Origin of the sequence: Gilliamella sp. App6-5 (assembly GCF_001690525.1) — a bacterium.
Lineage (GTDB): Bacteria > Pseudomonadota > Gammaproteobacteria > Enterobacterales > Orbaceae > Gilliamella > Gilliamella apicola_H.
Genome location: NZ_LZGT01000003.1, coordinates 1 through 52,800, shown reverse-complemented (window position 1 = coordinate 52,800; position 52,800 = coordinate 1). Strand labels below are relative to the sequence as shown.

At 36.0% G+C, this 52,800-nt stretch carries 47 protein-coding genes and 1 tRNA gene; 15 read left to right on the top strand and 33 right to left on the bottom strand.

What is annotated here, in order from left to right:
• The coding region (locus A9G24_RS00425; RefSeq protein ID WP_141673010.1) for an IS3 family transposase at positions 1–647 on the top strand (647 nt) is incomplete at its 5' end.
• A gap of 33 nt (positions 648–680) precedes the next feature.
• Entirely contained in the window at positions 681–1,433 is a 753-nt protein-coding gene (locus A9G24_RS00420; RefSeq protein WP_335340083.1) for a DUF6708 domain-containing protein, read from the top strand.
• Positions 1,434–1,532: 99 nt separating this feature from the next.
• Here the strand turns inward: A9G24_RS00420 and pgl are convergent, their stop codons facing one another.
• The 4 genes from pgl to A9G24_RS00400 form a co-directional block, all read right to left on the bottom strand.
• On the bottom strand, positions 1,533–2,231 hold the full coding sequence (pgl, locus tag A9G24_RS00415) for a 6-phosphogluconolactonase (protein ID WP_065637263.1): 699 nt from the start codon (positions 2,229–2,231) through the stop codon (positions 1,533–1,535).
• Between the two features lie 13 nt (positions 2,232–2,244).
• Positions 2,245–3,705 carry a glucose-6-phosphate dehydrogenase gene (zwf, locus tag A9G24_RS00410; protein WP_065637262.1) on the bottom strand — a complete coding sequence of 487 codons (1,461 nt, stop codon included), beginning with the start codon at positions 3,703–3,705 and terminating at the stop codon, positions 2,245–2,247.
• A gap of 171 nt (positions 3,706–3,876) precedes the next feature.
• Positions 3,877–4,161: a 50S ribosomal protein L25 gene (gene rplY, locus A9G24_RS00405; protein WP_065637261.1), complete on the bottom strand. Its 285-nt coding sequence runs from the start codon at positions 4,159–4,161 to the stop codon at positions 3,877–3,879.
• A 181-nt stretch (positions 4,162–4,342) separates the two neighbouring features.
• Positions 4,343–5,215 (bottom strand): D-hexose-6-phosphate mutarotase, encoded by an 873-nt coding sequence (locus tag A9G24_RS00400; RefSeq protein ID WP_065637260.1) that lies wholly within the window; start codon positions 5,213–5,215, stop codon positions 4,343–4,345.
• 194 nt (positions 5,216–5,409) lie between these two features.
• On the opposite strand from A9G24_RS00400, the gene hemW reads away from it, so the two are divergent.
• Positions 5,410–6,537: a radical SAM family heme chaperone HemW gene (hemW, locus tag A9G24_RS00395; protein ID WP_065637259.1), complete on the top strand. Its 1,128-nt coding sequence runs from the start codon at positions 5,410–5,412 to the stop codon at positions 6,535–6,537.
• 248 nt (positions 6,538–6,785) lie between these two features.
• Here the strand turns inward: hemW and A9G24_RS00390 are convergent, their stop codons facing one another.
• Together A9G24_RS00390 and A9G24_RS00385 are read right to left on the bottom strand one after the other, a co-directional pair.
• A complete protein-coding gene (locus A9G24_RS00390) occupies positions 6,786–7,754 on the bottom strand; it encodes a sugar kinase (RefSeq protein WP_065637258.1) in 969 nt (322 codons plus the stop codon).
• 1 nt (position 7,755) lies between these two features.
• Positions 7,756–8,583: a DeoR/GlpR family DNA-binding transcription regulator gene (locus A9G24_RS00385; RefSeq protein WP_081303016.1), complete on the bottom strand. Its 828-nt coding sequence runs from the start codon at positions 8,581–8,583 to the stop codon at positions 7,756–7,758.
• A gap of 348 nt (positions 8,584–8,931) precedes the next feature.
• Here A9G24_RS00385 and A9G24_RS00380 point away from each other — a divergent pair, with 348 nt between their 5' ends.
• From A9G24_RS00380 to A9G24_RS00365, 4 genes are read left to right on the top strand one after another with little or no spacing between them, the layout of a single operon-like run.
• On the top strand, positions 8,932–9,786 hold the full coding sequence (locus tag A9G24_RS00380) for a tagatose bisphosphate family class II aldolase (RefSeq protein ID WP_065637257.1): 855 nt from the start codon (positions 8,932–8,934) through the stop codon (positions 9,784–9,786).
• Between the two features lie 11 nt (positions 9,787–9,797).
• A complete protein-coding gene (locus A9G24_RS00375; RefSeq protein WP_065637270.1) occupies positions 9,798–10,718 on the top strand; it encodes a 1-phosphofructokinase family hexose kinase in 921 nt (306 codons plus the stop codon).
• 11 nt (positions 10,719–10,729) lie between these two features.
• Entirely contained in the window at positions 10,730–12,148 is a 1,419-nt protein-coding gene (locus A9G24_RS00370) for a PTS fructose transporter subunit IIC (protein ID WP_065637256.1), read from the top strand.
• Between the two features lie 56 nt (positions 12,149–12,204).
• Complete coding sequence (locus A9G24_RS00365; protein ID WP_065637255.1) at positions 12,205–12,642, top strand: PTS sugar transporter subunit IIA; 438 nt, start codon at positions 12,205–12,207, stop codon at positions 12,640–12,642.
• A gap of 423 nt (positions 12,643–13,065) precedes the next feature.
• Here A9G24_RS00365 and ribD read toward each other — a convergent pair whose 3' ends face one another.
• From ribD to rpsU, 13 genes are all read right to left on the bottom strand, one after another.
• Positions 13,066–14,175, bottom strand: a complete 1,110-nt coding sequence (gene ribD, locus A9G24_RS00360; protein WP_065637269.1) for a bifunctional diaminohydroxyphosphoribosylaminopyrimidine deaminase/5-amino-6-(5-phosphoribosylamino)uracil reductase RibD — start codon at positions 14,173–14,175, stop codon at positions 13,066–13,068.
• 14 nt (positions 14,176–14,189) lie between these two features.
• Complete coding sequence (nrdR, locus tag A9G24_RS00355) at positions 14,190–14,642, bottom strand: transcriptional regulator NrdR (protein WP_065587000.1); 453 nt, start codon at positions 14,640–14,642, stop codon at positions 14,190–14,192.
• Positions 14,643–14,872: 230 nt separating this feature from the next.
• Positions 14,873–16,162 carry a threonine synthase gene (thrC, locus tag A9G24_RS00350; RefSeq protein ID WP_065637254.1) on the bottom strand — a complete coding sequence of 430 codons (1,290 nt, stop codon included), beginning with the start codon at positions 16,160–16,162 and terminating at the stop codon, positions 14,873–14,875.
• A gap of 113 nt (positions 16,163–16,275) precedes the next feature.
• Positions 16,276–17,214 (bottom strand): homoserine kinase, encoded by a 939-nt coding sequence (thrB, locus tag A9G24_RS00345; RefSeq protein WP_065637253.1) that lies wholly within the window; start codon positions 17,212–17,214, stop codon positions 16,276–16,278.
• A complete protein-coding gene (thrA, locus tag A9G24_RS00340) occupies positions 17,215–19,671 on the bottom strand; it encodes a bifunctional aspartate kinase/homoserine dehydrogenase I (protein WP_065637252.1) in 2,457 nt (818 codons plus the stop codon).
• Positions 19,672–20,017: 346 nt separating this feature from the next.
• Complete coding sequence (locus tag A9G24_RS00335; protein ID WP_065637251.1) at positions 20,018–20,347, bottom strand: hypothetical protein; 330 nt, start codon at positions 20,345–20,347, stop codon at positions 20,018–20,020.
• A gap of 139 nt (positions 20,348–20,486) precedes the next feature.
• Positions 20,487–21,242, bottom strand: a complete 756-nt coding sequence (locus A9G24_RS00330) for an SDR family NAD(P)-dependent oxidoreductase (RefSeq protein ID WP_065637250.1) — start codon at positions 21,240–21,242, stop codon at positions 20,487–20,489.
• A 182-nt stretch (positions 21,243–21,424) separates the two neighbouring features.
• Positions 21,425–21,877 (bottom strand): universal stress protein UspA, encoded by a 453-nt coding sequence (gene uspA / locus A9G24_RS00325; RefSeq protein WP_065637249.1) that lies wholly within the window; start codon positions 21,875–21,877, stop codon positions 21,425–21,427.
• A 65-nt stretch (positions 21,878–21,942) separates the two neighbouring features.
• Positions 21,943–23,457: an inorganic phosphate transporter PitA gene (gene pitA / locus A9G24_RS00320; RefSeq protein WP_065637248.1), complete on the bottom strand. Its 1,515-nt coding sequence runs from the start codon at positions 23,455–23,457 to the stop codon at positions 21,943–21,945.
• Between the two features lie 68 nt (positions 23,458–23,525).
• Positions 23,526–24,497 carry a bile acid:sodium symporter family protein gene (locus tag A9G24_RS00315; RefSeq protein ID WP_065637247.1) on the bottom strand — a complete coding sequence of 324 codons (972 nt, stop codon included), beginning with the start codon at positions 24,495–24,497 and terminating at the stop codon, positions 23,526–23,528.
• 64 nt (positions 24,498–24,561) lie between these two features.
• The gene (gene rpoD, locus A9G24_RS00310; protein WP_065637246.1) at positions 24,562–26,400 is read right to left on the bottom strand and encodes an RNA polymerase sigma factor RpoD; all 1,839 of its coding nucleotides are present in this window, start codon (positions 26,398–26,400) and stop codon (positions 24,562–24,564) included.
• An 81-nt stretch (positions 26,401–26,481) separates the two neighbouring features.
• Positions 26,482–28,263, bottom strand: coding sequence for a DNA primase (gene dnaG, locus A9G24_RS00305; RefSeq protein WP_065637245.1), 1,782 nt, complete (start codon positions 28,261–28,263; stop codon positions 26,482–26,484).
• A 146-nt stretch (positions 28,264–28,409) separates the two neighbouring features.
• Positions 28,410–28,625 (bottom strand): 30S ribosomal protein S21, encoded by a 216-nt coding sequence (gene rpsU / locus A9G24_RS00300; protein WP_034882800.1) that lies wholly within the window; start codon positions 28,623–28,625, stop codon positions 28,410–28,412.
• Positions 28,626–28,811: 186 nt separating this feature from the next.
• Between rpsU and hemB the strand changes: the two genes are divergently transcribed.
• The 4 genes from hemB to A9G24_RS00280 all read left to right on the top strand — a co-directional run bounded on the left by hemB (position 28,812) and on the right by A9G24_RS00280 (position 32,035).
• Positions 28,812–29,819, top strand: coding sequence for a porphobilinogen synthase (gene hemB, locus A9G24_RS00295; protein ID WP_065637244.1), 1,008 nt, complete (start codon positions 28,812–28,814; stop codon positions 29,817–29,819).
• Positions 29,801–30,142, top strand: a complete 342-nt coding sequence (locus A9G24_RS12395; RefSeq protein ID WP_081303015.1) for an integrase core domain-containing protein — start codon at positions 29,801–29,803, stop codon at positions 30,140–30,142. Before hemB ends, A9G24_RS12395 begins: the two co-directional genes overlap by 19 nt.
• A gap of 284 nt (positions 30,143–30,426) precedes the next feature.
• On the top strand, positions 30,427–31,197 hold the full coding sequence (locus A9G24_RS00285; protein WP_065637243.1) for a hypothetical protein: 771 nt from the start codon (positions 30,427–30,429) through the stop codon (positions 31,195–31,197).
• A 28-nt stretch (positions 31,198–31,225) separates the two neighbouring features.
• A complete protein-coding gene (locus tag A9G24_RS00280) occupies positions 31,226–32,035 on the top strand; it encodes a hypothetical protein (protein ID WP_065637242.1) in 810 nt (269 codons plus the stop codon).
• Here the strand turns inward: A9G24_RS00280 and nudC are convergent.
• The 6 genes from nudC to epmB form a co-directional block, all read right to left on the bottom strand.
• Positions 32,032–32,835, bottom strand: a complete 804-nt coding sequence (gene nudC, locus A9G24_RS00275) for an NAD(+) diphosphatase (RefSeq protein ID WP_065637268.1) — start codon at positions 32,833–32,835, stop codon at positions 32,032–32,034. The two genes, A9G24_RS00280 and nudC, sit on opposite strands and share 4 nt — an antisense overlap.
• A gap of 60 nt (positions 32,836–32,895) precedes the next feature.
• The gene (gene yidC, locus A9G24_RS00270; RefSeq protein WP_065637241.1) at positions 32,896–34,524 is read right to left on the bottom strand and encodes a membrane protein insertase YidC; all 1,629 of its coding nucleotides are present in this window, start codon (positions 34,522–34,524) and stop codon (positions 32,896–32,898) included.
• On the bottom strand, positions 34,524–34,766 hold the full coding sequence (gene yidD / locus A9G24_RS00265; protein ID WP_065637267.1) for a membrane protein insertion efficiency factor YidD: 243 nt from the start codon (positions 34,764–34,766) through the stop codon (positions 34,524–34,526). The genes yidC and yidD overlap by 1 nt, the downstream gene beginning before the upstream one ends.
• A 47-nt stretch (positions 34,767–34,813) precedes the next feature.
• On the bottom strand, positions 34,814–35,170 hold the full coding sequence (rnpA, locus tag A9G24_RS00260) for a ribonuclease P protein component (RefSeq protein WP_065637240.1): 357 nt from the start codon (positions 35,168–35,170) through the stop codon (positions 34,814–34,816).
• An 11-nt stretch (positions 35,171–35,181) separates the two neighbouring features.
• Positions 35,182–35,322 (bottom strand): 50S ribosomal protein L34, encoded by a 141-nt coding sequence (gene rpmH / locus A9G24_RS00255; protein WP_025314679.1) that lies wholly within the window; start codon positions 35,320–35,322, stop codon positions 35,182–35,184.
• Between the two features lie 156 nt (positions 35,323–35,478).
• Positions 35,479–36,507 (bottom strand): EF-P beta-lysylation protein EpmB, encoded by a 1,029-nt coding sequence (gene epmB / locus A9G24_RS00250; RefSeq protein WP_065637239.1) that lies wholly within the window; start codon positions 36,505–36,507, stop codon positions 35,479–35,481.
• 33 nt (positions 36,508–36,540) lie between these two features.
• Between epmB and efp the strand changes: the two genes are divergently transcribed.
• Complete coding sequence (efp, locus tag A9G24_RS00245) at positions 36,541–37,107, top strand: elongation factor P (RefSeq protein WP_065637238.1); 567 nt, start codon at positions 36,541–36,543, stop codon at positions 37,105–37,107.
• Between the two features lie 330 nt (positions 37,108–37,437).
• Here the strand turns inward: efp and A9G24_RS00240 are convergent, their stop codons facing one another.
• The 5 genes from A9G24_RS00240 to thiI form a co-directional block, all read right to left on the bottom strand.
• Entirely contained in the window at positions 37,438–38,358 is a 921-nt protein-coding gene (locus A9G24_RS00240) for a hypothetical protein (RefSeq protein ID WP_065637237.1), read from the bottom strand.
• 519 nt (positions 38,359–38,877) lie between these two features.
• Positions 38,878–39,363, bottom strand: coding sequence for a tRNA (uridine(34)/cytosine(34)/5-carboxymethylaminomethyluridine(34)-2'-O)-methyltransferase TrmL (gene trmL / locus A9G24_RS00235; protein WP_065637236.1), 486 nt, complete (start codon positions 39,361–39,363; stop codon positions 38,878–38,880).
• Positions 39,364–39,382: 19 nt separating this feature from the next.
• Positions 39,383–40,759: an envelope stress sensor histidine kinase CpxA gene (cpxA, locus tag A9G24_RS00230; protein ID WP_141673011.1), complete on the bottom strand. Its 1,377-nt coding sequence runs from the start codon at positions 40,757–40,759 to the stop codon at positions 39,383–39,385.
• 38 nt (positions 40,760–40,797) lie between these two features.
• Complete coding sequence (locus A9G24_RS00225; protein WP_065637234.1) at positions 40,798–41,514, bottom strand: response regulator; 717 nt, start codon at positions 41,512–41,514, stop codon at positions 40,798–40,800.
• A 139-nt stretch (positions 41,515–41,653) separates the two neighbouring features.
• Positions 41,654–43,102 (bottom strand): tRNA uracil 4-sulfurtransferase ThiI, encoded by a 1,449-nt coding sequence (gene thiI / locus A9G24_RS00220; RefSeq protein WP_065637233.1) that lies wholly within the window; start codon positions 43,100–43,102, stop codon positions 41,654–41,656.
• A 391-nt stretch (positions 43,103–43,493) separates the two neighbouring features.
• Between thiI and A9G24_RS00215 the strand changes: the two genes are divergently transcribed.
• From A9G24_RS00215 to A9G24_RS00205, 3 genes are all read left to right on the top strand, one after another.
• Positions 43,494–44,843 (top strand): hypothetical protein, encoded by a 1,350-nt coding sequence (locus A9G24_RS00215; protein WP_065637232.1) that lies wholly within the window; start codon positions 43,494–43,496, stop codon positions 44,841–44,843.
• A gap of 197 nt (positions 44,844–45,040) precedes the next feature.
• Positions 45,041–45,415: a preprotein translocase subunit SecG gene (gene secG, locus A9G24_RS00210; protein WP_065637231.1), complete on the top strand. Its 375-nt coding sequence runs from the start codon at positions 45,041–45,043 to the stop codon at positions 45,413–45,415.
• 7 nt (positions 45,416–45,422) lie between these two features.
• Positions 45,423–45,508 (top strand) — tRNA-Leu (locus A9G24_RS00205).
• A gap of 424 nt (positions 45,509–45,932) precedes the next feature.
• Here the strand turns inward: A9G24_RS00205 and mukB are convergent.
• Genes mukB through mukF form a run of 3 tightly spaced genes read right to left on the bottom strand, consistent with a single transcriptional unit; the run spans position 45,933 to position 52,451 of the window.
• Positions 45,933–50,351 (bottom strand): chromosome partition protein MukB, encoded by a 4,419-nt coding sequence (gene mukB / locus A9G24_RS00200; RefSeq protein ID WP_065637230.1) that lies wholly within the window; start codon positions 50,349–50,351, stop codon positions 45,933–45,935.
• A 2-nt stretch (positions 50,352–50,353) separates the two neighbouring features.
• Positions 50,354–51,085, bottom strand: a complete 732-nt coding sequence (gene mukE / locus A9G24_RS00195) for a chromosome partition protein MukE (protein ID WP_065637266.1) — start codon at positions 51,083–51,085, stop codon at positions 50,354–50,356.
• Positions 51,086–51,128: 43 nt separating this feature from the next.
• Positions 51,129–52,451 (bottom strand): chromosome partition protein MukF, encoded by a 1,323-nt coding sequence (gene mukF / locus A9G24_RS00190; protein ID WP_065637229.1) that lies wholly within the window; start codon positions 52,449–52,451, stop codon positions 51,129–51,131.
• Positions 52,452–52,800 lie beyond the last annotated feature (349 nt).

Genomic DNA, 52,800 nt, shown 5'->3' with positions numbered 1-52,800 from the left:
GCTGGGGCTTTCCCAAATGTTTTAATCGCATCAGAAAGCTCGGCTATAAATGGAATCATAAACGGGTGTATCGGGTGTATTGTGAGTTAAAACTTAATATTAGAGCTAAACGTAAAAAACGTATCCCCCAACGAACACCAGAAAAGCTATTGGTTCCTAATAAACAAGGTGAATGTTGGTCAATGGATTTTATGAGTGATAGTAGCTGTAATCAACGTCGCTTTAGGACATTCAATGTCATCGATGACTTTAATCGTGAGGCGTTAGGTATTGATATTGCAGTAAGCTTACCAGCAGGAAGGATTACCCGTTACTTAGATAAACTGGCTGAATATCATGGGTATCCATTAAAAATACGCGTCGATAATGGACCAGAATTTACAGGAAAAACCTTTATAAACTGGGCTAAATCACATGATATAGCCATTGATTATATCCAGCCCGGTAGCCCATATCAAAACGGGTACATTGAACGATTTAATCGTACCTATCGTACTGAAGTACTCGATTTATATCTTTTTAACAACTTAGCACAAGCAAGGAGAATAACCGAAGAATGGTTAACGATTTATAACACCGAAAGACCGCATGAGGCATTAAATAACATGACGCCGATTGAGTATAAAACACTAAAACAAACAGCATGATTTTCTACTTGAATCTTGTACTAAGTTTGGGGTATTTACAGCCATATTCGGGTACGGTTTAATCGGGTAACACGGCAAGTGTATATACAACGCCCTAAATATTGTGGCGGCATTGCGGTGTTTAAATGGGAACATATTATGCCCGCTAATTTTGGCGAGACTGGCTCGGATATGGGCGGTACTAATGTGGTTAACTTGTTTACTTTTCACCCTTATAAAACTGGCTTTCCCGTTGCACAGTCCGTGGGCGTAGGCAAAAACACTTATAATCCTCAAGATTATAAAGACGAGTGGGAATTTATCCGCCGTTATATGGAAGACGGTCCTAAAAATCTGCCAAAACCACGCCTAAGTACCCATTTACCCATGCCCTTTCACGGTGTTGAGGGGCATATTAGCCCCATGATCCATCTGGCAAAAAATAACCCCAGTGTGATCATAATTTTAATGTTAATCCCCGTCTTTTTAATCTTATTGCCATTTTATACTGTGGGTTACTTTATTTCGGAATGCCTATGCTGGCAACCTCGTTGGCCAAAAGTGATCAGGCAAGCCGGTAAACCCGGTAAACCTTTACCAAAAGAAACCACCCTATCGGATTACCCACCCGAGGTACAAAAGGCGATTTTAGATAATAGCCAAGAGTGGGGCGTGATTGATGACGAAACTGGCGAACTTATCGACTATGGTCAATTTAAAAGACCCAAGAAAAAAGCCAGCCGAAAAAGAAAAACAAAAGCAACAAAACAAGCAGAAAAGCCCATAAAAGAGAATTCAGAGGATTAATTGGTAAGATCAAAGCACTGCTGCTCCAGTGCTTTGGAAGCAAAATTTATCGTAAAAATTCATTACCGACGTAAGTTGGCAAACAAAACTGAAAAAAATTTAAGATGCAGTCCAAAACCCTGTGACATTCACTTTGTCCTGCTGCAAAACAGCACGAATAGGCATTTGATTAACATTATGATATTTTTCGGCTTGTTCTAATACCTGCATTTTACTTTCACCAACTAAATGTAGATAGATATTTTTGCTATTTAAAATAGTAGGTAACGTTAATGTAATACGATCAAGTGGCGCTGTTAATGGTGTCATTCCAACAACTTTTCGACCTGATTTCATATCTAAACCGGCCGCTAAATTAGCTGCCCCTGGGAATAATGAAGCGGTATGTCCATCTTCGCCCATACCTAAAACGATTACATCAAATGGCATCGGAATTTTATCTAACATCTTGTCAGTCATTTCGGCGCCATCAAATGGATTATCACAACTGTTTTTTAAACCGACAAAATTAGCCAATTTTGCATAGTTTTGTAATAAATGCGTCATCACTAACTTTTCGTTACTGGCATCATCATTATCATCAACCCATCTATCATCAACTAATGTAATAAAAACTCGGCTCCATTCTATATTTTGTTGACTTAGTGATACAAATAATGGAATAGGTGTTTTCCCCCCCGAAACCGCAATAGAAGCATGACCTTTTTGTACAATGGCCTGTTTTAATTCATTGACGATATGTGAGGTTAAATCTTCGATCAATAATTGACTATTTTGATATTTATTTAACGTAAACATAGTTATTTTTCCTTTATTCAAATTCGTGCCATGAATGCCCATCTTTAGTGATTAAGGCAACGGATGCAACTGGTCCCCAAGTTCCAGCTTGATAAGTTTTGGGTGGTTCTTTTTCTGTTTCCCATGCACTAATAATTGAATCAACCCATTTCCATGCTGCTTCAACTTCATCACGATGAACAAATAACGCTTGGCGCCCCCGCATAACTTCAAGTAATAAACGCTCATAAGCATCAGCGCTTTGTTGGTGAAAAGTTTCGCTAAAACTTAAATCAAGTTTAGTGGTTTGTAAATTGTGAGTACTATCTAATCCCGGTACTTTGTTTAAAATTTCAATATCCATTCCTTCATCAGGTTGTAAACGAATCGTCAATTTATTTTGTGGTAATTGTGGATAAAATTCACTAAATAAATTAAGCGGTAATGGTTTGAAATAAACAACGACTTCAGAACATTTGCTCGGTAGACGCTTACCTGTACGTAAATAAAATGGCACGCCCGCCCAACGCCAGTTATCAATATCAACTCGAATCGCAACAAATGTTTCGGTATTGCTTTTTTGATTTGCGCCGTCTTCTTCTAGATAGCCCGGTACATTAACACCATTAACAAATCCTGCTGTATATTGTCCACGAACTACTTTTTCGCGTATATTGGTTTTATTAATTGGCCTAAGGGCATTTAGTACAGCTATCTTTTCACTACGTAAGCTATCATCTTCAAGGTTAGCGGGTGGTGACATGGCAATCATGGTTAATATTTGTAATAAATGATTTTGCACCATATCACGCATCTGACCGGCTTTATCAAAATACCCCCAACGTCCTTCAATGCCTACTTGTTCAGCTACTGTAATTTCGACATGATCAATAGAATTACGATCCCAAAATGACGCAAATACTGTATTGGCAAAACGTAAGGCTAAGAGATTTAGTACTGACTCTTTCCCTAAGTAATGATCAATACGATAAACTTGTGATTCACTAAAGAATTTAGCCACCGAATCATTGATTTCGCGAGATGATTGCAAATCAGTTCCAAGCGGTTTTTCCATCACAATGCGGTTTTGTGATTGATTTAACCCTGCGGCAGCTAGACCTTGGCAAATAGTTCCAAAAGCACCTGGATGCATTGCAAAATAGAAAATAGCGGGATGACCTGAATCAAGTTTATTTTTCAAACCTGCAAAACCTGCGCTATCATTAACATCTAATTTATGAAAATCCAATCGTTGACTAAATCGTCGCCAAATACTATCGTCTAACGGCTCCGGCATAAATGAGATGAGTGCATCTTTTGCAACTTCACAATAAGCAGCATGATCCCAATCAGCGCGTCCTACGCCTAAAATCTTGGTTTGTTCAGGTAGTTTTCCATATTTTTCTAGTTGATATAAAGACGGTAGTAATTTACGTCTTGTCAAATCCCCTTTAGCACCAAAAATAACTAAATCGCAAGCTGGGATATCAGACATGGTTTTCTCCTAGGATGGTATAATGTTATTATTCTATTATGTTGGATGGTTAGTGTACAGGCTAAATCATAACAATAGGCATTAGCCTACATTAGCGCTAAAACAAAAAGGTCACCACTGTGGTGACCTTTTACTTGAAACAAGGAATTGGATAATATTCCAATATATAAATTATACGCGTACAAAATCCATATGAACTAATTTTGGTTTAAATGCATGACGTTGTACTGCTTGTACTTTTACTTTAACTGCTTTGCCGTCAACCTCGATAGTTAACACTTCAGAATAAAACTCTGGTTTTTCTTGCATATTAAAGATTTGGTTGTGATCAAGCACAACAGAGATTGCAGGTTCAGTTCCACCATAAATGATGGCTGGGAATTGACCAGCGTGACGCAGGCGGCGGCTCGCACCCTTACCATGCTCTTTTCTAACTTCAGCTTTGAATGTAAACATATTTATTTCTCTTAATGATTTAAAATAAAAGCCAATTACAGGCGACCCAGTAGTTGACTATCAAACTAGCACTTTAAAAAGTGGTGTGGATTATAAAGTGTTATCCCTGTAAACGCAATCAATTAATCGTATTACCAATGAGTAAAGCATTGATTGCGTATGTGGCATAAAATATGAACGATTAGATCAATTCTATCAGAAAACCATAAGTTGATTTCTTATTAGGAGATGATTTTAATGGTTTTGTAATACAACCAGATTCGACACAAACCATTGATTTATATTCATCATCACCAAAATCCGCCATGGCTTTAGCTTTATTTATCCATGGATTCCAAGTAACTACATCACTGACATTAGTATTGGTTAATCGAATTGTTCGGATGCCATCAGTTATCGTTAGTTGTTTACTCGCATCAGTATAAATACGATCGACTTCTTGATTAAAAGTTAATTGACCTACTGTCACGGGTTTGTTTTCAACAGCAAGTCGTTCTTGATAAGTTTCACCTAAACCTTTTACCACAACATGGTCAATGTTATTAATACCAAAATAAGTATGTAGCGCACTAGTTATATCAAAGTCAGCAAAACAGCTTAAAGTAACTTCACAAGTTTTACCTAAATGAAGATTTAATGACACTGTAAAAGGTTGGCGACAATAAGGTTCTGTCTGCTGATTATTAGTAAGAGACAATATGAGATCAACACCATTATCATCCTCTTTACAAGAATCTAATTTCCATTCAACAATACGCGCGAAACCATGAGAAGGAGTCCCTAATTGACCAAACCAAGGCCAGCAAACGGGTACCCCTCCTCGAATAGCCACTCCTTGTTTAAAATTTGTTTTGTCGCTTAGCCAAACAACGGGGGTTTGTTCAGTAGCGGGTTGCCAAAATAGCAAATGTGCACCTTGTAAGGTAACCGCTGCCTTGCAAGTTTTATGGTTAATAACCACAATAGGGAGTTGGCCATAAGTCGATTGCTTAACCGATGAGCTTAGTGATACGCCTGATAAGCCACTATCTAAAATCGCTTTATATATACTCATACTTACTCCTAAATAATAAATTTAATCAACAATTAATATCGAAATATATTGATAATTGTACGCTTTTTAACTTAATAATAAAAACACTATAGATGCCAAAAGCTTTTTTTAATAAATTGGAGTAAAATGGCACGTTATCAAAATAAGATAACACAGGTTATTTTTGTTAAAAAGTTTCAGGAAAGGCTACGTTTATGTATAAAATCCCAATGAGTTTGTATATTCATATGCCATGGTGTGTACAAAAATGTCCTTATTGTGATTTTAATTCACATACCGTTAAAAAAACGCCAGATTACGAAGCTTATGTAGATCATCTGATTAAAGATTTACAGCATGATGCTGTTTTTTGTTCAAACCGTTCAATTCATTCAATCTTTATTGGCGGAGGTACACCGAGCCTGTTTTCTGCTGAATTGATTGATAAATTATTATTGAATATAAATAAGATTATCCCCATCAATAAGAATGCAGAAATCACCATTGAAGCCAATCCAAATTCTGTAGATATAGAAAGATTCAATGGTTATCAGCAAGCAGGTATAAATCGAATATCAATTGGTGTGCAAAGTTTTCAAGCCGATAAGCTGGTTAAATTGGGGCGGATACATGATCCCAAAGAAGCAATCACAGCAGGAAAACTAGCCCAAAAATTAAATTTAAGAAGTTTTAATTTAGATTTAATGCATGGATTGCCAAATCAAAGTATTGATGATGCCATCTATGATTTAGAACAAGCCATTGCTATCGCGCCGCCTCATTTGTCTTGGTATCAATTAACTATTGAGCCCAATACACTATTTGGATCAAAACCACCCGTTTTACCAGATGATGATAAACTTTGGGAAATTTATCAACGAGGACATCAATTATTGACAAGCCATGGTTATCAGCAATATGAAACTTCGGCTTATGCTAAAGAAGATTTCCAATGCCAACATAATTTAAATTATTGGCGATTTGGGGACTATTTAGGTATTGGATGTGGTGCTCATGGTAAATTAACACAACCTGATGGCAAAATTATCCGCACCATAAAAACGCGTCATCCAAAAGGGTATTTAGAAGGACGTTATTTAGATAAATATTATACTGTGCCAGAAGAAGATCTGCCCTTTGAATTTTTTATGAATCGTTTTAGACTATTTGAACTAACACCTAAACACGAATTTGAACAACGAACTTATTTACCTTTACAAACAATCGAGAATCAAATAGCAACTGCCATTGAAAAAAACTATTTAATTGAAGATAAACAAAACTGGCAAATAACCGATCATGGAAAGTTATTTTTGAATTCATTATTAGAGCTATTCTTATAGTTAATTAACTGATATATATATTAATTTATTTAAAACAAAATAACTCTTTACACTTATTTAACATGATAGATACGAACTATTTAATCAATCATTCTGGTATCTTTACATACTTTTTTTAAAAAAAAGTGCATAATATATCTCGACAATGCATTTATTTCATTGTTTTCCTATTCCTTATGTTTTCCCAATAACTTTGTTATTGGGATTTTTTTTGCCTATCCTATTAATAGTATTATTGCTTTTAATGATTAGTTGAAAGAAGCGTGCGAAAGAAATTGTTTTAGTTCAACTAATGTGGAAGTTCCTTCCATAGGACCTTTTTTAGATACGGCAAATGCACCACTTGCATTTGCATATTGCAAGGCTTTTTCGACCGAATAACCTGCCAACATTAAACTAACAAATGTTGCGCCAAAACAGTCACCAGCTCCTGTTGGATCCAGCAAATTGACCTTGTATCCATTAATATGCAATGTTTTTAAATGGCCTTGTTCATTAAGTCCATAATAATTAGCACCTTTAGAACCGCCTTTTACCACAATGTGTTTAATTCCTTTGTTAAGCAAATTAATCATGGTTTGTTGCTCTGTTTCACCATTATGCTCAGCAAAATAGCTGACTTCATTTTCACTCGGTAAAAAGATATCGGTATATTCCATAATATAATCAAAAGATTGCTCCATTTCGGGTATATCAAACATCTCTTTGCGTAAGTTAGGATCGAATGAAATTGTACCGCCTTTATTTTTGATAATATCTAACGCTTTACGCATCGCATCAATCACGCGAAACGAATAAAGCGATGACCCCATTACATGTAAATGAGTACAATCTTTTAATAAGTTTTCATTAATATGATTAAATGAAAGTAAACCACATGCGCTATTTGGAATATTAAAAATGAAATCTCTTTCGTTAGCACCTTTATAAGTAACAAATGCACTGCCGGTATTGGCTTTATGATGTGAGGTAATGCCATCAATAATCACACCGTCATTTTTTAGGCGGCTAATACACATTTTGCCAAAGGCATCTTTTCCGACACAACTAAAAAAGACAATGGGAAAACCTAATTTTGCAACTTGATCTGCAAATATTGCGGGAGCACCACTAACAAAAGGACCGATAAATTCCCCTGTTTGATCAAAACGCTGATTTTGTGTTTTCGCCAAAAACTCAACCAACAGCTCACCTATCGTGCAGATTTTAAAATGCATATTATGTCTCCAAGATGTTTTGATAAGTCACACAATATTTATTGGAAATCAGCTGATCAAAATGAGTATCTAATAATTGTTGATGATATTCAGTCACAGCTGGTCGTGACAAAACCACCATATCAATATCAGCTAATATCCCAATGCTATTGTTATCATTATGGGCGATGCGTTGTGGCAAAATGCCGATAGTATGTGCCGCTTTTTTCATTATTTGTTGATACGTTTTAACTTGTTCTAAATTTTCAATAATTAATTGATTATCAGAACTAATTGCACTTAATTCAATGATAAAATGCGTGACTGAAAATTGATTCAAGACAAAATTAATCATCTTGTTATCTTGTAAAATATTGCCATCAAGTAACACACCGCCAACTACAATCACTTCAGCATCGGTAAATTCTTTTGCTAATTGTGCGTTACTAATATCATTCATAATAAGTATTAATGATTTTTTGCCATGTAAAAATGGAATCAATTTCCTTATTAAATTGCCATGGCTTAAAAACAACGTATCACCATCATTAATATAACTTAAACAGACTTTGACTAATTCAACATCACGACAATCACTAACACTTTGTGTATAACTTGGGGTAATGGTACTTGCCTGATTAAACACACTCTCTGGAGCAATATAAATCGCGCCACCAAAGGATCGTTTTAAATATCCTTGCTGCTCTAAATAAGTTAAATCTTGACGAATAGTCACATTCGAGACTTGAAGCAATTCTGATAACTCATCAACTTTAACTTCGCCTTGCTGACGAACTATTTCTGCAATTTGCAATCGTCGCTTTAATAGGGCTGAAGATGCTCTAGCCAATTTTATTTCCCATGCTGTAGATAAAAATGAAGAGCAGTGATAATAGAATTAATCCTATACTTGGTCAACATCAAACTAGGTTCAGAGTTTTACCTTATAAATCATATTAATAATGCTTAATACATTCTTTATTTTGCAGCATTCCCTATATACATATTAACCATCAAAACGAAAATTTATAAATTATTTTTATTTCGTTTCGAAAGTAAAGTTGAATTTTGTGATCTATCTCACGTGATTACCACTAGAATAACTTACGTTTTGAAAGTATATTCATCAATAATAAATTTCAAAAAGAAAGTTATTAGCACAATATCAACTGAAACCAAATTATTAAGGGAAAGCCATATGTCTATCATTTCAAGCCACAATATGTTAAAAAAAGCGCAAACAGAACACTACGCGGTACCTGCCTTTAACATTCATAATTTAGAAACCATGCAGGTTGTTGTCGAAACTGTTGCCGAATTGCAGTCTCCTGTCATCTTAGCTGGCACGCCTGGGACATATAGTTATGCCGGAACAGAAAATATTATTGCCATTGCTGATGAGTTATCGAAAAAATATAACATTCCATTGGCAGTTCATTTAGATCATCATGAACAATTCGATGATATAGCTTATAAAATTAGCACCGGTGTTCGTTCGGTGATGATTGATGGTTCACATTTCCCATTTGAAGAAAATATTGCGATTGTTAAACATGTGGTGAATTACGCCCACCGTTACGATGTCAGCGTTGAAGCTGAACTAGGCCGTCTTGGCGGCGTTGAAGATGATCTCGTTGTTGATGCAAAAGATGCTTTATATACAAATCCTAATCAAGCAGTAGAATTTATTGAAAAAACAGGAATTGACTCGCTTGCTATCGCCATTGGTACCGCACATGGTCTTTATAAATCAGAACCAAAACTAGATTTTGAACGCTTATCAGAAATCCGTTCAATGGTTGATATCCCCCTTGTATTACATGGTGCATCTGGCGTGCCAGAAAAAGATGTCCGTGAGTGTATTCGACGTGGCATTTGTAAAGTCAATGTTGCAACCGAATTAAAAATTGCATTTTCAGATGCCCTAAAACAGTATCTTATTGAACATCCTGATGCGAATGATCCTCGTCACTATATGAAACCTGCAAAAGCAGCAATGAAAGATATTGTCAAAAAAATTATTGCAACATGTGGATGTGCAGGCAAATTATAGGGGTCGAGATGATGATCTATACATTAACACTTAACACGGCAATCGATATGAATATTCATTGTCAGGGACTTAACCCTAATAGCGTCAATCGCACATTACACACGAAATATAGTCCCAATGGTAAAGCAATCAATGTTTCAATTGTCTTACATAAATTTGCTAAACCAACTTGTGCACTAGGCTTTTTTGGCGGGTTTTCAGGTAAATATATTACCGATGAACTGACAAAAATTCAGATTGAGACAAAACCCTGTTTTATTGACGATATTACCCGTATCAATGTTTTTATTAATGATGGGCAAAATGAATATAAATTGGTGAGTAAAGGCCCATTTGTACCGAACGATAAAAAAATCGAACTGCTTACTATCATTGAATCATTAGTCAACAATAGCTATTTAGTTATCAGTGGTAGTTTACCCAATAATGTTGAGCCTGAATATTATGAAACGATTTTAGATTTATGTAACCAAAAAAATATTCAATTTATTCTTGATATTAGCCACAAAAAATTAAGCCAGTTACTTACCTATAAGCCACTATTAATTAAACCCAATGATGATGAAGTGAAAGAGATTTTTGGTCTTGAAACCAGAACCTCATCCCAAATCATTACCACGCTAGAAACGCTACACGCACAAGGTGCACAAAACATTTTATTAACCATGGGAGCTAAGGGACTCTACTTTTCTAATGGAGTGCATATTTGGTATTGCAATGCTGTAGCAATCAAATTAATCAGCTCTGCTTGTGCTGGTGATGCTTCACTGGCGGCTTTTCTTAGTGAATGGTTGCCTGAGCAACAACATATTGAAAAATCAATGAAAAAAGCATCTGCAACTGGTGCTAACGTGGCCGAATCAGATGGATTAGGTTTATTAGATAAAGTCAATATTTATATGGATCAGCTTGAAGTGACCCAAATAAAGTAAGGGGGATTATTATGAAAAAAATATTAGCTGTAACAGGCTGCCCAACGGGCATTGCCCATACCTATATGGCAGAAGAAGCCTTGAAAGCTGCCGCTGAAAAAGCAGGCGTTGAAATTAAAGTAGAAACCAATGGTGCAGGAGGGGTTGATAATGCCATTACCGATATAGATCTTGCGAGTGCAATGGGTGTTATTATAGCAGCAGATAAAGATGTCAACCCAAACCGTTTTGATGGATTGCCTGTTATTGAAGTCCCTGTCAAAGATGGTATTCATAAAGCAGCCGCACTAATTGAACAAATCACTTCAGGTAAGGTTCCTATCCGCAAAAGCGATAAAAACGACACCAAAAATTCTATTTCACCATCTAACCCAATAGATGTAAAAGAATCGATGGGTCGACAGATTTATAAACACCTTATGAGTGGTGTCTCTAACATGTTGCCTTTTGTTGTTGCTGGTGGAGTATTAATTGCACTCTCATTTTTATGGGGTATCTATTCAGCAGATGAAACCAATGCACAATACAATGAATTTGCTGCATTATTGATGAAAATAGGCGGGCAAGCATTTGGTATTATGGTGCCAATCTTTACCGGTTTTGTCGCTTACTCTATAGGAGGAAGACCTGGAATGGTTGCCGGTTTTGTTGGCGGATTGATTGCCAATATGACCGGAGCGGGTTTTTTAGGTGGCATTATTGCTGGTTTTGCCGCGGGTTACCTAATGCTTTATGTCAAGAAGCGGTTAGACTGCCTGCCTCGTTCATTTGAAGGGCTAAAATCTATTTTTATCATGCCATTAATTGGTGTCTTTGTGATCGGTGCCGGCATGTATTTACTAGGCGGACCGATTGCAACGATTAACAATGCCATGAAATCATTCCTTGAATCATTACAATCCGCTAACCCTATTTTACTTGGTATAGTAATTGGAGCAATGTGCTCTTTTGACTTTGGCGGTCCTGTCAATAAAGCTGCCTATGTGACTGGCACCATGCTATTAGGTGAAGGTAACTTTTACTTTATGGCTGGGGTTTCTGCTGCGTGTATTGTACCCCCTTTTGTGATTGCCTTTTCAACGACCATTTTCCGCGACAAAGCATTTACTGAAGAAGAACGTGCAGCCGGAATGGTAAACTATATTTTAGGTTCAACACACATTACCGAAGGCGCCATCCCTTTTGCAGCTAAAGATCCATTACACGTGCTACCAATCATGATGCTATCATCGGCCATTGCTTCTGTATTAACTTTCTTAAGCAAAATTCAAGTCCCTGCGCCCCATGGTGGTTTTTTAGTACTGCCATTGGTAAATAAACCTTTTCTATGGGTGGGTTGTATTTTCGCTGGTGCACTTATTGGTGCCATATTATTAGGTTTAATGCGTATTCATCAAAATCGACAATTAGCAATTAAAGACACAGTATAATTAACCAGTTGATACATCGATAACTTTTCGGTAATCAAAATTAATAAGGACGACAAATGAATCATTTAAAACTGACAACTAATGATATTTCAATCATCAGCGGCGCTCACTCTAAACAAGAAGCTATTCAGTCAATATCAGAAGCAATGATTAAAGCAGGTTTAGTTAAAGATGATTATACCCAAGCTATGTTTGATCGCGATGCGCAAATCTCAACTTTTTTAGGCAATGGCATCGCAATTCCGCATGGTACCACTGACAAACGTGATAGTGTCATCAAAACAGGGCTAAAAATAAATTATTACCCTGAAGGAATCTATTGGGATGAAGATAACAATATTGCTTATGTTGTCATAGGGATAGCAGCAAAAACCAATGAACATCTAGATATTTTACGGCAATTAACTCGTGCTGTAATTACTGAAGATACCCTTGAACGCATTAAAGCAATTAATACCACTGAAGATTCATTAAAAATATTACAAGGTAGTTGATATTAATCATCCCATGATGAGATTATATTCTCATTCATGGGATTGATGTTTTTATGTTACTTAATACTAGTTGGCATTAGCTGTTAAGCTTAATCTTTGAATTAAATATAAAGTTATTTTTAAGATGTGAAATATTTGAACCTATTATCGATAATGCTATTATTATCTATTTCCAATAATACTAAATTCCTTTTAAAGCTAAGACTAAAGACAATAAATTGTTCATCGATGTCAAAATAGTAACATCTATAATCTTCATAGTTCATAGATATGATATTTAAATATCTAGTTACGATTGAAGGTATCAGTTAAAAACAAACAGACGTCCTAATTTAAAATCAAAACCCAGATTTGTAGTTTTATAATCAATCCCATTTTAGCTTTTGACTATATCGCTTAATAGATGATTTTTTGTTAATAGAATTATATCCGTTTTAAAATAACTCGCAGATCTTCGCCCACCATGACAACCGATTCAAATCGAAAATTTGGTGCCATTGCCAGATTTTGTAAGCTAGGTAATATACACATATCTTTTGCATTATGACCAAGTAATTTAGGTGCGTAATAGATAATCAATTCATCAATTAAGTTTTGTTCTATTAGAGCACCAGCTAGCTGAGCACCCGCTTCAACCCAGACAGAATTAATACCTTTTTGCCCTAAAATTGTCATTAAATGCACTAAATCAATATTATTTTTTGGTGAAGATTCAACTATTAATTGAGTGTTAGGCTTATTGATGGAAATAGCTTGCTTCCGCACTACCCATATTTCGCCTAATTGCTTAAAAAGATTCTCATCACCAGTTAATTGATTTTGGCCATCAATAATGACACGAATGGGCTGCCGAATATTTTCGGCGGAATAAACTTGTTTTATATCATCAGGTAATTCAGCATGTCTAACCGTTAAACTCGCGTTATCGGTTTGTACCGTCATGCGGGTACTTAAAATACAACTTGCCTGTGCCCTAAACTGTTGTACATCTTGTCTTGCCGTGCTTGATGTGATCCATTTGCTTTCGCCCGATGCCATTGCCACTTTACCATCGAGAGAAGTGGCAAGTTTAAGTTGTACATATGGCAATCCGGTTCGCATTCGTTTTAAAAAGCCTTGATTGAGCGTTTCAGCCTGCCTATCGAATACCCCAACAACCACCTCAATTCCCGCATCACGCAATCGTTTTATACCATTGCCCGAAACATTTGGATTGGGATCTTGCATGGCAATAACAACACGTTTAATTTGCGATTTGATTAGGGCATCGGCACAAGGTGGCGTTCGACCAAAATGGCTACAGGGTTCTAGTGTTACGTATGCTGTTGCATCTTTAGCATTATTCCCCGCCATTTGTAGTGCATAAACTTCAGCATGTGGTAGCCCTGCTTTTTGATGATAACCTTTACCAATGATTTGATTGTCTTTTACAATCACACAACCAACATTAGGATTTGGTGATGTGGTAAAACGACCAAGCTTAGCTAGCTCAATCGCTTGTTGCATATAAAAATAATCATTGTCGTTTATCATCGTCATCTGGGGTATTATTTCTGTTGTAACTTGGCAATTTCATTACTAAATTGTTCGATATCATCAAAACTAAAATAGACCGAAGCAAAACGAATATAAGCAATTTTATCTAAGTTTTTGAGTTCTTCAATCACATAGTCACCAATCAATTTTGCTGGAACCTCGCGTTCACCGGTTGCTCTAAGTTTGGATTTTATACGTGTAATCGCATCTTCAATGGCATCAAAACTCACTGGGCGTTTTTCAAGTGCCCTTTTGATACCATTACGTAATTTATCCTCATTAAATGGTTCACGAACTTTATTGCTTTTAATGACATTAGGCATAATTAATTCAGCAATTTCAAATGTGGTAAAACGTTCATTGCACTCGACACACTGGCGACGGCGACGAACTTGATATCCTTCACCGACAAGACGTGAATCAATCACCTTTGTATCATCTGCATTACAAAACGGACAGTACATAACAATATCCTTATAATGACATAATTAAGCTTACAATAGCTGAAAATTTTAATTTAAACAAGGTTGATTAGTATCTTCTATTTTTAGATAGGGTAGTACAAGTAAATTTAAGCATTGAAAATAAAGATGATGACTGTGAGGATAAAATTGGCTAGTCAATGAAGTAAACAAATAGGGAGCACTGTCATTAAGTAAAAAATGCCGTCGCCTATTGGGCAACGGCACAATATTTACCAATCTAAGTTAATTAAAAAATCACGTAATTTGGCAAAATCATCACTCATATTATGGGAAAGTAATGTCATATCTGCTCGTTCTGCTAGCGCTTTTGGTAGTGGAATTGACTTGCCAAGAATATCTTCAACCACCTCTTTAAATTTAGCTGGATGCGCCGTACCTAAAAATAGACCATATTCACCGTCTTGCAGTTGATCACGTAATGCACGGTAAGCAATTGCACCATGGGGCTCTGACAAATAATTTTTTTGATTAAGTTCACGAACGGTCTGCTTAGCAACTTCATCAGACACAGCAGCATGACCAAGTGATTTAAGTGCCCAACCTTCTCTTTTATAAATTTCCTCAATTCGAGGCCAATTATTAGGTTGGCTAACATCCATTGCATTAGATAGCGTTGCAACTGTTGCGTGAGGTTCCCATTTTCCGGTTTCTAAATATCGTGGTACGGTATCATTCGCATTTGTTGCAGCAATAAAGCGTTTAATTGGTAAACCCATTGTTTTTGCAAGCAAACCAGCCGTTAAATCACCAAAATTACCACTTGGTACTGAAATCACAAGTTGTTCACGTTGCTTAGGCGTTAGTTGTGCATAAGCTTCAAAGTAATAACAAATTTGCGCTAGTAATCGGCTAATATTGATAGAATTAGCAGAATTCAAACCAATGTTAGTTTTTAATTCCTCATCATCAAATGCTTTTTTAACTAATGTTTGGCAAGCGTCAAAGTCGCTTTGAATCGCAATAGTATGGATGTTATCACCAAGTGTACAAAAAAGTTTTTCTTGTAATGGGCTAATTTTTCCCTCGGGATATAAAATTACGACCCGTATATTAGGTAAATGATAAAATGCATGGGCAACAGCGGCTCCAGTATCGCCAGATGTAGCAGTTAAAATAGTAATTTTTTTATCTGCTGCAACTTGGACTAATGCTTGCGCCATAAAACGTCCACCAAAATCTTTAAATGCGAGCGTTGGCCCGTGATAGAGTTCTAGTGAACCAATATCAGCTTCTACCGATTTTACAGGGGCAGGAAATTGGAACGCATTGTTAACGAGCCTATGCATATCATCAAAGCTGATCTCATCACCAATAAAAGCGGATAAGATTTTAGCGCTACGAGTCACAAAATCGAGTGTTAATAATGATTCAATTTCGTTTATAGAAAACTTAGGTAGCTCTTGAGGGAAGAATAAACCTTGCCCTCTTCCTAATCCTTGTTGCACCGCATCAGCAAAACTAACTTGCTGGTAATGATCTTTTAAGTTATACAATTTCATAATATATTCCAGTTATCTTTATGCTTTAATTTTGTGCTTTTTCTGATATTAACTTAATCAGCAAAAAGTTGGCGTCTTCTTAGGTTTAACCCGATTTTTTATAATCAATAAACTTAGATCACTCTTGCACCTTGAGCATCTATTTTACAAATATGGGTAAAACCTTCATCATTTTGTAAATAACAATGTTTAAGCAGTGATTCAATTTGCTGAGCAGTTTCAAGCTTATCGGCAATCACAAACATTGTTGGACCAGAACCGGAAATACCCGATGCCAACGCACCAAGTTGTTTAACCCGTTTTTGTGTTTCATCAAAGTGAGGCAATAGCTGTTTACGATACGGCTCTGCAATATTATCAAAAAGCATTGCCGCAGCTAGCTTAGATTGCTTGGTATAACAAGCATGCAAGAACCCACCAACATAGCGCCCATGCGCTATACAATCAGCTTTTTGATACTGGGCAGGTAATATTGCGCGCGCATCAGCGGTTGAAACCTTAATGCCTGGATATGCCATTACCCAGTACCACTCTTCAAAATGCGGTATCGATTCACTAATGATGCCCATTTCATCAAGGATAAGTTGCATTCCACCCAAATAGCAGGGCGCCACATTATCATAATGCACACTACCCGAAATACGTCCTTCAAGTTCCCCCATCATTGAAAGCATTTCAAACTCATTAAATGGTTTATCAAAAAACTCATTTAAAGCAACAAATGCCCCAACCACAGAGCAAGCACTTGATCCTAGCCCCGAGCCAATTGGCATATTTTTTTCAAGCGTCATACTGACAGGCAATTTTTTACCCATTGCTTGGCAAAAGCACTGCCAACATTGAAATACAATATTACATTTTGGATCACGTGGTAGTTTTTTAACAAATTGACCTTTGCTAGTAAGGGAAAATTCGTTAGCAGATTCAACGGTAATACAGTCCCCCAGCATCGCACCACTAATCGGGCTAATTGCTGCACCTAATATATCAAAGCCAACACTAATATTGGCCATTGATGCGGGTGCATAAACAGTTAAAGATTTATGACTCATTTAACCCCCAATTTTGCCAGATGTAGTTCGTAAAATATCAGCAAAAACACCTGCTGCTGTGACATCATTCCCTGCACCATAACCACGTAAGACCAAAGGAATTGGTTGGTAATAACGCGTATAAAATGCTAAGGCATTTTCGCCATTTTTGACTTTATAAAGAGGATCTTCACTATCGACAGCTTCAATTCTAACACTGCATTGATTGTTTTCTATGCTACCCACATAACGTAATACTTTGCCTTGTTTTGCCGCTTGTTCTGATTTTGCTTTAAACTCTAAATCTAATTGCGGTAATTTAGCCATAAACTCATCAATACTACCTTGTGCATATTGTTCAGGTAAAACCGATTCAACTTCGATTTGATCAAGTTCTAATTGTAATCCTGCTTCTCGGGCTAAAATTAATAGCTTTCTAGCGACATCTGTACCCGATAAATCATCACGAGGATCAGGTTCAGTAAAGCCTTTCTCTTTTGCCAATTTAGTGGCTTCGGACAATGACATTCCCTCATCAAGTTTTCCAAAAATAAAAGAGAGCGAACCTGATAATATGCCAGAGAATTTAATTAGTTCATCCCCAGCATTAAGTAGATTTTGTAAATTTTCAATAACGGGTAGACCAGCTCCAACATTGGTGTCGTACTGAAATTTACGTTTACTTTTTTCGGCTTCTTGACGTAAACGTAAATAATAAGCCATTGAACTTGTATTTGCTTTTTTATTTGGCGTGACAACATGAAAGCCATTAGCTAAAAAGTCTGCATATTTATCAGATATTTCACAACTAGAAGTACAATCAACTAAAATTGGATTAAGTAATCGATTATTTTTAGCAAACTCAATAATTCCATCTAACGAGTAACTATTTTCACTGTGCTTAATTTGCTCTCGCCAATTTGAAAGATCGATACCATCGCGATTAAGAACGTTATGTTTAGAATTAAATAACCCACAAACACGCAAATCGATCTGTTTGTTTTTAAGCCATGCTTGTTGACGTCCGATTTGATCAATTAATGCACCACCAACACCACCAACACCAATCACAAACACATCAAGCATTTTATCAGTACCAAATAACATCTGATGCGCAACACGTACGCCCATCACGGCAACATCATTATCAACCACAACTGAAATAGACCGTTCAGATGAACCTTGTGCAATCGCAACAATATTAATATTGGCTCTAGCAAGCGCTGTAAAAAAGTTAGCCGATAAGCCTCGCAATGTCCGCATACCATCACCGACAACAGAGATAATCGCTTGTTTTTCGATTACTTCAATTGGTTCAAGTAACCCATCTTTTAATTCTAAGAAAAACTCATCACTTAATGCTTCTTCAGCGCGATACAGTTCAGTTTGAGGTACACAAAAACTGATACTATATTCTGATGAAGATTGAGTAATGAGTACCACTGAAATACCTGCATAAGACATTGCTGAAAAAACACGGGCAGACATACCAACCATGCCCTTTAACCCAGGACCAGAAACATTGATCATTGCCATGTTATTTAAATTGGTAATACCTTTTACTGGGGTTGTTGAATCAACCACATTTGCTCCAATCAGTGTTCCCGGTGCATCAGGGTTATTGGTATTTTTAATTAAACAAGGGATTTGGAACTGGGCAATAGGTAAAATTGTTCTTGGATGAAGCACTTTTGCACCAAAATATGAAAGCTCCATGGCTTCTTGATAAGACATCGTTGTAAGCAGTTTAGCATCGGGTACAATACGGGGATCACAGGTATAAACACCATCAACATCTGTCCATATTTCACAGCTATTAGCACGTAAGCATGCTGCTAGTACCGAAGCTGAATAGTCTGAACCATTACGCCCAAGAACAACTAACTCGCCTTTCTCATTACCTGCTGTAAAACCAGGCATTAAAATAATATGATCTTGTGGGATACGCATTTCACTAATGCGGTGTGAAGACTCTGCAATATCGACCGTTGATTCTAAATAGCTACCTTCTGCAATTAACATCGCGACTGGATTGATTACAGTAACTAAATGCCCTTTAGCCTTTAGTAGTTCTTCCATAATGGCGATAGAAAGTTTTTCACCACGACAGATAATTGATGCATTAATGCTATCAGGGCATTGACCTAATAAACCAATACCCTTAAGCAATTGCTTAATATTATTTAATTCATCAAGCGCAAAGCGCTTCATCTGTTCATAAGCAAAATTAGGTTGTGCTTTTGCAATACCTTCTAATAAATCAGCAAAGATTTTTTCAGCATCATAGATATTATTTTGTATATCTTGTCCTGCAACTGTTTTTTCTACCATTGCGACTAAATGATTAGTAATTTTAGCCGGTGCTGATAAAACGGCTGCGTTTTGCTCTTGCTTAGCATTATTTTCAATAATCTCTGCAACGCGTAAAAAACGTTCTGCGTTAGCGACAGAAGTTCCTCCAAATTTTAAAACTTTCATATCACACCTTTACTTATTGTTCTAATTTATGCCCATTAAAATCCAAAATACCTTTTGCCAAAAAATCAGCAATTTTAATAATATTACTATAAATATCAAAATTTTATCTTTTATTTATTTTTATGCTTTTTGAACATACTTTTTATATAAACTAAAAACCCGCCTTTTTGGGCGGGTTTTTATATTTTTTAAGGAAAAATCAACCCACCCTATATTGAATAATAGTGCCTAAGGTGCCAATAATGTTTGAAATAGTCATTATCATTTTCATCACTTCCCTAACTAAATTTATACTTTAAAATGCTAAAAACAAAACAGCCCGACATTTTCATGTCAGGCTGTAATTTTAAAAAACTTTTTTACTGTTTTCGTACTCATGAACGACTTTATTCAAAGCTTGGTAGATGCTTTCAGTATCTTGTTTTTCTAACGCTTCATCAAGAATATTAAGGTACGATAACATTAACTTTTGATTGTCTTCTGCAAACGTTGGCGATATTTCCTGATCTTCATATAGCATGACATAAGTGCGCGCAAATCCAAAGATCAAAAAATAAACCGCTGCATTTTTTGGGTCTTCTTGAATCAATGTCCGCATAGCGTTGCGCAGTTTCACATAGCTATCTGTACCCGGTAAACTTGTTGCAAATGTTTTAGTCACTTCAGTAAATGTCATTACCATTAACCTCAATCAAAATTACAAGGGAAAAGAATAGCAATCCAAAGAAAGAAGTGCAAGTCTATTTTGTTTTTTATATCTATTTTTTAAAATTAAAGAATATCGGTATTTATAATTTAATCCCGATGTTATTTGATTATTCACCTTCTTTGTAAACCGCTAATCCAGCTTGAGCTTGTGCAACAGGCATTATCTCAAGTGAATTGACATTAAAATGTGTTGGTGTATTAACTAACCATGAGACAGTATTGGCGATATCATCTGGAGTTATATAATCAATACCTTTGTATACGGCAGCTGCTTGTTCATTATTTCCATGAAATCTAACATTAGAAAATTCAGTACCACCACATAATCCAGGTTCGATATTAGTCACCCTAATGTTTGTTCCTAAAAGATCGGTACGCAAATTAGCACTAAATTGTTTAACAAATGCTTTAGATGCACCGTATACATTTCCACCTTTGTAAGCATAGGTACCGGCTACAGAACCAAGGTTAATGATGTAACCAAAATTATGCTCAACCATACTAGGCAAAAGCTGATGGGTCAAGTGGATTAATCCAATTATGTTAGTTTGGATCATTGTTTCCCAATCATTATAATCGGCTTGATAAGCAGGCTCTAACCCCAAGGCCAATCCAGCATTATTAATTAAAATATCGACAGGTTGGAATTCTTTAGGTAGCTGCAACAATATTGACTCTACTGCATCTTTTTTTGTGATATCCAAAGCTAAAAAAGTAAAGTTTCTTCCCAATTCATCCGCTAGCTTTTGTAATTTTTCTGCACGCCTAGCGACACCTACCACTTTATAACCATCTGCGATTAGCTTACGACAAATAGCTTGCCCAAATCCAGAAGATGCACCAGTAACTAAAGCGATATTCATATTCAATCCCCTTATTGACTATATAACAATTTGAGTGTATTTCCATAAATGCAATAGGTACAAACAAGAAAGTAGTAAATAAAAATATACTAAAACACATGCTTTTCTGAAAGTTTTTTACAAATTTATTTATGAAATACTAATAAAAAACCCGCTAATTAAGCGGGTTGATATTTAACACTTCATTTAGCTGGTTCTTCCACTGGCTCTTCATCCTTTAATGGAACAATCAAAGTATCAATATGGGTATTATTGATAAGTTGACGAGCAGAAGACATTAATTTACTCCAGAAATCCTGATGATGCCCACACACAACCAGATCAATGTTATATTCGTGAATCGCTTCAATTAATACTTGGTCAAATTCCCCATTGCCCGAAAGAGTATGAGCGATAGGATAACCTGCATCATCCGCTAATTTATTTAATGCAAGATGTGCATCTTCGGTAATACGATCTTTCATATCATTCATATTGATATCAACTAAACCCGTGTAAAGGTCTGAATAATTAATACCAACATGAATCAATGATATTTGAGCATTATATGGCCTAGCCATCGAAACGGCTTTTTCGACAAGAACTTCACTTTCAGGTGATAAATCAACTGCGACTAATATATGTTTATAAGCCATGATACTTTACTCCTTCCTATTTTTAACGCTCAAGTAAATTGAAAATCAGTACTCTACTTTTACTACTAAATTAATTTTTGAGCAAGCCAAAAAAGTGATCCAGATAACAAAATCGAAATTGGAAGTGTTAAAATCCATGTTAATGCAATACTTTTAATGGTTTTACTTTGCACGCCACCACCATCAACAATCATCGTCCCCGCAACCGATGAAGAAAGGACTTGAGTCGTCGATACTGGCATGCCGGTGTAACTTGCAATCCCAATTGATAAAGCTGTTGTGATTTGTGCCGATACGCCTTGTGCGTAAGTCATGCCTTTCTTACCAATTTTTTCACCGATAGTAATCGCCACACGACGCCAACCAATCATCGTCCCTACCGCTAATGCCGAGGCAACCGCAACAATAATCCAAATTGGGGCATACTCTACTGTCTTAAGTAAATCATTATTTAAAGATTTAAGATATTGTTTGTCTTCTGATGATACATTCGGTTGTTTGGCAACATGAGATACCGTATCAGATAAACATAACAATATACGTCTAGTTTGTGATCGTTGATCAACAGTCAATGAGCCGTAATCATTGATTTTGTTAAATAAGTGATTAGCAATCCCTAATGTGATAAATGAGCGTGAATAATCACAATGATATTTATTCAAATCGCCTTCTGGAATGCTGGTGTCTAACGCAGGCTGCGTACCAATTATTGTATTTAAATCATCATTATGGGTAACAAAATACTCTTGAATATTGTGAATCGCATTACGAGTATTTGTAATATCATAGGTGGATGCATTCATGTTAACAATAAAGCCAGCAGGAGCAATGCCCATTAATACTAACATTAATAAGCCGATACCTTTTTGCCCATCATTAGCACCATGTGAAAAACTCACACCAGCAGCTGAAATTATAAGCATAATGCGAATCCAAAAAGGGGGTTTCTTTTTGCCATAGAGTTTTTCACGTTGTTCTGGCGTCATGAAAATACGTTCTCGTTTTTTGCTGCTTTTTTTACTTTGGCTTTTACGTGTCCAATATTTTCTCAACAGAAAGATCATCAAGCCTGCAATCACAAGACCTACAATAGGGGAAACAATTAATGATAAAAAGATATGAATCATCTTAGGAATATTAAGGGCATCTATTATTGATGTATCCATAATAAATGCGTTAGTCAGTGCCACACCAATAATTGAACCAATTAGGGTATGTGAGCTTGATGCTGGAATACCAAGATACCATGTTCCAAGATTCCAAATGATAGCCGCAAATAAAATAGAAAAGACCATAGCAAGCCCATGTGATGAACTGACATTAAGCAATAAATCAGTAGGTAATAGATGAACTATGGCATAAGCCACACTGAGGCCACCAAGCAAAACCCCAAAAAAGTTAAACATACCAGCCATAAAAACAGCGAGTTGTTCCTTTAATGCCCTAGTATAAATTACTGTTGCAACAGCATTAGCTGTGTCGTGGAATCCATTAATTGCTTCATAAAAGAGTACAAAAAACAGTGCCAAAACTAATAGTATAATGGTCGAAAATTCTAATTCAGCAAATAGATGTAACATAATATATCTTTCTGTTGTTAATAGCGGCCCTATTATCCTTGAGAATAGGGCAATGAGCAAAACAATTTTTAAATTTTTCGTTTTGCATAATGTGCAGCTAAAAGCGCACAAATCATTAATTGAACTTGATGAAAAATCATTAAGGGTAAAATTATTATGCCAATTATCGACATAGGAAAAATAATGCTAGCCATAGGTATACCGCTCGCTAAACTTTTTTTGGAACCACAAAACACAATAGTGATTTCATCTTCTTTGTTAAAACCCAGTAATCTTGAACCATAAGTTGTTATTAATAAAACAATAATTAATAATATAATAGAATAAAAAATAATTGATAAAAGTGATAACAAACTAATTTGAGACCAAATGCCATTAGCAACGGCATCACTAAAGGCTACATATACAACTATTAGAATCGAGAATCGATCGGTTTTAGAAATGACACTTTTATATTTATCCACCCATTTGCCAATAAAGCGTCTTGATAAGTGACCAAGTAAAAATGGCAACATAAGTTTTAACATGATAGAAGTGATGGCATCTAGCATATTCATAGAATTTGAAGCTTGGGTATGCATCAATAAACTCACTAAAACAGGAGAAATAAACACCCCTAATAATGTTGATGCTGAAGCACTACAAATAGCCGCAGCCACATTGCCTTTTGCAATTGAGGTAAACGCAATAGCAGATTGAACGGTTGCCGGTAATACGCAAAGATAAACAAAACCCAAATAAAGATTTTGTGATAAGAAACTGGGAACCAAGACTTGCATCATCACCCCAAGGATCGGGAAGATAACAAAAGTAGTCATAAAAATAACCAAATGCAATCGCCAATTTTTTATGCCAATAACAATTGCTTGAAAAGAAAGCTTGGCGCCATGCATAAAAAAGAGTAAGCCAATAGCAAAGGTTGTGAGGTTTTCAAAAAAAACTTTGGTTTGCCCCTCACATGGGAAAAAATTTGCTGTAATGACGACACAAATTAGCGTTAATAAGAATGGATCAAGTTTAAAACGTTGGAGTATATTCATAGCTTTTAGCTTAATTAGTAAAAAAAATCGCCACAATTGTGGCGATCTAAATAGAAAATAAAATTTATTCTAAGAAACTACGAAGCACATCGGATCGACTTGGATGGCGTAACTTACGCAAGGCTTTAGCTTCAATTTGACGAATACGTTCACGTGTGACATCAAATTGTTTACCGACTTCTTCTAGCGTATGATCTGTATTCATATCAATACCAAATCGCATACGTAACACTTTGGCTTCTCTTGGCGTTAAACCAGATAAGATATCGCGTGTCGCACTGCGCAGGCTTTCAGACGTAGCTGCATCTAACGGTTGCTCAAGAGCGGTATCTTCAATAAAATCACCTAAATGGGAATCCTCATCATCCCCAACAGGTGTTTCCATTGAAATAGGTTCTTTAGCAATCTTAAGCACTTTACGAATTTTGTCTTCTGGCATTTGCATGCGCTCTGACAACTCTTCAGGTGTTGGTTCACGACCAATCTCTTGTAACATTTGACGTGAAATACGATTTAATTTGTTGATTGTTTCAATCATATGCACTGGAATACGGATTGTCCTTGCTTGATCGGCAATAGAACGAGTAATAGCTTGCCTTATCCACCAAGTTGCATAGGTTGAAAATTTATAACCACGACGATATTCAAACTTATCAACCGCTTTCATCAAACCTATATTACCTTCTTGGATAAGATCTAAGAATTGTAATCCGCGGTTAGTATATTTCTTCGCAATAGAGATAACGAGTCGCAAGTTAGCTTCAACCATTTCTTTCTTAGCACGACGTGCTTTAGCTTCACCAATAGACATGCGTCGATTAATATCTTTAATTTGCTCAATAGAAAGATTAGTTTCTGTTTCAATTTGCTGTAATAGATTGATCTGAACTTGGATAGGTTCTTCAAATTCTTTCAAACTTACAGCAAATGCACCTTTAGCAGTTAATGCCTTGTGATACCAATTCATGTTATTTTCATTACCGGTAAAATGCGTCATAAACTGCTTTTTCGGCATTTTGCATTGTTCCACACAGATCTTCATAATGGCACGTTCATGTGTTCTAACGCGCTCCATCATGCTTCTCATATTATTAACAAGAATATCAAACTGCTTAGCAACTAAACGGAATTGTTTGAATATTTCTGATAGATTTTCGATCTCTTTTTGTGCTTTTTTATGAGCACGACCATATTTTTTTATAGCCTCAGAAGTTTTATCATGTTGCTCTTTTAATTCAGCAAATTTAGCTTTTGCAACTTCAGGATCAATAGAAACATCATCATCAGTTGAAGCATCGCTTTCTTCATCCTCATTCTCATCGTCGCTATCATCAATGTCAATTTCGGTTTCACTAACTAACTCTTCAGGTAGTTCTTCAGAGACTTCTTCAGCATTTGGATCAACAAAACCTGTAATCAAATCAGATAAACGAACTTGTCCGCTTTCGATTAAATTATATTGCTCTAAAAGATAGGTAATGGCTTCTGGATATTCGGATACTGAAGTTTGAACCTGATTAATACCATCTTCAATACGCTTAGCAATATCAATTTCGCCTTCACGCGTTAACAGTTCAACCGCCCCCATTTCACGCATATACATACGAACGGGATCGGTTGTTCTACCAATTTCTGACTCAACATTAGATAATACTAATGCTGTCGCTGCTTCAACGGCCTCTTCATCAGGGACATTATCGGAAAGTAATAACTCATCAGAATCTGGGGCTTCTTCAAGAACTTGAATCCCCATATCATTAATCATTTGGATAATATCTTCAATCTGATCTGAATCAATAATCTCTTCAGGCAAGTGATCGTTGACATCAGCATAGGTCAGGTATCCTAGCTCCTTACCTCGAATGATTAGGAGTTTAAGCTGTGATTGAGAATTTTGCTCCATAAAAGGTATCCACTTTAGTTATTTGGTCATCTATATTATATATGTAGAACAGTATCTGAAATCTACATGTACCCTATATATTTAGTCTTTTTTTGATAAAACAAGTATTAAAGTCGCCAATTCTTTTTTCTCTGCGGTACTTAAACCGGAGACTCTCTCTTTTGCGATTAGTTCATCTTGCCTTTGGGCGAGTATGTTATCATACAACTCTTTTAAAGTATGTGAAAAAGTTGAATCTATTTCATCATCTTGATAATGGCACTCCCATGTTGATAAACGATTTAATTGTTTATAAAACGGTCTATCTATACACTCTGTTAATATTTGTGCTGTCGTTATATTGGGATAACGTTGACATAATTCAAGTAATTCAATGAAGATCTCAATACCTGCCATTTTAACTTGGCGAATCACATTAATATCAGAAACTTGCTCAGCAAGATTAGGGTATTGAAGTAATAAACCAATTAAAACACGCATAGTGGTTAATTTCATTTGTGATACAGGGACTTTTTCTTTCGCCTTTTCATCACTTTTAGATCGATTTTCATTCATTAATTGCTCTAGCTGAGAGACATCAAGCAAACCTAAATAATTGCCAAGTTTTTGTAATAAATTTAATCTGAAAGCTTTTGCTTTAATTTGATCAAGTAGCGGTAATGCTAACGAGCTCAATTTAGCTTTTCCTTCAGCTGTTTTTAAATCAACCTGTTTCAAAAGTTCATCAAATAAAAACTTTGATAAATTTGAGGCCTCATTTAAATATTTTTCAAAACCCGCTTTACCAACTTTACGAACAAAACTATCCGGATCTTCATCTTGAGGTAAAAAAGCAAAGGTAATTTTCTTACCATCGATTAAGCAAGGCAATAATACATTAAGAGCTCGCCAAGCGGCACTTCGCCCAGCATTATCGCCATCATAACAAAATATTACCGAATCTGTTGCTCTAAATAATAACTTAATATGTTCTTCTGAAGTTGCCGTGCCTAAAGAAGCAACTGCATAATCAATGCCATATTGAGCAAGCGAAACTACATCCATATAACCTTCAACCACGATGAGTTGTTGAGGATTACGATTCACTTCTTGTGTTTCATAAAGTCCATAAAGTTGAAAACCTTTATGGAAAATTGGTGTTTCCGGTGAATTAATATATTTTGCTGGATCATTAATGATAGTTCGTCCACCAAATGCTATCACGTTTCCTTGCCTATCACGGATAGGAAACATGATTCGTGCCCGAAAGCGGTCATATTGATTACCACTATCATTGGTTACAAGCATGCCTGCTTGTTCATAAAGCACTGCTTCAGCTTTTGTTTTAACAATGTTTTGTGAAGTTAATCGCCAATCATTAGGGGCAAAACCAATTTTATATCTAGCAATAATTTCAGCGTTCAGCCCTCGATTTTCAAGATATTTTTGAGCATCGATAGATGTTGGTAATACTAATTGCTGCTGGTAGAAATCCGTGATTTTAGCCATCAAGGTATACAAATCACGACGTACATTTCGAGATTCAATATGCTTGGATTGATCTATTTGATTGTTATCACTATCAATATAAGGTACTCGAATCCCTTGTATACTAGCCAATTCTTCAATGGCTTCAGGGAAAGACAACCGTTCATATTGCATTAAAAAATTAACAACCGATCCCGATGCACCACATCCAAAACAGTAATAGATCTGCTTTTTCTCATTCAGCGAAAAAGAGGCTGTTTTTTCATCATGGAAAGGGCAGCAACCAAAATAGTTATTCCCTTTTTTTTTCATTTTAACGCGTTTACTAATCACATCAAGAATGCTAGTTCGAGCAATGAGATCTAAAATGAAATCGCGAGGGATATGACCTTTCATGATAAATTTTCAACCAATTTAGGTGTTATAGAAAGACAACAAGCCGTATCAAAAATACGGCTTGTTAGAATTCTTTATATTAAAAAAAATAACAAATTGATTTTAATATCAATTCAAGTTTTCAGTATAAATAATCTTAAAAACAATTAATATAGACGAGTGCGACGAGCGTTTTCTCTTTCTAATTTTTTAGCATGGCGTTTAACAGCTGCCGCTTTAGCTCGTTTACGAATAGTCGTTGGTTTTTCGTAAAATTCACGATTACGAACTTCAGCTAAAACTCCTGCTTTTTCACAAGAACGTTTGAAACGACGTAATGCTACATCGAAAGGTTCATTTTCACGTACTTTAATTACTGGCATGTGCCTCTCACCTCAAATTTGTTTAATATCACAAGGGACTAAAATTTAGTGCGTAATTTTACCCCTAATCAATATATGTTGTAAAGTAAAAAATCGAATTATTCTAAGAGAGCAAATTAATTTGCCAATCAACATATAGCGTCAGATAATAAATGAAATCTGATTAAGAATAAACAGGAGTTTTTCATGCCATCATTTACAGGTCAATATCCAATTCGCCGCTTACGTCGTAATCGTGCCCATGATTTTAGTCGTCGTATGGTTGCAGAACACAGCTTGACCGTCAATGACCTCATTTATCCAGTTTTCATTATTGAAGGCAATAATGTTACTGAACCCATTACCTCAATGCCAAATGTAAATCGAATGAGCATTGATGTATTACTAAAAGAAGCAGAACAAGTAGCTAAATTAGGGATTCCTGTTCTTTCATTATTTCCTGCTATTGAACCAGCAAAAAAATCACTACTTGCTCAAGAAGCATATAATGAAACTGGATTAGTACCGAAAGCGATTCGAACATTAAAAAAAGAGTTCCCTGAGCTCGGAATACTCACTGATGTCGCACTTGATCCTTATACCACCCATGGACAAGACGGCATTATTGATGAACAAGGGTACGTGCAAAATGATCGCTCTGTTAAGACGCTTGTAAAACAAGCGCTAATGCAAGCAGAAGCGGGAGTGGACATTATCGCACCAAGCGATATGATGGATGGACGCATTGGCGCAATACGTAATGAGCTAGAAAAACACGGTTTTGTTAACACTCAAATTATGGCCTATTCAGCTAAATATGCATCTTGTTTTTACGGTCCTTTCCGTGATGCTGTCGGTTCTGCCAAAAATATTAAAGGTGGCAATAAAAAAACTTATCAGCTTGATCCTGCTAACAGTGATGAAGCATTACAAGAAATTTATCAAGATTTAAGCGAAGGTGCAGATATGGTCATGGTTAAACCAGGTATGCCTTATCTTGATATAGTACAAAGAGTCAAAGAAACTTTTGCTGTGCCGACTTTTGCTTATCAGGTTTCTGGCGAATATGCCATGTTAACAGCGGCAATTAAAAACGGTTGGTTAGATGAAAAATCAGCCATTATGGAGTCTTTACTTTGTTTTAAACGCGCAGGAGCCGATGGTGTATTAACCTATTTTGCCAAACAAGTCGCCAAATGGTTGCACCAAAAATAAATATATTTATTCAAATAGATAATAATTACGCTCTCCAATATTTGGAAGGCGTATTTATTCCAATAACGGACGTAAATATCAAAGCACAGGCGAACACTTATTTGTTAAAACGTGTAATAACTATCGTATCAATCAAAAATTTACCAAACCTGCCCGCAAACGAATGGGAAAGCGGAAAGAATGATACGCACTTTAATATGGAAATGTGGCATAATCAGCAAATATTCGAAGATTCAAAAGATAGGCAACAAAAACTTAAGCAATTTATTATCCATTATAATACAGTTAAACCTCATAAAGTGCTTTCGGGAAAACGCCTATGAGTTTTAAAGGATTATTTTAATTATGAAGTGTAAACAACTCGACTTTTCCTACAAAATATCTAACATATCGAATCACATTATCAATCATACTATTTAATAACAATATAACTTTCATTCTTCACCTGGGCATCGATAATAAAAAAATAAGAAATAAAAATAAGTTATCACTTATTCTTGGTTAAGAATTACTCTTTGCTAAAAATTGTAAAAAAGTTTCGGGGAAGCTATATGTTTAAGTAAAAATCTGATAATATTTACAGGGATAAGCGATAAGGGAATAAAAAATGATTTATGAACTCGTACCAACCGAATTGCATGATGAATTTAAAGCTTTTCATCATGACCTAGAAAAAATAACATCGCAACATGTACAAGCTTGTCCATTTTGTAAAAAAACTGAATTTTATTTAATTCGTTCAAAACCAACTAAAACATACCGTTGTAAAGATTGTCATAAATATTTTACTGTTTCAACCAATACTCCTTTCAATCGTTTAATGCCATTTAATTGGCTAGAACTTATCTTTACTAGTCGCATAAAAAATATTAGTTATCTCAATATTGCCAAAAAACTTGAAAGCTCATTAGAAAAGGTAATGCGTCGAGATCGTGCTATTATTCATTATCTTCAAATCTATTACCCATCATTGCATAAGTGGTATACACATCAAAAACAAACCGCCTTAATGCCAACTTTAGCAGAACAGCATCAAAACATTAAAGCTAAAGTAACCGCCTTATTGAATGAACAAAGTCCAACTTGTATACACTGCGGATCGAACGAAACAACCAAAGTCGGTTCTCGCACTTGCTATCGCTGTAAACGCTGTCGACATAGTTTTAATATTTTAAGCAACACTAGTTTAAACCGAATACCAAAACCTGAATTATGGCTACAATTCATCGATCTACTTGTCTCTGGAGCTAATAATTTACAAATAAGAAAAGCACTTAATTTACACAATGATACTGTACGTAAATGGCGTTCTGCTTGGTACCACATGATGAAAGATTGGCACTACGAAGCACTTGCTACTTGGTGCAAAAATAAATAAGACAACAGAATAAAAGGAAATCTGCTCTATGAAAAAAAATAGTTTATTTTTATATATATGTATATTTAGCAGTACACTATCCATCAGCGGTTGCGATGATAAAAAAACAGTTGATGAAAAATACTCGCCACAATTACCGACAGCAATGATTAATAGTTATCTTTTTCATACTGAACCAGAACTTTTACCGTTTAATAAAATGATTAAACAACAACATATTCAAGGCTTATCAAGTAAAACCATTAATTACAATGAACAAGGATTTGTAGCTAATTATGATTTAGAAGGGTTACATGGCGACATTAACTATGAAACAGCTAAATATAGCTACGGTATGGGCGACACCAGAAATGTTTATGAGATTACTTTTGATTCATCGAAAAATATTCTTGGCATGAAAAACAATAATAATAATATAGTTGCAAGTTCAGAATTTGATGAACAAGGTCGTTTGGTTGAAACCACCCTATCACACTTTGCAGAAAATAACGTCATTTTTAATAGCAAAATTATTTATGACAACGACCGTGTCGAGCTTGTGTTATATAACGCTTATGTTCCTGTTGATGAAAAAACAAAGTTCCCTGTATTAGCTCAAGAAAAAGATGTCGTTTACAATGCCAATAAACAATTAGAAAAAACCATCACCAGAACCTTTAAATTAGCATCAAATGGTGACATCATCATTAATGATAAAAATGAACAAGAGGTTGAACTCACCGAAACGTGTACTTATTCAGATTATAATCAAAACAACGATTGGACTAAAGCTGTTTGTATTACAACAGGCGATGAATCAAAAACTGTTAATCTAACTAGAACTATTGAATATAATTAATCATTACCGTATTCATCATAGTCACGGCAAAGTATAATTGTATCTTCAATTAAGCGTCTTGCAATGGTGCCATACTCAGGAATTTTAGGTAATTGTGTGTAATGGTACCAGTTTGCTTCAATGAGTTCATTTTTGTCTACCACTATTTCACCACTATCATAATCAGCTAAATAAGCCATCATTAATGAATTAGGAAATGGCCAAGGTTGCGAGCCTACATAACGAATATTCTTAATTTTGATTCTTGACTCTTCAAATACTTCCCGCTCAACTGCGGTTTCCATTGTTTCACCAATTTCAGTGAAACCAGCTAAAACAGTATACAAGTTATCTTGATTATGCCTAACATGCTTTGCTAATAAAATTTTATCTTTGTGGCGAATAGCCACGATAATAGATGGTGAAATTTGTGGATAGTAACGCTCTTTACAATGGTCACACATACAGCACCATTCTGTATTACTAATATACATCTCATGTCCACAATAGCCACAATATTTATGAGAACGATAAAACTCAGAAAGTTGTACAGCCCGACCTGCTATATTAAATAAGGATTGATCGGTTATATCCAGTAATTGACGAATTGAACTCATTGCATTTTTCATTTCATCACAAATCAGCCAAGCAATTTGCCCATTCCATTCGCCTATTGGTTGCGCACACTTATGGGTAAACCCAAGTTTATCGGCACGCCCAACAGGAACTTCACCATTAGGTAACCATAATCGACCATTAGCACTGACAAACCAATAACCTATTTCATTACCAGTTAAATTAAATTGTTGTTGTATATTCATATCATTGACACCCAAAATAAAAACGAAAAAAGGAGGGTTTTACTCCTCCTTTTTTCAATACTATTTCTTTTTCTTCTCGTGAAGTCCTTTTTTCTCAAGTTCCCAGTAGATAATTCGCTGCTGAGCAATTGTGAATAAGTTACTAACGATATAATATAAAACTAAGCCTGATGGGAACCATAAAAAGAACAACGTAAAGATCAATGGCATATAAGTCATTAATTTTTGTTGTAGCGGATCGGTAACAGGCGTTGGTGACATCTTCTGGATTAAGAACATGCTAGCACCCATTAATAAAGGCAAAATATAATAAGGATCTTGTGCTGATAAGTCATAAATCCAAAGTGCAAATGGCGCATGCCGTAGTTCAACTGCGTTACCTAACATATAGAATAATGACAAGAAAATCGGCATTTGAATAATTAATGGCAAGCAACCACCTAATGGGTTCACTTTTTCTTGTTTGTAAATTGCCATTGTTTCCATACTCATTTTTTGTCTATCATTACCATAACGTTCTTTTAAAGCTTCTATACGAGGCTGTAGTAACTTCATTTTTGCCATTGAACGATACTGCGCACGAGTTAATGGGAATAAAATACCTCGAACAATAAATGTGATGACAATAATTGAGATGCCCCAGTTACCAATAAAACTTTGAATAAACTTCAATAAGTAAAATAATGGTTGTGACAAGAACCATAACCAACCATAGTCAACAACTAAATCAAGATGATTAGCGGTTTCTTGCAATTGACTTTGAATTTCTGGTCCTAACCATAGTTTTGCTCCAATGGTTTGTGTACTACCCGCAGGAATAACAGCTGACTCACCTTTGAAACCAATCGTTGCTTGTGATTTATTAGCCGTTGCTCGTGTATAAAATAAGTTATTTTTATCCTGTGTTGGCACCCATGCTGAAGCAAAATAGTGCTGTAACATCGCAACCCAGCCTGTTTGCGTCTCAACCGCTAACGCTTTATCTTTGATATCATCAAAACTATATTTGCTGTAGTTAGTGCTCGAACTTGAATAAGCGGTGCCACGGAATGCACTTTGTCCTAGTCCACTTCCCCCTTCGGTTGGTATATCATCAGGTAATTTAATGGTTTGTTTTAATTGACCATACATTGCTACATCAACAGGTGCACTGCTTTGGTTATTAATGTCATACTGAACATCAACTGCATAATTACCTCGATGTAATATGTAATATTTAGTATAACTTACACCATTAACTTGATAAGTAAGTGGAACACGCAATTCATCTTGCCCATCAGCTAACACATATTCTAACTTTTCAGTTTGATAGACAGGGCGTTTTGAGCCTTGAGTCGCATTATCTGGACCATCTTTACCTGTTAAACCACTTTCTGCAATATAAACAAAATCAGGGCGTGATGTTAATAATTGGAACGGCGTGCCAGAATGAAGCGTTTGCTCATATTTTAACAGTTGTGCAGCTTGTACATCACCGCCATAAGTATTAATGGTGAGTGACAATACATCTGATTTTACATTAACTGTTTTACCCAACATTGAGCCATCTGCTGAATCATCATCACTCATTTGTTGCGTTAATTGATTTGCGATTGGCGGTTTAGGTGCGTGATCTTCTTCCCACGCTTTCCAAATAAAAAAAGATACAAAAAGTAAAGCAATGACTAAAATATTACGTTGAGATCCCATTAGTGTTTTTCTCTATTGGTTTTAATTTTTGGAGGAACAAAATCTTCTCCTCCTTCATGTAAAGGATGACATTTTAATACACGTTTAGCTGTTAGCCAACCACCTTTTATTAATCCAAAACGTCGTAATGCAATTATTGCGTATTGTGAACATGTCGGTGTAAAACGACATTTAGGGCCAAGTAAAGGACTAATAACACGCTGATACACACGAATAAAAAGCACAAAAGCATTCACTATCATACATTTACATGCATAAACATGCTGTTTGATAATTAATTTAAATTTATTCAAACCTCGTACTTGGTTATGATTCGTTGGCATAGTTTATTTAGTGTTTCAACGATTTGCTGATTATCTAAGTCTATAACTGACTGTTTAGCCATCAGAATAAAGTCAATATTAGGAAGCTGATGTTGACGATGCCGAAAGTACTCTTTAGCCAGTCGTTTGATACGATTACGCTCATGAGCTCGTTTCACCTGTTTTTTAGCTATAGCAAATCCTAACCGCATATGATTGCAGTTATTTTTACGTACAACTAAAGTTAAAAACGGAGAACCTACCCGAAAGGAATCTTGGAAGACGTGATTGAAATCGAAGGGAGTTAACAATCGTAACTCCCGCGGAAAAGTGAACTTAATCACCCAACTTTAAATCAGCTAGCAACAGTTAAACGAACACGGCCTTTAGCACGACGGCGAGCAAGAACTTGACGACCGTTTTTAGTTGCCATACGAGCACGGAAACCGTGAGTTCTATTGCGTTTTAATACTGATGGTTGAAATGTGCGTTTCATGACGATTTATATCCAAATCTAATTTATCAACAGGTTGCAGAGCTTAAGCTCCACAGCATTAATTAAAGAGGTCGGAATTATAGAGCCTATTTTATTTTCCGTCAATGAGATTTTCATAGAATGTTTTTTTCACAATTTAACCTCATATTAAGTGAATTAATCATTCACTGATAGTACACGCTTACTTTTTTCACCGCCCACTTCGCGCGCTAATTTAGGCACTAAATAACCCGATACTCGATCAGCTAGTTGTTTCATTATTATTTTTGCAGACTCATCATCAACCAAAAAATGAGCAGCGCCTTGCACTTTATCTAACAAATGGATGTAATAAGGCAAAATCCCAATATCAAAAAGCTTATTACTTAACTGCGCCAAAATATCGGCATTATCATTAATATTTTTCAACAATACGCTTTGATTTAGTACAGTTACACCGCTTTGTTTTAAAAGCTTAATTGCAACAGCAACAGCATTATCAATCTCATTTGAATGATTAATGTGAGTAACAACTATTATTTGCAACCTACTTTTAGCAAATAGCCGACAAAGTTCAGGCGTCACTCGCGAAGGAATAACAACGGCCAAACGTGTATGGATTCGTAATCGCTTAATATGTGGGATTTTTTCTAATGCATTAATCAAAAAAGTCATTTCATGATCTTTTGCCATTAGTGGATCACCACCAGATAAAATAATTTCATCAAGATCAGGGTGATTTGCAATATATTCAAGTGCAATACCGAGGTTCTTTTTATTGCCTTGATTATCATGATAAGGAAAATGCCGCCTAAAACAGTAACGACAGTTAATTGCACACGCCGTTTTTGTGATCAACAATGCACGATTATGATACTTATGCAATAACCCTGCAATGGCATTATCTTGCTCTTGTAATGGGTCATGACTGTAGCCATCAACTTTTAATAATTCCTTATCATGACAAAGCACCTGTAGTAAAAGTGGGTCATTACCATCCCCCTTTTTCATTCGATTAATGAAAGCCCTAGGAACGCGAAGCGGAAACTGTTTTTTCGCCTGTTGCATAGGGGTTGAGATGGTGTCAGGGTCTAGACCTAAATAGGAGTATAAGACGTTGATATCTGTCACAACATTGGCAAGATCAACAATCCATTCATCTTTATTATTTGGTAGTTCGATTTTTTGCTGTATAATATGGCTCATTTTTTGTAATTCAGAATTTTAGTTGGAGCTTTTATGGCATCTTTTAGTACTAATGAGTTTAAAGCTGGTCTTAAAATAATGCAAGATGGTGAACCGTGTGTCATTGTTGAAAATGAATTTTATAAACCGGGTAAAGGTCAATCCATCAATCGCGTAAAAATTAAAAAATTACTTTCAGGTAAAACTGTCGATAAAACATTCAAATCAGGCGAATCAGTCGAAGCGGCTGACGTTATTGATATGAATTTAACTTACCTCTACACCGATGGTGAGTTTTGGCATTTTATGAATAACGACACATTTGAACAACTTTCGGCTGACGCTAAAGCAGTTGGCGACAATGCAAAATGGTTGGTTGATCAAGCTGAATGTATCTTAACATTATGGAACGGTCAACCGATTGCTGTAACGCCACCAAACTTTGTTGAACTTGAAGTAATCGAAACGGATCCAGGTTTAAAAGGTGACACAGCAGGCACCGGCGGTAAACCAGCGACTTTATCAACTGGTGCGGTAGTTCGTGTACCTTTATTTGTACAAATTGGCGAAGTCCTTAAAGTGGATACTCGCTCAGGCGAATATGTATCACGCGTTAAATAAAATCGCATACTTTTAAGTTCGCTTCTATCGCCCCCAAAAGAGAGGTTGGTCTAACCTCTCTTGCTTATTTAAATAGCACAAATTTAAAATTCAAGCTTACTGTTTTTACAAGCAATCCTATTATTAAAATCCTTTAAAATCTGTCCAAATTTAATTATCAACACAATCAACGTTGATAAATTGAAAATGATAATTTTTATTGCTGACAAGCTATAAGAGCACAAACTTTTAAACCTCGTCGACTTGGGAGCCCGCTTTACACCAAGCTTTGTTCTTTGATTGCTTGTCATTAATTAGTGCATAAGACCGGATTAAAAACTAACCATTAGACTAAGGAGCGGTGCAAAGGCCATAATTGATAATGGAGGCACTGAACCAATAAATGTCACCGTTGTCCGCGCCCACATCGAACTGGCCAGTCCTCGTCGTGTCACTTGTCCAGTAGTTTTGGAGGACGAAATCTGCACCAGTGTAATGATGCATAAAGCCCCACTCCGTAAACAATCCAGCACCTATTTGACGCTGATAATGATTACCACTTGATAGTGGCGTTGCGCCAATTGATCCTTGGCAATGCGAACCTGAGCCAAGACCAGAACAAATTGCATTAGTCAGATCCTTGACCTGTGGCACACGATAACCCAAACGACTACACCAAGTTACCATATCAGGATAGTAATATAATTCAGCTCCTCGGTTCACAAACCATTTCTGTAGGACAAATCCATATCTTACTATTTCTTTACCCTCTCTGTCTCTACCCACTAACTCAAAGGCCTGCGGTAACTTTGGCGCGGTAATTTGATTAGGATAGGGATTACCCCATTGAGTTCTTGCCTCTGGACCTGTTAGCGTAACACGAAACTCGACATCACATTCGTTATTACATTCTGTTTTTCGCGTCACTGTGGCTGTAATTCCCTCATGCTTGACTGGCTCCCATGTCAATTCACTTGCTTCTCCCATTATGATTAAATCAAAATATAATCCATCAGCCCCCGTAGTTGGAAAATTAAGCGCGTATAATGCTGGATCTTTTGATTGAACTAGGAATCCATAATCGGAGTTCCATATGTCAGCAGGACCCGCGAAGTGAAGCTCGCCAAAATCAAGATTAGGTCTTACGGATTTGAGGATCCCCAGTGACGATGGCAGTATTATGGCATCACTACGATTAACCGCTCGACCTCTTTTACCCGTTAATGCCAGCGAATTCCATGAAAACGACAATAACAACACTGCCAATACCAATGAGATTTTCCGAGATAATTTCGATAATGATTTGAAAAATAACTTCGAGGATATACGCGAGGTAAGTGCTAAAACCTGTCTAAAGTGTCTATTCGATAAATTTAATACATAGGTTTGCCAGTGCTGGTGTCTGGTGTCTGGTGTCTAAAATGATAATGCATTATGGTTCACCTGTCAAGTAACTTTATGTTTTATTTTGATTTTTATGTTTGCATGTTTATTAAACAAGCTGAATTTTCAACCGATTAAAGTATAACCGTTAAAAAAAAGCTTGGCTAGTTTTTTGAGTGATTTTTATATAGATTTATTGAGAGTTATTTTTATGAAGCTTAGTGAGAAGCTTTAAGGGTTTGAAATTTTTGTTTTTCCACAAAAAAGAAAAACATAGAAAACAAATAAAATCAACATCATAACTAAAAATTTTTACAGAACAAACATACACCTTTCATAACACAGAAAGGTGTGAATATAGCTGCCTTTTACCTACGTCGGAATGTACCGATAAAATAGGGATAAATTTTATTTTGCACCGATGTAGTTTAACTGGCGCCATGATTCATAAACCACAACAGCTACAGAATTAGATAAATTCATACTACGGCTCGTTGCTAACATGGGAATACGTATTTTTTTATCTTGAGGCAATACATCAAGTATGGCTTTCGGTAATCCTCGGGTTTCTGGTCCAAACATTAAAAAGTCATGTTGCTGGTAATTAACTTCACTATGAGACCTTTGCCCTTTTGTGGTTAAGGCATAAACTTGTGTCGACAAGTCGATTTGATTGGCATCTAAAAAATGGTTGAGATTTTTATAACGTTTTACATCAACAAATTCTTGATAATCAAGCCCAGCTCGTCTTAATTTTTTGTCATCCCAGAAAAAACCCATGGGTTCAATAATATGTAAATTAAAGCCAGTGTTAGCACAAAGGCGAATAATATTACCAGTATTAGCGGGAATTTCGGGTTCAAATAAAACAATATTTAAGACTGAATCTGACACAACTTTTCTCTTTCACTATTTATTGATGTTTATGAATTGGCAATACTATCACAATTCTAAGTCCGCCAAGATGACTTTTTTCAGCTTTTACGGTTCCGTGATCGCGTATGATGGCATTGGCAACAATAGCAAGCCCTAATCCAGTTCCACCTGATTGGCGATCTCGAGCTTCACTTGTACGATAAAAGGGTCTAAAAATTTCTTCTAATTCACTTTCAGCAACCCCTGAACCATCATCATCAATTGTAATGGTTATCTTTTTTTGTTGTGCCACAAAATTGACAACAATCTGTTTATTGGAATAACGAAATGCATTACGTATAACGTTTTCAAGTGCACTACATAAAGCAACTGGATAACATAAAATGGTATGGTTGGTTGGAAGATTGGCAACGGTAAACTTCTTGCCTATTTGTTCTGCTTCAAAAACGGCATTATCAAGCACATGTTTAAACAACAGATTAATTTTATTAAATTCACGGATTTCATTATTGTCATATTGCTGCCTTGCCAATGACAATAAATCACCAATCATAGAATCTAACTTTAATGCCTCAATAGCAATACGCACAACTTCACTGCTTTCACCTTGTTTTCGACGTAATAAAGCTGTAGCAAGCTGCAACCGAGTCAAAGGCGTGCGTAGTTCATGAGAAATATCTGAAAACAGGCGGTGCTGCACCTCTTGCATTCGTTTAAGCTCCCTAAGCATATGGTTAAAACTAGCGCCAGTTGCTTTATATTCAGAGGATCCTATTTGTTCAAGTTCTGGCCACTCTTGTAAATTGCCTTTTGCAACCTGATCTGCTGCTTTTTTCAATCCTCTTGCTGGTTTAGCAATACTCCAAGATAACCAAAGTAAAAAAGGCGAACTGGCTAACATGGTCAAAGCTAATAATAAAAAAGGATGATCAAATATAAAGTTAACGAATTGTGATTGAATGTCCGTCGCTTGTTGTAAGATATACAATTGATATTCTGTATTGTCATAATGGACTAAAAAAGGCCCTATAATTTCTTGTGAATCATAAATCTTCTTGGCTGGATCCTCAACATTACTGGATTTTTCTCTAAAGTTCTTCACTAAATCGATATTTTTAGTCTCAGCAGTAATGATTTGCTCATTGGGTGTAACAATAAATAAAGATTGACCTGATTTCTGGTGGTTATCCATCACAACAATAAAACGCATCCACCATCGAAAACTATCTTTAGGCACATTAACAAGATCATTCTCAACCTGATGAGCTAGTATATTACCTGCTTCTTTATCTTTATTTGCTAAATACGTTAAATTTCGAGAATCAAGGCTCGGTAACACCATTATTAACATGAGAAAAAAAACGATGGTCAGTAAAAATATAGTGAAAATTCTGATTGTTAGGCGATCAAAAATCCACATATTATCTGACCTTCTTAAATTTTATTCTAGCCTTACAACAAATCATTTTGTTGATCCACGACAAATAAATAACCTTTAGTACGTAGTGTTTTAATCCAAGGTAAACCATCACTTCGATGAGGGAGTTTTTTACGTAAATTAGAAACATGAACATCAATCGAACGAGCAAGCGGGACAAGCTCTTTACCTAAAACAGATTCACTTAGCTTTTCACGTGTAATTATTTTGCCCGCGTTTTCAAGAAATGTAAGCAACACTTGAAACTCAGTACCCGTTAAATCAATATACTTGTTATCAAAAAAAACAGATTGCTGTTTTCGATTCACACTAAGTTTATCAATTGTATATTGAATCGGTTTATCAGCAGCATCATTTTCTGTATTATCCCAACGAGTTCTACGTAAAAGCGCATTAATTCGAGCGATAAGTTCTCTATCATTAAATGGTTTTTGAATGTAATCATCAGCACCAAGTTCAAGGCCAATAACTTTATCATCTTCACTATCTTTAGCCGTTAAAAAAATAACAGGTACAGTAAATTTACCTCTAAGTTGAGATAATAAACTAAATCCATTCATTTCAGGCATCATAATATCAAGTAAAATAAGATCTATAGTTCTATCAAACTTTTCTAAAGCCTGAATACCATTATTCGCTATTTCAACTTGATAGCCTTCTAATTCAAGTAGTTCTCGTAATAATAAAGTAATCTCCTGATCATCATCAACGACAAGTAATTTGCTGTTCATTACATTCCTCTTTTTATCTATATCGAATTCATTCTTGATATTGATATTTATTTTTATATTAATCACAAATATAGTTTTTGTTTAAGAATTCATTATATATGTAAAAAATAAGAATAATATAGTAAATTATTGTTAAAATTTATATAGAAAATATTTTTACATTATTAAACCCTTGGTCAATTAAATAAAGTGCTTGTAACTTGCTCATTACGCCGCGTTCACAATAGAGTAAATATTGATTTGATTGATCCAAATTTCCAAATTGCGTTGCCAATTTGTAAAATGGAATATGCTTGATTTGAATATCATTCAATACAAGTGGATTATCTTCTTGCTCTTCTGGAGAACGAATATCAATAACCACATGATCTGCACTCAGTGCTGTAACAGTTTCGACTTGAGTAATCTTTGTGTCAGATTGTTTTGCAATCTCACGTATATCAATGTTTTCAGCTTCGGCAACAGCTTTATCTAAAATTGTGAAATCGAAATTTAATTCTTCTGCTTCAATTTTTTCTTTTACGGCTTTAACCGTTGGTTTTTTAGATATCACACCACAAAACTCAGGCATTGTTTTAGCGATATCTTCCGTTCCAATTTGGCGTGCAAGATTGATAATCGTTTCTTTATCATGCGTGATAAGAGGGCGTAGAATTAATGTATCACTAGCATTATCAATTAACCGTAAGTTAGTCAACGTTTGACTCGATACTTGACCTAATGCTTCGCCAGTAACAAGTGCTTCTACTTTATAACGTTGCGCAATTTTTGATGCTGCACGAATCATCATTCGTTTTAAGATCACTCCCATTTGCCCATCGTCAATTTTTTCCAGAATTTCACCAACAACATCAGAAAAATCAATAGCTATAAAACGCACTTTATGTGAACTGCCAAAACGCTCCCATAAATAATGTGCCATCTGTTTAACACCGATCTCGTGAGTTTTGCCGCCAAGATTAAAGAAACAATAATGTACTCGGCTACCGCGCCTAATTAACATATAACTTGATACTCCCGAGTCAAATCCACCCGATATAAGCGAAAGAACATCTTCTTGCGTACCAGTTGGAAAACCACCAATACCTGCATGTCGGCTTTTTACCAGTAGTAACTTGTCTTTATCGATTTCAAGATTAACCGTGATTTCTGGGTGGGTTAATTTAACCTTAGCCGAAGATACGTATTGATTAAGCCCACCACCAACATAACGCTCCACATCAATTGAAGTAAATTCATGTTTACCACGACGTTTAACCCGTACACAAAATGTTTTGTTTTCAATCAATGGTGCATAATAATCTAATACTTTTTCAAAAATATCATGCATATCAGCAAAAGTGAGTTCATCGACAGCTAAAATATGATGAATGCCGGGGATCCGAGTTAATAGCTCAAGTATCTGCTTTTCACTATTTTCAATTTTTGGACGAACTTCAATAAAGTCCCAATGACGAATAACTGCAACATCTTCAATATGATGTTTTAAAATATTACGGATATTACTGGTTAATATTTTAATAAAACGCAAACGAACAGAATCACTTTTGATAGTTATTTCAGGAAAAAGTTTAACAATAAATTTCATAAATAGAGCTTACCATAATAAAAATGGCAACATTATACTGCTTTTTAGATAAGAACGCACAATTGATTATTGTGCCCTCGCTATTGGTGCGAGCTAGCTAATATTTCATATTTAAAAAACTTTACAAAAAAGCGGTTCTAACAAAATAATGAAATATACTATACTGCTAAACAGTTATATGCTGTTAACTATAACATATTCAAAATAATAATAAAAAAACAAAGGGTTAAATTGACCAATTAAATAAAGGAGTTTATAATGACAAACAGCAAACAGCAAACAGCAAACAGCAAACAGCAAACAGCAAACAGGTTATAAATTAAACAAAAATATCGTTACTTCGACACTTTTCTTTATCTCTTACCTTTTTTCATTCTCAGCTTCAGCTACGTTGTCGACAGTAACTGCAAACTCGATTAAAGGGAATGCACCGATTTTTATTTCAAATTTTTCTGAAAATAACTTAGGGTTTACCGTCAGAGATACCTTTTATAGCGAACAATTAAATAATATTCCTACTTTCTTTGATAAAAACTTAACTCTTAATGATTTTATTATCAAAATACCGACAATCGATGAACTTAAATTATCACCGACCAAAAACTATTACGATGAAGATGGCGATAAAGGTAAAACTTCTGAACAAGGTACTTTTTCTTTTGGTTCAATCAACTTTAAATGGTTTGATAATGCTGAGCAAGAAATTGAAAAATCACAATATAATAAAGCCATTGGTTGCGGTAGCGGGTTTCAAATGCCACTTAAGTTAGCCATTACCCTTTCAGATGTGCAAGTCCATTCAGAATATGGCGTTCCAAAAGATAGTGAATCATCTCATTTAACCAAAATTTATCAAATTAATACTGATTCAGCGATCTGTTTTGCTAAACCAAACCAAATGATCGTCAATAATAATCAAACTTGGGGGAGTCCTTATCATTTTACCCAAAATGGAAAAACAGATTGTGCACTTATAGGTTATGAGAATATTGATAGTTCTGTAATTGATCCTAATCGTGGTAGTAAAGGTTGGAATAAGCCTGGCACTGAATATAGAGATTCACTTTGTGGCGGTGGATACGATCATAGTGTTTTTGACCCTATCAATGGATTTTATGCATCTGCCAATCCGAAGTTCCCAACAACAGGTTTTCCTGGTGCTCAGTTTCAATTACTTATGACTGGCGCCCAAACAGATTGGACTTATTCTGTAAATGCAACACCAACAGGTAGTGTGACTGTAGATAAAAATGGCATGGTTTTCCTAAACAGTAAACCTAATGGCTCAGTGACAATATCAGCAAAATTTAAACCTAATCAAAACATCGTACATACTTATACATTTAATCCAACCAAAACTTGGGTTGTGCCTCAAGGTGAAGTTCTTTATTCTTTTGAACAAGCAAAAGTCGCTTGTCATGGTGAACAAAATCTACCCACTAGGGCTGAAATGTCTAATTCACCAAATGCATCAGCGACATGGATAGAAAACCCTTTGACTTGGGATCTCTTTACACGTGCAATTAATCAAGGATTACTAAGTGAATGGGGAATGGCAGATGATATTAACTATCCAAACTCAAGGTGGTCTCACAAATATTATTGGTTTTTTTCATCTGATGTGTTTCCGCAAGCACATCTACACCCAGAGCTTTCTAACAGATATGCTATTGATGCTTGGATAGGGCAAATTCAAGTATGGGGAAAAGAACAGCAATTACATGCAGTATGTAAGGAATAATGACCTTACAATTAAGGTGATAGATAATGATGGTGCTTATTTTAGTTTAAAAATTGACAGTTTTTGATTGATTAAAAGAGATATTTTTCAAAATAAACCGATAATCCATGAAATTTTACTTGCTTGTTGGGCTGTCTTTCGCTAATATTCCGCACCAATAGATTCTGTTGTATAACATATAAAATTGACAGGTTGAAATGTACGAACTTCTAATTATAAGTTATTTGATCATCGCTTTGGTGATTATCGTTTTAGTTTTGATTCAGCGAGGTAAAGGCGCAGATATGGGTTCTTCTTTCGGCTCAGGCGCGTCAGCAACTTTGTTTGGTTCTTCAGGAAGTGGTAACTTTTTGACTCGTACAACAACGTTATTAGGTATTTTGTTTTTTGTCATTAGCATTCTATTGTCGAATTTAGGTAGTAAGCCTCATGCCGCTTCAAATCATGAATTTGATAACATTGAAGATAGCGTACCAGCAACGGCGCAGCAAAATGAAGGTGGAGCAGAGCAAACTACAGCACCTATTGCTCAACCGACACAACAAAATCCAACATCGGATATTCCTGAATAAAAACGGCGCCGTGGTGGTGAAATTGGTAGACACGCTATCTTGAGGGGGTAGTGCTCTAAGAGCATGCGGGTTCAAGTCCCGCCCACGGCACCAAATCAATAAACAGTAACATTCTTTTAAACCCTACAAAGCACACAAAACCCAGTAATAACAAGCCTTAAAGTCTATTTTATTGCCCATTAAGTATCAGTAAGATGCATTTACAACCAAAATTTTTAGTTATATGGTTAGTTATACGAAACTATATAACTAAAATTATTATGGCAAGAAAAATTCACCCATTAATAAGATACTCAAACTGCCATGCTAAGAGGCAAGGACTGCTGTTTTTATTTGATGGTGGAAGTGCTCCTAGCAAAGATTAGACAGAGTACGCCTTTATAAAATGGCTTAATTTGGCTCAATACCTCATATTGCTATTGAGCTTATAACCATATTTTTATACTAAAACGTATAGTTACCTGAAACTTTTTTACAAAATACGCCAATGTTTTGCCGACAATGTCGACAAAACAAATTAAGCGAAGCCCTTTAAACCAACCACATGCACATGCTCTTGGTTGTTCATCACTTTACGTACAAGTTTATACGTTGTGCCTTTTTCTGGGCTGATGTTTTCTGGAGCGGCAATGATTAATTGCATTTCTAGCCGTTCGCAAAGCTCAAATAGAGTTGCAATGGATTTGGCATCTAGTCGAGCGGCTTCGTCCAAGAATAATAAACGGCATGGTAAAATATCTTTATTACGTAGTCGTTTGGATTCTTCTTCCCAACTTTGAATAACCATGAGTAAAATTGACATACCCGTACCAATTGCCTCACCGGTTGATAGCGCACCACTTTCAGCACGTAACCAACCATCCGCACCACGGTTCACTTCAACATCCATTTCAAGATAATTCCGATAATCAAGCAGTTCTTCACCAATATTTTGTGCCGCTTTTTGTCCCATATCAATATGTGGGTTTAAACGTTGATAAAGTTTAGCTAAAGCTTCTGAAAATGTAATACGATTATTACTAAATAGATCTTGATGTTCGTTTTGCTCATCAGCTAATGCTGATAACAGAGTAGAGTGTGCTTCTCGAACACTAACATTTAAGCGTACGCCATTGACTTGACCGAATGCTACCGCTTGTAAGCCTTGGTTAAGCATACGTATACGATTTTGCTCTCGCTGTATGGTTTTACGGATAATATTGGACACACTCTTTGAACTAATTGCCAGCTGCTGTTCACGTGATGTGAGTTCTTCCGTTAAACGTGACAATTCAATTTCCATCTGTTCGATCGCTTCAATAGGGTCATCTGTTTTCACAATATCTTGGCGAATTCGTTCGCGTAAATGTGCATAAACTGCGATATAGAATTGAATTTTACGTTCTGGACGTTTTGGATCTTCTGATAATCTTAAAACATCCCGTAGATGTTCATTGTCATTAACTGCCAAGCGTAACGAACCCAATGCCTTATCCGACATAGAACGTAGCTCATCAGCACTTAAGTAAGCCAGTTCTCGGCGATGTAGTCGACGTTCAACACTATTTTCTTTAACCAACCTTAATACTAAACACCATCCTGCTTTCGCTTGTACTACCTGTTCACGAAGTTGTTTATAATCACGCAGTGTTTGAGTTAAGCGTTTTTGCATCTGTGTCATTTCGCTTTCACACATAATCAGTTGTTTTTCAAGCGATGTACAATGTTGACGGTTATTATTTAATTTTTGATGGATTTCATCACGGCGCAATCGCGCTCGTTCTTCTGTGATCGCGTCCGCTTTTACGCCAATTTGTTCGATCTCTTTTTGTAGTTCATGCAACATATCACGCTTAGTTTCAAATGCACTTTTAAGCGAGGCAAACGTTTGGTTATATTGATTGTATTTATCTTGATACTGTTGCATCTGACTACGCGCTTCAGCTCTTTGCGCTTCAACCACTTCTAATCGAGACCGCAATTTTTCATTTAAATCACTATTTTCACTCAACATGCCAGCCGAATCTTCATAACTAAAGTGAGCTCGGCGTTGTATGACTTCAGTTAACGCAAAAACTTGTTGGCGAATCGCTTGTTGCTGTGCTTTAACCATGTTGTAATGTTCACGAAGCGATTCATTTTGTTCAGGATCACTTTGTAATAGTGCCACAATCGGTTCAAGTTCTGAAACAGTATTGCGATTACGACTAACATACTGCGCAGATTCTTGCGCTTCAGCTAATTGCTCACGTAATTCATCAACCCGATCTGCTAAATCTTCATCTGCAAGCAAGTGCATCTGAGCAACAAGCTTATTAACGGTAGCTAATTGCTCTTTGCAATTAATAACTTGTTGTTGGTTTTGTTGATCAATGCTTTCTTGAGATGATAATTGACGTTCAATTTCGGTGCGTCTTGTCGCTAATTTTTGCGCTTCCGCTTCAGGGTCGATATCAAAAGCAACCGCAAGATATTGACCTATAAACTGTCCAACATTTTGCTCAATGCGTTGTAATTTTTGTAAATCAAATGAAATTGTTGCATAACGTTCATGTAATTCATCACGTTCAACCGATAGTTTTTCAAGATGAACTTCACGCGCTGCTCGACCAAATAGTGGTACACTTGGAAAACTTGAAAATCGCCATTGGCGATCGCCTGTTTTGACTAGTACAGATTTATTCATCTCTTCGCAATCAAAAACGCTATCATCAAATGATGAAGGATCACCTTCAATAAAGTAGATATCTTCTGGATAATCTTCATCACTTGCGGTAAGACTTTCTAATTGCTGTTTAACTAATGATAAGTCTGGTACAACGATAGCTTGCCTTGCTGGACCATAGAGCGCTGAAAAGTAAGGCGCATCATCAATGGTTACGTCTTCATAAATTTCAGAAAGTAATACACCGTTGAAGCGTTCAGACAATGCAGATAAACGACCATCATCAACACCACTAGGTTGGTTAAGTTGCTCAATTTGGACATCTAATTGATTACGTCTAAAGCTAATTTGATCTCGTTCAGTAACTAATATTCGCTCTCTTTCAAGCAGCTTTTGCATATGTTGAGTCACGGCTTGACTGTTATTAAACATTTCACCGGTTTGTTCTTGCAAAGCAATTAACGCATCTTGGGCTTTTAACCATAATGGTGCTTTTTGGTGATAATCAGTAATTTTCGATTGAATCTGTTCAAGTTCTTGCCTAAATTCAATACGCTTTTCGCTTGATTCGTTAGCCCGCTCCGCATTCTCATCTAGTTGGGATTCGATCTCTTGTTTTAATTCGTCAAGCTCATCATAATTAATTTGTCGTCCAATACGTTTACAAAACTGTGTTAGTAATGATTCTGCTTCTTTTTGCTCAAAAAAGCGTTGTTCTAGTTCATCAAGTTGTAGCTGTAAATGTTCCGCTTGTTCAGCTTGATAACATTGTGATGGCCATTTTCTTAATGCTTCTTTCGCTGCAACAAAGGCATCACTACGTGTCACATCACCAACTAATTTAATCACCAATTGATAAGCTCGATCAAATTGATTAATGGCTGCATCAGATACACTTAATTTTTGTTCAAGTTCAAGAACTTGTTCGGTGATCTCTTTTTGCTTTTCATCAAACACGGCAAAGTGATCTTCGATATTGCTAATATCTAGTTTTGGTAGCTGACATAATGACTGCGCATTTTTTAAAGCCTGTAAAGCCTGTTGGTATTGAATTGCTCGTGTTTGTTGAACATCAAGTGCTTGCTGATAATCCGCCAACTGTGTTTTGATTTCATCGACTTCTTGCTCTGTTTCGTTAACCTGATCGCGATAAACTTGGTACTGTTCATTCGCTTCAAGTACCACTTCGTTTTGTTCTTCAAGCTTTAAATTTAAGTCATCTAAATCTGCTTGATAGCGGTCGATTTTTTCTTGTTGGCGTAGCGCTGTTTGTGCTAAATTGAGGTGATCATTAGCGGCTTGTAAATCAGTTTCCAAATCGCTTTGCGCTTCTTGATACTCTTTAAGTTCTTTCGCCGTTTCTACTTGGCGGTATTGATTACTAATAAGCTGATCTTGCGTTTTAAACATATCACGACGCAAGCCAAGTACCGATTCAATATGCACTCGGCGTTCGTTAGCATGACGCATATAATCGGCCGCGACATAATTGGTCGATTCAGTAATAAGATGTTTGAATAAATCCCGATCGGATTGTGTAACTCGAATCGCTTCTAATGTCATTCGGTTTTCACGCAGTGCCGCTTCCATATCTTGGAAAGCTTTACGCACCCCACCATTTTCAGGTAATAAATAGTCGCGTAGTGAACGTGTAATAGCACTTGAGATACCGCCATAAAGTGAGGCTTCGATCAATCGGTAATATTTACTTCTATCTGATGGTGAACGTAAGCGTTTTGGTAAAATGCCAAAATCAAACATAACTGAATGATAATCAGTAATCGAGTTAAATTGTTTGAAGATAATACCATCCATCAATTCAACTTTATCTTTTAGCTCTAGTAACGATAAAATGCGAGCTTGTTTGTCATTGAGTCGTTCTGTTACCAATTCTGTTGGACTTATACCAATAGGTAAACCTTGCAATAAGAATGGTTTGATATCGACTTTTTTATCGCGACCTGCAACTTGTTGTAAGCGGACACCACAAATAATACGTTGGTTACGAGAATTAATCACATTAAGCATAGAATAACAAACACCCGGTTTTAATTTACCATGCAAGCCTTTGTCTCGTGAACCTGAAGTCGCCCCGGCTTCCGTTGTATTTCTAAAGTGTAATAAGGTTAAGTCAGGAATTAATGCGGTTACAAATGCTGCCATTGTGGTTGATTTACCAGCCCCATTACCACCCGATAGCGTTGTGACTAATTGGTCTAGCTCAAAAGTTCGCGCAAAAAAACCATTCCAGTTAATTAACGTTAATGAGTGAAATTTACCGTGTCCAATCATGTTTATTCTGTCTCCTCATTAACGTCTTCATCTTGTTCTTCGCTGTTATCATTATCTAAAGTCAGTGATGATTCAATTTTAATTGCTTCACCATCTCGGATTAAGCGCAATTGCGCTTCTTGCGCATCATCGCTACTACGTACATCTGCCCCAAAACGGAAGATAGCTTCGTTAATGCGAAAACGATTGCTATCATTACCCACAATAAAAAAAATCATGCCTAACCGACGTAAGCGATTTAAGGCTGTTTTTACTTTATCAAAGAGTTTTTGGCGATCTAAATCTGAACCGGTTGAACGCTGGTTGACTAATTTTAGTAATTTATTTTCATCAGCTAACGAAATCAGCTCATCAAATAACTCTTGTAAGGTAAAAATGCCTTCATGAGCCAATCGTTCCGGACTTAAATATAGATAACAAAGTACTTTACCAACAAGCATATCAAGTTCCGATAATACTGAACGAGGAATTAATGTTGTAGAGCGTGGACGCAAGTAGAAAAAGCCTTCTGGCGCTCGAATCAATTCAACATTATAACGTTGATAAAATTGCTCAAGCTCAAGTTGGAAATCCATTAGAAAGGCATGATGATCAAGCTCATCAATACCAATATGCCGCCCTGATCGTAGTAAGCTATCAAGTTCTGGAAAAATTGGATTAGCAATCGCCTGCGCCAATTTTACAGGCATATATTTATCGATTGATGCTTGAGAACTGGCTGCAATACGCCCCATAACTTTATCAAGGTGCTGGGCGGTTGATTCTATTTCTAAATTTTTAGTATTTGTTGATGACATGTGCTTGTACCTTAGCTCCATAATCGTTAATCAGTTTCCATTCGGCAGGGATACCTAGCAAATCGTCTTCGGCAATACCTAAACGAATAGCTTGATCGATAAATAACCTTGCAATATCAAAATGTTGTTCGCGTGGGAACTGCGCTAAATAACTGCGAATGGCAATACTGATATCAAGAGGTTTATTTTCTTGCTTAAAGATCAGTAGATTTTGTTCAATATGCGCAATAATATGCTCTTGGATTTCTTCAATCATTTCAAATTCGAGCTCTGATGGTAATTCGCCAGTTACCTCTGCTTCGTGTAAGACTAATTCTTCATCACGCATATCAAGCAAACGATCAGCATTAGCAAAAGTCAGTGACCAAGGCAAATCAAAGTAATTTTGAATTGATTTACGTAAACGCTGCGAAAAAACGCGATTCTTATCTAAATCAATTGCGGTACGAATAAACTTATGCACGTGGCGATCATAACCTATCCAAAGATCTATCGCCTTTTGCCCCCAACCAATAATCCGGTCAAGTTTGCCCTGTAAATCTATAATCACATTGTTAATCTTATCAAGATCAGGATTGTCCAATATTGCATCTTGGATCAAAAGAAGACTAGCTTGTAGCTTATCCCCTGCAGCAGCTAAAGTATCTTGTAACTCACGCAAGGTCTGCGATGTTTCGGTGAGTAAACCTTCACAACTGCTAATTGCTGCTTGCCAATCTTGGCTTAATAAGGCTGAAATGTTTTGCTTCACATCTGCCTGCTGCTCATCCATAACACGTTGCGTGATATCAATACTGTCAAAAATCTCAGCAACGGAATATTTTAACGGCGCAAAAACATTTCGATGCCAATGCAGATCATCACCGCCTTCAAGCGCAGCATCGGCAGCACGTTTTAACTCTTGTGCAACAATAGAAAGTTGAAGAGATAAACGTAAGGTGGAAAACTCTCGCTGACGAATATAATAATCAGTAATACCTATTCCCAATGGCGTCAAACGATAGATAGAAAACCCATCAGTCATTTCACTCGTAAATCGAGTAATAAAACGTTGGCGAACGAGATCATTTATCGCATTGTTCGCTCTAACCGTTATCGTTTCTTCACTCTGTTCGAAAATTTGCGACACATGGCGGAAGGCATCAACTAATTCAGATTCCGTCATTTCACCATCAAACCGTTCACTATTTAATACCGCTATTGCTAATAAAAAAGCAAGCCGTTCAACTGGTAATGAGATCGAAAAATCATTTTTTTTTGCCCAAGCAACCAATTCTGGCACTGATTGGGAAAAATCAATCATAAAGAATCCTTAATTCAAGGAGAACAAAATCGAAACATACCTCAGAGGTTTTATCTCCGTGCGGTATCAATAAAAATGCCATCAATTATATAACAATATAGAGTAAATTTGTAATGGAATTCGATGAAAGCGCGAAAACTATATTATTCAACTTACATTGTCTTTTAACGGTATGATAATAAAAAATAAGATAATCTGAAAAGACCAATACTTTTATATTGGTCTCAGATTGATGACAAACCTCGATATAATTCGGGGTTTATTTTTTTATTTAAACCATAAATAGGATTTTTAATTTGGATTTTATTAAATAAATTAAAAAATAGCTTAAAAAAACGTAACAAAAATA

What these genes read in the sequence shown, in the direction of transcription:
- A9G24_RS00330 (WP_065637250.1), bottom strand. Translation starts at nt 21,242, where the DNA reads ATGAATATCGCTTTAGTTACTGGTGCATCTTCTGGATTTGGGCAAGCT.
- A9G24_RS00390 (WP_065637258.1), bottom strand. Translation starts at nt 7,754, where the DNA reads ATGCATTTTAAAATCTGCACGATAGGTGAGCTGTTGGTTGAGTTTTTG.
- thiI (WP_065637233.1), bottom strand. Translation starts at nt 43,102, where the DNA reads ATGAAATTTATTGTTAAACTTTTTCCTGAAATAACTATCAAAAGTGAT.
- A9G24_RS00335 (WP_065637251.1), bottom strand. Translation starts at nt 20,347, where the DNA reads ATGACATTTACTGAAGTGACTAAAACATTTGCAACAAGTTTACCGGGT.
- A9G24_RS00280 (WP_065637242.1), top strand. Translation starts at nt 31,226, where the DNA reads ATGAAAAAAAATAGTTTATTTTTATATATATGTATATTTAGCAGTACA.
- thrC (WP_065637254.1), bottom strand. Translation starts at nt 16,162, where the DNA reads ATGAAATTGTATAACTTAAAAGATCATTACCAGCAAGTTAGTTTTGCT.
- A9G24_RS00375 (WP_065637270.1), top strand. Translation starts at nt 9,798, where the DNA reads ATGATCTATACATTAACACTTAACACGGCAATCGATATGAATATTCAT.
- rpsU (WP_034882800.1), bottom strand. Translation starts at nt 28,625, where the DNA reads ATGCCAGTAATTAAAGTACGTGAAAATGAACCTTTCGATGTAGCATTA.
- rpmH (WP_025314679.1), bottom strand. Translation starts at nt 35,322, where the DNA reads ATGAAACGCACATTTCAACCATCAGTATTAAAACGCAATAGAACTCAC.
- rpoD (WP_065637246.1), bottom strand. Translation starts at nt 26,400, where the DNA reads ATGGAGCAAAATTCTCAATCACAGCTTAAACTCCTAATCATTCGAGGT.
- mukE (WP_065637266.1), bottom strand. Translation starts at nt 51,085, where the DNA reads ATGGGGCGTATTGCAGCCAGTTCTCAAGCATCAATCGATAAATATATG.
- A9G24_RS00380 (WP_065637257.1), top strand. Translation starts at nt 8,932, where the DNA reads ATGTCTATCATTTCAAGCCACAATATGTTAAAAAAAGCGCAAACAGAA.
- A9G24_RS00225 (WP_065637234.1), bottom strand. Translation starts at nt 41,514, where the DNA reads ATGAACAGCAAATTACTTGTCGTTGATGATGATCAGGAGATTACTTTA.
- thrA (WP_065637252.1), bottom strand. Translation starts at nt 19,671, where the DNA reads ATGAAAGTTTTAAAATTTGGAGGAACTTCTGTCGCTAACGCAGAACGT.
- yidD (WP_065637267.1), bottom strand. Translation starts at nt 34,766, where the DNA reads ATGATAGTGAATGCTTTTGTGCTTTTTATTCGTGTGTATCAGCGTGTT.
- A9G24_RS00315 (WP_065637247.1), bottom strand. Translation starts at nt 24,497, where the DNA reads ATGAATATACTCCAACGTTTTAAACTTGATCCATTCTTATTAACGCTA.
- zwf (WP_065637262.1), bottom strand. Translation starts at nt 3,705, where the DNA reads ATGTCTGATATCCCAGCTTGCGATTTAGTTATTTTTGGTGCTAAAGGG.
- rplY (WP_065637261.1), bottom strand. Translation starts at nt 4,161, where the DNA reads ATGTTTACATTCAAAGCTGAAGTTAGAAAAGAGCATGGTAAGGGTGCG.
- mukF (WP_065637229.1), bottom strand. Translation starts at nt 52,451, where the DNA reads ATGATTGATTTTTCCCAATCAGTGCCAGAATTGGTTGCTTGGGCAAAA.
- secG (WP_065637231.1), top strand. Translation starts at nt 45,041, where the DNA reads ATGTACGAACTTCTAATTATAAGTTATTTGATCATCGCTTTGGTGATT.
- pgl (WP_065637263.1), bottom strand. Translation starts at nt 2,231, where the DNA reads ATGTTTACGTTAAATAAATATCAAAATAGTCAATTATTGATCGAAGAT.
- epmB (WP_065637239.1), bottom strand. Translation starts at nt 36,507, where the DNA reads ATGAGCCATATTATACAGCAAAAAATCGAACTACCAAATAATAAAGAT.
- A9G24_RS00370 (WP_065637256.1), top strand. Translation starts at nt 10,730, where the DNA reads ATGAAAAAAATATTAGCTGTAACAGGCTGCCCAACGGGCATTGCCCAT.
- efp (WP_065637238.1), top strand. Translation starts at nt 36,541, where the DNA reads ATGGCATCTTTTAGTACTAATGAGTTTAAAGCTGGTCTTAAAATAATG.
- nudC (WP_065637268.1), bottom strand. Translation starts at nt 32,835, where the DNA reads ATGAATATACAACAACAATTTAATTTAACTGGTAATGAAATAGGTTAT.
- ribD (WP_065637269.1), bottom strand. Translation starts at nt 14,175, where the DNA reads ATGATAAACGACAATGATTATTTTTATATGCAACAAGCGATTGAGCTA.
- uspA (WP_065637249.1), bottom strand. Translation starts at nt 21,877, where the DNA reads ATGGCTTATAAACATATATTAGTCGCAGTTGATTTATCACCTGAAAGT.
- nrdR (WP_065587000.1), bottom strand. Translation starts at nt 14,642, where the DNA reads ATGTACTGTCCGTTTTGTAATGCAGATGATACAAAGGTGATTGATTCA.
- hemW (WP_065637259.1), top strand. Translation starts at nt 5,410, where the DNA reads ATGTATAAAATCCCAATGAGTTTGTATATTCATATGCCATGGTGTGTA.
- A9G24_RS00365 (WP_065637255.1), top strand. Translation starts at nt 12,205, where the DNA reads ATGAATCATTTAAAACTGACAACTAATGATATTTCAATCATCAGCGGC.
- hemB (WP_065637244.1), top strand. Translation starts at nt 28,812, where the DNA reads ATGCCATCATTTACAGGTCAATATCCAATTCGCCGCTTACGTCGTAAT.
- thrB (WP_065637253.1), bottom strand. Translation starts at nt 17,214, where the DNA reads ATGAGTCATAAATCTTTAACTGTTTATGCACCCGCATCAATGGCCAAT.
- yidC (WP_065637241.1), bottom strand. Translation starts at nt 34,524, where the DNA reads ATGGGATCTCAACGTAATATTTTAGTCATTGCTTTACTTTTTGTATCT.
- mukB (WP_065637230.1), bottom strand. Translation starts at nt 50,351, where the DNA reads ATGATTGGACACGGTAAATTTCACTCATTAACGTTAATTAACTGGAAT.
- A9G24_RS00285 (WP_065637243.1), top strand. Translation starts at nt 30,427, where the DNA reads ATGATTTATGAACTCGTACCAACCGAATTGCATGATGAATTTAAAGCT.
- dnaG (WP_065637245.1), bottom strand. Translation starts at nt 28,263, where the DNA reads ATGAAAGGTCATATCCCTCGCGATTTCATTTTAGATCTCATTGCTCGA.
- A9G24_RS12395 (WP_081303015.1), top strand. Translation starts at nt 29,801, where the DNA reads ATGGTTGCACCAAAAATAAATATATTTATTCAAATAGATAATAATTAC.
- A9G24_RS00400 (WP_065637260.1), bottom strand. Translation starts at nt 5,215, where the DNA reads ATGAGTATATATAAAGCGATTTTAGATAGTGGCTTATCAGGCGTATCA.
- pitA (WP_065637248.1), bottom strand. Translation starts at nt 23,457, where the DNA reads ATGTTACATCTATTTGCTGAATTAGAATTTTCGACCATTATACTATTA.